The organism is Streptomyces sp. NPDC008317 (assembly GCF_042955955.1).
GTDB lineage: Bacteria > Actinomycetota > Actinomycetes > Streptomycetales > Streptomycetaceae > Actinacidiphila.
This window is the reverse complement of record NZ_JBIBFQ010000004.1, coordinates 229,952-287,622: the sequence shown is the minus strand read 5'-3', so window position 1 is coordinate 287,622 and position 57,671 is coordinate 229,952. Positions and strand designations below refer to the sequence as shown.

General features: G+C 71.4%; 46 protein-coding genes, 1 pseudogene and 1 riboswitch (2 of these 48 running past the window's edge). Of the genes and pseudogenes, 29 read left to right on the top strand and 18 right to left on the bottom strand.

Features of this window, described 5'->3' with window-relative positions; all coding sequences use genetic code 11:
• Positions 1 to 243 carry the 5' end (the start) of a glycogen debranching protein GlgX gene (gene glgX, locus ACFY9V_RS14700; RefSeq protein ID WP_391161516.1) on the bottom strand. Its footprint begins 1,995 nt before the window's first position, so 243 of the gene's 2,238 nt are visible here — the first part of the coding sequence; it begins with the start codon at positions 241 to 243; its stop codon lies off the left edge, out of view.
• A 399-nt stretch (positions 244 to 642) separates the two neighbouring features.
• On the opposite strand from glgX, the gene ACFY9V_RS14695 reads away from it, so the two are divergent.
• From ACFY9V_RS14695 to ACFY9V_RS14675, 5 genes are all read left to right on the top strand, one after another.
• Positions 643 to 1,890 carry an Ig-like domain-containing protein gene (locus tag ACFY9V_RS14695; protein WP_391161515.1) on the top strand — a complete coding sequence of 416 codons (1,248 nt, stop codon included), beginning with the start codon at positions 643 to 645 and terminating at the stop codon, positions 1,888 to 1,890.
• Positions 1,891 to 2,221: 331 nt separating this feature from the next.
• Positions 2,222 to 3,388 (top strand): Ig-like domain-containing protein, encoded by a 1,167-nt coding sequence (locus ACFY9V_RS14690; RefSeq protein WP_355349352.1) that lies wholly within the window; start codon positions 2,222 to 2,224, stop codon positions 3,386 to 3,388.
• 112 nt (positions 3,389 to 3,500) lie between these two features.
• Positions 3,501 to 4,268, top strand: coding sequence for an enoyl-CoA hydratase-related protein (locus ACFY9V_RS14685; RefSeq protein ID WP_391044672.1), 768 nt, complete (start codon positions 3,501 to 3,503; stop codon positions 4,266 to 4,268).
• A 331-nt stretch (positions 4,269 to 4,599) separates the two neighbouring features.
• Positions 4,600 to 5,091 (top strand): ATP-binding protein, encoded by a 492-nt coding sequence (locus ACFY9V_RS14680; protein WP_355349293.1) that lies wholly within the window; start codon positions 4,600 to 4,602, stop codon positions 5,089 to 5,091.
• 512 nt (positions 5,092 to 5,603) lie between these two features.
• Positions 5,604 to 6,092 (top strand): hypothetical protein, encoded by a 489-nt coding sequence (locus ACFY9V_RS14675; RefSeq protein WP_391161514.1) that lies wholly within the window; start codon positions 5,604 to 5,606, stop codon positions 6,090 to 6,092.
• A 28-nt stretch (positions 6,093 to 6,120) separates the two neighbouring features.
• Here ACFY9V_RS14675 and ACFY9V_RS14670 read toward each other — a convergent pair whose 3' ends face one another.
• Complete coding sequence (locus tag ACFY9V_RS14670; RefSeq protein ID WP_391161513.1) at positions 6,121 to 7,449, bottom strand: LuxR C-terminal-related transcriptional regulator; 1,329 nt, start codon at positions 7,447 to 7,449, stop codon at positions 6,121 to 6,123.
• Between the two features lie 337 nt (positions 7,450 to 7,786).
• Between ACFY9V_RS14670 and ACFY9V_RS14665 the strand changes: the two genes are divergently transcribed.
• The 7 genes and pseudogenes from ACFY9V_RS14665 (at position 7,787) to ACFY9V_RS14635 (ending at position 14,934) form a co-directional block, all read left to right on the top strand.
• On the top strand, positions 7,787 to 8,722 hold the full coding sequence (locus ACFY9V_RS14665; RefSeq protein ID WP_391161512.1) for an alcohol dehydrogenase catalytic domain-containing protein: 936 nt from the start codon (positions 7,787 to 7,789) through the stop codon (positions 8,720 to 8,722).
• A 249-nt stretch (positions 8,723 to 8,971) separates the two neighbouring features.
• Positions 8,972 to 11,773: a GNAT family N-acetyltransferase gene (locus ACFY9V_RS14660; RefSeq protein ID WP_391161511.1), complete on the top strand. Its 2,802-nt coding sequence runs from the start codon at positions 8,972 to 8,974 to the stop codon at positions 11,771 to 11,773.
• Between the two features lie 139 nt (positions 11,774 to 11,912).
• Positions 11,913 to 12,431, top strand: a pseudogene (locus ACFY9V_RS14655) (putative T7SS-secreted protein); the annotation flags it as partial.
• 25 nt (positions 12,432 to 12,456) lie between these two features.
• Positions 12,457 to 13,170, top strand: a complete 714-nt coding sequence (locus ACFY9V_RS14650) for a hypothetical protein (protein WP_391161510.1) — start codon at positions 12,457 to 12,459, stop codon at positions 13,168 to 13,170.
• Positions 13,171 to 13,228: 58 nt separating this feature from the next.
• Positions 13,229 to 13,939 (top strand): hypothetical protein, encoded by a 711-nt coding sequence (locus ACFY9V_RS14645; RefSeq protein ID WP_391161509.1) that lies wholly within the window; start codon positions 13,229 to 13,231, stop codon positions 13,937 to 13,939.
• The gene (locus ACFY9V_RS14640; protein ID WP_391161508.1) at positions 13,936 to 14,280 is read left to right on the top strand and encodes a hypothetical protein; all 345 of its coding nucleotides are present in this window, start codon (positions 13,936 to 13,938) and stop codon (positions 14,278 to 14,280) included. Before ACFY9V_RS14645 ends, ACFY9V_RS14640 begins: the two co-directional genes overlap by 4 nt.
• Positions 14,281 to 14,286: 6 nt before the next feature.
• Positions 14,287 to 14,934 carry a hypothetical protein gene (locus ACFY9V_RS14635; RefSeq protein ID WP_355349317.1) on the top strand — a complete coding sequence of 216 codons (648 nt, stop codon included), beginning with the start codon at positions 14,287 to 14,289 and terminating at the stop codon, positions 14,932 to 14,934.
• 109 nt (positions 14,935 to 15,043) lie between these two features.
• Here the strand turns inward: ACFY9V_RS14635 and ACFY9V_RS14630 are convergent, their stop codons facing one another.
• The 4 genes from ACFY9V_RS14630 to ACFY9V_RS14615 all read right to left on the bottom strand — a co-directional run bounded on the left by ACFY9V_RS14630 (position 15,044) and on the right by ACFY9V_RS14615 (position 21,919).
• The gene (locus tag ACFY9V_RS14630) at positions 15,044 to 16,492 is read right to left on the bottom strand and encodes a discoidin domain-containing protein (protein WP_391161507.1); all 1,449 of its coding nucleotides are present in this window, start codon (positions 16,490 to 16,492) and stop codon (positions 15,044 to 15,046) included.
• Positions 16,493 to 16,968: 476 nt separating this feature from the next.
• Entirely contained in the window at positions 16,969 to 19,377 is a 2,409-nt protein-coding gene (locus tag ACFY9V_RS14625; RefSeq protein WP_391161736.1) for an endonuclease/exonuclease/phosphatase family protein, read from the bottom strand.
• Positions 19,378 to 19,631: 254 nt separating this feature from the next.
• Positions 19,632 to 21,065, bottom strand: a complete 1,434-nt coding sequence (locus tag ACFY9V_RS14620) for an HNH endonuclease (protein ID WP_391161506.1) — start codon at positions 21,063 to 21,065, stop codon at positions 19,632 to 19,634.
• Positions 21,066 to 21,130: 65 nt separating this feature from the next.
• Positions 21,131 to 21,919, bottom strand: a complete 789-nt coding sequence (locus ACFY9V_RS14615) for a DeoR/GlpR family DNA-binding transcription regulator (RefSeq protein ID WP_188283080.1) — start codon at positions 21,917 to 21,919, stop codon at positions 21,131 to 21,133.
• A 252-nt stretch (positions 21,920 to 22,171) separates the two neighbouring features.
• Here ACFY9V_RS14615 and ACFY9V_RS14610 point away from each other — a divergent pair, with 252 nt between their 5' ends.
• Positions 22,172 to 22,993, top strand: a complete 822-nt coding sequence (locus ACFY9V_RS14610; protein WP_391161505.1) for a class II fructose-bisphosphate aldolase — start codon at positions 22,172 to 22,174, stop codon at positions 22,991 to 22,993.
• A gap of 112 nt (positions 22,994 to 23,105) precedes the next feature.
• Here the strand turns inward: ACFY9V_RS14610 and ACFY9V_RS14605 are convergent, their stop codons facing one another.
• Complete coding sequence (locus tag ACFY9V_RS14605; RefSeq protein WP_391161735.1) at positions 23,106 to 23,621, bottom strand: TetR family transcriptional regulator; 516 nt, start codon at positions 23,619 to 23,621, stop codon at positions 23,106 to 23,108.
• 286 nt (positions 23,622 to 23,907) lie between these two features.
• Here ACFY9V_RS14605 and ACFY9V_RS14600 point away from each other — a divergent pair, with 286 nt between their 5' ends.
• Positions 23,908 to 24,927: an aldo/keto reductase gene (locus ACFY9V_RS14600; protein WP_391161504.1), complete on the top strand. Its 1,020-nt coding sequence runs from the start codon at positions 23,908 to 23,910 to the stop codon at positions 24,925 to 24,927.
• A 162-nt stretch (positions 24,928 to 25,089) separates the two neighbouring features.
• Here the strand turns inward: ACFY9V_RS14600 and ACFY9V_RS14595 are convergent, their stop codons facing one another.
• Positions 25,090 to 27,129 carry a hypothetical protein gene (locus tag ACFY9V_RS14595; RefSeq protein WP_391044703.1) on the bottom strand — a complete coding sequence of 680 codons (2,040 nt, stop codon included), beginning with the start codon at positions 27,127 to 27,129 and terminating at the stop codon, positions 25,090 to 25,092.
• A 235-nt stretch (positions 27,130 to 27,364) separates the two neighbouring features.
• On the opposite strand from ACFY9V_RS14595, the gene ACFY9V_RS14590 reads away from it, so the two are divergent.
• The 5 genes from ACFY9V_RS14590 (at position 27,365) to ACFY9V_RS14570 (ending at position 34,926) form a co-directional block, all read left to right on the top strand.
• Positions 27,365 to 28,066 (top strand): hypothetical protein, encoded by a 702-nt coding sequence (locus ACFY9V_RS14590; protein ID WP_355349334.1) that lies wholly within the window; start codon positions 27,365 to 27,367, stop codon positions 28,064 to 28,066.
• A gap of 84 nt (positions 28,067 to 28,150) precedes the next feature.
• The gene (locus tag ACFY9V_RS14585; protein ID WP_391044707.1) at positions 28,151 to 28,660 is read left to right on the top strand and encodes a hypothetical protein; all 510 of its coding nucleotides are present in this window, start codon (positions 28,151 to 28,153) and stop codon (positions 28,658 to 28,660) included.
• Positions 28,657 to 29,553 carry a hypothetical protein gene (locus tag ACFY9V_RS14580; RefSeq protein ID WP_355349340.1) on the top strand — a complete coding sequence of 299 codons (897 nt, stop codon included), beginning with the start codon at positions 28,657 to 28,659 and terminating at the stop codon, positions 29,551 to 29,553. The genes ACFY9V_RS14585 and ACFY9V_RS14580 overlap by 4 nt, the downstream gene beginning before the upstream one ends.
• 340 nt (positions 29,554 to 29,893) lie before the next feature.
• Entirely contained in the window at positions 29,894 to 31,030 is a 1,137-nt protein-coding gene (locus ACFY9V_RS14575; RefSeq protein WP_391161503.1) for an OmpA family protein, read from the top strand.
• Between the two features lie 182 nt (positions 31,031 to 31,212).
• Positions 31,213 to 34,926 (top strand): CHAT domain-containing protein, encoded by a 3,714-nt coding sequence (locus ACFY9V_RS14570; RefSeq protein WP_391161502.1) that lies wholly within the window; start codon positions 31,213 to 31,215, stop codon positions 34,924 to 34,926.
• Here ACFY9V_RS14570 and ACFY9V_RS14565 read toward each other — a convergent pair.
• Entirely contained in the window at positions 34,905 to 35,054 is a 150-nt protein-coding gene (locus ACFY9V_RS14565) for a hypothetical protein (RefSeq protein WP_355348010.1), read from the bottom strand. The genes ACFY9V_RS14570 and ACFY9V_RS14565 overlap by 22 nt on opposite strands.
• 66 nt (positions 35,055 to 35,120) lie before the next feature.
• Here ACFY9V_RS14565 and ACFY9V_RS14560 point away from each other — a divergent pair, with 66 nt between their 5' ends.
• Positions 35,121 to 35,441, top strand: a complete 321-nt coding sequence (locus ACFY9V_RS14560) for a CATRA system-associated protein (protein WP_391161501.1) — start codon at positions 35,121 to 35,123, stop codon at positions 35,439 to 35,441.
• A gap of 102 nt (positions 35,442 to 35,543) precedes the next feature.
• Positions 35,544 to 36,242, top strand: coding sequence for a hypothetical protein (locus tag ACFY9V_RS14555; RefSeq protein ID WP_391161499.1), 699 nt, complete (start codon positions 35,544 to 35,546; stop codon positions 36,240 to 36,242).
• A gap of 72 nt (positions 36,243 to 36,314) precedes the next feature.
• On the opposite strand, the gene ACFY9V_RS14550 is transcribed toward ACFY9V_RS14555, so the two are convergent.
• Both ACFY9V_RS14550 and ACFY9V_RS14545 read right to left on the bottom strand, forming a co-directional pair.
• The gene (locus ACFY9V_RS14550) at positions 36,315 to 36,701 is read right to left on the bottom strand and encodes a hypothetical protein (RefSeq protein WP_355348019.1); all 387 of its coding nucleotides are present in this window, start codon (positions 36,699 to 36,701) and stop codon (positions 36,315 to 36,317) included.
• A gap of 172 nt (positions 36,702 to 36,873) precedes the next feature.
• The gene (locus tag ACFY9V_RS14545) at positions 36,874 to 37,536 is read right to left on the bottom strand and encodes a hypothetical protein (protein ID WP_391161498.1); all 663 of its coding nucleotides are present in this window, start codon (positions 37,534 to 37,536) and stop codon (positions 36,874 to 36,876) included.
• Positions 37,537 to 37,851: 315 nt separating this feature from the next.
• Here ACFY9V_RS14545 and ACFY9V_RS14540 point away from each other — a divergent pair, with 315 nt between their 5' ends.
• Positions 37,852 to 38,835: a helix-turn-helix transcriptional regulator gene (locus ACFY9V_RS14540; protein WP_355348025.1), complete on the top strand. Its 984-nt coding sequence runs from the start codon at positions 37,852 to 37,854 to the stop codon at positions 38,833 to 38,835.
• Here the strand turns inward: ACFY9V_RS14540 and ACFY9V_RS14535 are convergent.
• Both ACFY9V_RS14535 and ACFY9V_RS14530 read right to left on the bottom strand, forming a co-directional pair.
• Positions 38,829 to 41,189, bottom strand: a complete 2,361-nt coding sequence (locus tag ACFY9V_RS14535; RefSeq protein WP_391161497.1) for a tetratricopeptide repeat protein — start codon at positions 41,187 to 41,189, stop codon at positions 38,829 to 38,831. The genes ACFY9V_RS14540 and ACFY9V_RS14535 overlap by 7 nt on opposite strands.
• Positions 41,190 to 41,486: 297 nt before the next feature.
• A complete protein-coding gene (locus tag ACFY9V_RS14530) occupies positions 41,487 to 43,724 on the bottom strand; it encodes a CATRA conflict system CASPASE/TPR repeat-associated protein (protein WP_391161496.1) in 2,238 nt (745 codons plus the stop codon).
• Between the two features lie 136 nt (positions 43,725 to 43,860).
• Here ACFY9V_RS14530 and ACFY9V_RS14525 point away from each other — a divergent pair, with 136 nt between their 5' ends.
• Positions 43,861 to 44,211 carry a hypothetical protein gene (locus ACFY9V_RS14525; protein ID WP_391161495.1) on the top strand — a complete coding sequence of 117 codons (351 nt, stop codon included), beginning with the start codon at positions 43,861 to 43,863 and terminating at the stop codon, positions 44,209 to 44,211.
• Positions 44,212 to 44,966: 755 nt separating this feature from the next.
• Here ACFY9V_RS14525 and ACFY9V_RS14520 read toward each other — a convergent pair.
• From ACFY9V_RS14520 to gcvT, 4 genes are all read right to left on the bottom strand, one after another.
• Positions 44,967 to 46,352, bottom strand: coding sequence for an L-serine ammonia-lyase (locus tag ACFY9V_RS14520; RefSeq protein WP_355348034.1), 1,386 nt, complete (start codon positions 46,350 to 46,352; stop codon positions 44,967 to 44,969).
• 224 nt (positions 46,353 to 46,576) lie between these two features.
• Complete coding sequence (gene glyA / locus ACFY9V_RS14515) at positions 46,577 to 47,830, bottom strand: serine hydroxymethyltransferase (protein ID WP_355348037.1); 1,254 nt, start codon at positions 47,828 to 47,830, stop codon at positions 46,577 to 46,579.
• A 182-nt stretch (positions 47,831 to 48,012) separates the two neighbouring features.
• Complete coding sequence (gcvH, locus tag ACFY9V_RS14510) at positions 48,013 to 48,393, bottom strand: glycine cleavage system protein GcvH (protein WP_355348040.1); 381 nt, start codon at positions 48,391 to 48,393, stop codon at positions 48,013 to 48,015.
• Positions 48,394 to 48,513: 120 nt separating this feature from the next.
• The gene (gcvT, locus tag ACFY9V_RS14505; protein ID WP_355348043.1) at positions 48,514 to 49,644 is read right to left on the bottom strand and encodes a glycine cleavage system aminomethyltransferase GcvT; all 1,131 of its coding nucleotides are present in this window, start codon (positions 49,642 to 49,644) and stop codon (positions 48,514 to 48,516) included.
• 180 nt (positions 49,645 to 49,824) lie between these two features.
• A riboswitch (glycine riboswitch) is annotated at positions 49,825 to 49,922 on the bottom strand.
• Positions 49,923 to 50,016: 94 nt separating this feature from the next.
• On the opposite strand from gcvT, the gene ACFY9V_RS14500 reads away from it, so the two are divergent.
• Positions 50,017 to 50,790, top strand: coding sequence for an enhanced serine sensitivity protein SseB (locus tag ACFY9V_RS14500; RefSeq protein ID WP_355348046.1), 774 nt, complete (start codon positions 50,017 to 50,019; stop codon positions 50,788 to 50,790).
• A gap of 204 nt (positions 50,791 to 50,994) precedes the next feature.
• Positions 50,995 to 51,708, top strand: coding sequence for an enhanced serine sensitivity protein SseB C-terminal domain-containing protein (locus tag ACFY9V_RS14495; RefSeq protein WP_391161734.1), 714 nt, complete (start codon positions 50,995 to 50,997; stop codon positions 51,706 to 51,708).
• Between the two features lie 38 nt (positions 51,709 to 51,746).
• Here the strand turns inward: ACFY9V_RS14495 and ACFY9V_RS14490 are convergent, their stop codons facing one another.
• Positions 51,747 to 53,267: a DUF885 family protein gene (locus ACFY9V_RS14490; protein ID WP_355348049.1), complete on the bottom strand. Its 1,521-nt coding sequence runs from the start codon at positions 53,265 to 53,267 to the stop codon at positions 51,747 to 51,749.
• Between the two features lie 309 nt (positions 53,268 to 53,576).
• Here ACFY9V_RS14490 and ACFY9V_RS14485 point away from each other — a divergent pair, with 309 nt between their 5' ends.
• The 4 genes from ACFY9V_RS14485 to ACFY9V_RS14470 all read left to right on the top strand — a co-directional run.
• Positions 53,577 to 54,575, top strand: coding sequence for an ABC transporter permease (locus tag ACFY9V_RS14485; RefSeq protein ID WP_188283044.1), 999 nt, complete (start codon positions 53,577 to 53,579; stop codon positions 54,573 to 54,575).
• A gap of 103 nt (positions 54,576 to 54,678) precedes the next feature.
• Positions 54,679 to 56,454, top strand: a complete 1,776-nt coding sequence (locus ACFY9V_RS14480; RefSeq protein WP_355348053.1) for an ABC transporter substrate-binding protein — start codon at positions 54,679 to 54,681, stop codon at positions 56,452 to 56,454.
• 95 nt (positions 56,455 to 56,549) lie between these two features.
• Positions 56,550 to 57,560: an ABC transporter permease gene (locus tag ACFY9V_RS14475; RefSeq protein WP_355348056.1), complete on the top strand. Its 1,011-nt coding sequence runs from the start codon at positions 56,550 to 56,552 to the stop codon at positions 57,558 to 57,560.
• 98 nt (positions 57,561 to 57,658) lie between these two features.
• Positions 57,659 to 57,671: the beginning of an oligopeptide/dipeptide ABC transporter ATP-binding protein gene (locus ACFY9V_RS14470; protein WP_391161733.1), read on the top strand. It continues 1,034 nt past the right edge of the window; only the first 13 of its 1,047 coding nucleotides appear in the window; its start codon is at positions 57,659 to 57,661; its stop codon lies off the right edge, out of view.

Sequence of the window (57,671 nt, the reverse complement as noted above, 5' to 3'; positions counted from 1 at the left end):
GTGCCATATCTCGTGGGTCAGCTCGGTCAGCGGCGCCCGCGTCTCGGTGCCGTCCGCGTCGAACAGGCACACCTCGACGGACTCCGCCCCGCCCGCCCACAGCGCGAAGTTGGTGCCCGCGCGCCCGCCGGGACCGGCGTGGAAACGCGCGCCGAGCGGCTGCGCCGAGCCGGGCCACACGGTCGCGAGCCGCGGCGCCACCCGCCGGTCCGACGCACCGGACGGCAGCGATACGGAAGCCACCGGCGGATTCCGCGGTACGGCCGGGGCGAGTGCGACAGACGGGTCCCGCGGTACGGCCGGGCCCGGCACCGGCGACGGCGGCGGTACGGTCGCCACCCCCGGATCGCCTGCGGGCAGCGGAAGACCCTCCGGGCGTCCCACGACGCCGTGTTCGCGTGTCTCTGACACGTGTATGCCTCCCGCGGCTCCGAAGGACCGAGCTGTGACCAGGTGCGCTGTGCCGGCAGGGCGGGCCGGGTCCGTACCGTACGCCGGGTGTCCCTCCCCGCGTCGACGGCCGTTTCCCCGCACCCGCTGCTCCATTCATTCCCACCGGGGGGTACGGAGTCACACGGTTGATCGGTGCACGTGCCGGCGGACAGCGCGTTTCCCCGGCGGCGGTCGTCTCGTTGACGGTGCGTGAAGACAGCGGTGAGGCGCGTGCTGCGCGCGGGTGCGGGAGTGGTACTGGGTGCGACGCTGATCGCGGGCTGCGGGGGACCGGGCGGGTCCGGCGGGTCCGGCGGGACGGGCGGGGGTGACGACCGGGCGCCGAGCGCCACGTCGACCGACACCTCGACCGCCGTACCGGACGTCTCGCAGGCGGCCATCACCGTATCGCCCGGCGACGGCGCGAAGGACGTACCCGCCAGCGGGACGCTGCGCGTCACCGTCGGCCAGGGCAAGCTCACCGGGGTCACCGCCAAGAGCGCGGACGGCACCCCCGTGCCCGGCACCCTCGCCGCCGACGGCAGCGGCTGGCAGCCCACCGGACGCCTCGCGCTGGCCACCCGCTACACCGTCGACGCCTACGCGGTCGACGAGCAGGGCCGCCCGGCCGCCAAGCACGCCGACTTCACCACCCTCGTGCCGCAGCACACCTTCATCGGCTTCTTCACCCCGGAGAACGGCTCGACCGTCGGCGTCGGCATGATCGTCTCGCTGAGGTTCAACCGCCCGGTCACCGACCGCGCCGCCGTCGAACGCGCCATCACGGTCACGTCCGTACCCGCCGTCACCGTCACCGGCCACTGGTTCGGCGGCCAGCGGCTCGACCTGCGCCCCGCCGACTACTGGAAGGCCGGCACCCGCGTCACCCTCCACCTGCGGCTGCGCGACGTCCAGGGCGCGCCCGGCGTCTACGGCACCCAGTCCAAGGACGTGCGGTTCACCATCGGCCGCGACCAGCGCAGCACCGTGGACGCGGTGGCGCACACCCTGGTCGTCCGGCGCGGCGGCGCGGTCGTGCGCACCCTCCCCGCCTCGACCGGCGCGCCCCAGCACACCACGTACGACGGCGTGATGGTCATCGCCGAGAAGCACGCCGTCACGCGCATGAACGGCCAGACGGTCGGCTTCGGCGGCGAATACGACATCCCGGACGTCCCGCACGCGATGCGGCTGACCAACTCCGGCACCTTCGTGCACGGCAACTACTGGTCGCCCGCCGGGGTCTTCGGCACCACCAACGTCAGCCACGGCTGCATCGGGCTGCGCGACGTCAAGGGCGGCAGCGCCACCAGCCCGGCGGGCTGGTTCTTCGACCACTCCCTGGTCGGCGACCCGATCCGCGTGACCAACTCCCATGACCGCACGGTCGCCGCCGACAACGGGATGGGCGGCTGGAATCTCAGCTGGGCCCAGTGGCAGGCGGGTTCCGCGCTGTAGCGGCGGCCCCGCCCGTCCCGCGCGCGGGCTCGCCAGTCCGCCGCCCCCGTCCCGCATGCGCGGGCTCCCCGTCCGCCGCCCGTCCGCGCACGCAGGCTCCCCGTCCGCCGCACCCCCACTACACCCCCGACCGGCCCCGGTCCACAGCCATCTGGGACGGAACGGTGACAATCTCGTGAGCACTCGCGCTTGTTCCGTGTGATTGTCTTGCGCTGACCAGGGGAGTTCAGGTGTTCCGGGCGGTAGGGGAGAGCAAGAGTTGAAGCCGATATTGGCTGCGCCGGGTATCAGGAGAAACGTTCTGGTGCTGGCGCTCGGAGCGTTGCTGCTGATGGTCACCGCGTGCGGTGGCGGCGGTGGCGGCGGCAAGTCCGGCAGTGGGAACGGCTCCACGTCGGCCTCGAACGGCAAGGCGAACGCGTCGGACACGGTCGCCTCGACCGCCGTCGTGACGATCCTGCCGAAGGACGGCTCGACCGAGGTGTCGACCACGGGGACGCTGAAGGTCACGGCGCAGGGCGGCAAGCTCTCGTCGGTCGTCGTGAAGGACGACAAGGGCACGGAGGTGGAGGGCGCGATCTCCGCCGACGGCGCCGGATGGGTGCCGGCCGGGCACCTGGACACGTCCACGCAGTACTCGGTGGACGCGGTCGCCAAGGACGACGCGGGACGTGAGTCCGACAAGCACTCCAGCTTCACCACGGTCACCCCGAAGAACACCTTCGTCGGTTACTACACGCCGGAGGACGGTTCGACCGTCGGCGTCGGCATGGAGGTCTTCCTCAACTTCAACCGGCCGATCACGAACAAGAAGGCCGTCGAGGAAGGCGTCAAGGTCACCGCGAGCCCGTCGGTCCCGGTCGCCGCGCACTGGTACGGCGACCAGCAGCTCTACATCCGCCCGCAGGAGTACTGGGCGGCCGGTACGAAGGTCACGCTGAGCCTCAACCTCAACGGTGTCGAGGGCGCCCCCGGCGTCTACGGCAAGCAGCACAAGGACGTCCACTTCACCGTCGGCCGCCGCCAGGTGAGCATCGTGGACGCGGCCAAGCACACCATGACCGTCTACCGCGACAACAAGGTGCTGCGCACCATCCCGATCTCCTCGGGCGCGCCGGACCACACCACGTACAACGGCAAGATGGTCATCTCCGAGAAGTACGTGACCACCCGGATGAACGGCGACACGGTCGGCTTCGGCGGTGAGTACGACATCAAGGACGTGCCGCACGCCATGCGGCTGACCACCTCGGGCACCTTCATCCACGGCAACTACTGGGCCGCGACCTCGGTCTTCGGCAACAGCAACACCAGCCACGGCTGCGTGGGTCTGCACGACGTGCGCGGCGCGGGTGACGCGAGCACCCCCGCGGCCTGGTTCTACAACCAGTCGATCATCGGTGACGTGGTGCAGGTGCAGAACTCCAAGGACAAGACCGTCCAGTGGTACAACGGCCTCAACGGCTGGAACCTCCCCTGGAGCGAGTGGACGTCCTGACCGGGTTCCGCATCAGGTTCCGCATCGGGTTCCGCCCGTGTGAGGCACCGCACGTGAGCCGCGACGGCCCGCCCCTGACCTGGGGCGGGCCGTCCGTCGTACGCTCGCCCGTATGACTGTGACCTTTGAAGTCGACGAAGGCGTCGGCACCGTCCGGCTCGACAGGCCGCCCATGAACGCCCTGGACTCCGGCACGCAGGACCGGCTCAAGGAGGTCGCCGAGGAGGCGGCGCGGCGTCCCGAGGTGCGGGCCGTGGTGGTGTGGGGCGGGGAGAAGGTGTTCGCGGCGGGCGCGGACATCAAGGAGATGCAGGCCATGTCGTACGAGGACATGGTCGACCGCTCGCGGGCGCTCCAGGAGTCCTTCACGGCGGTGGCGCGGATTCCCAAGCCGGTGGTGGCGGCCGTGACCGGTTACGCGCTCGGCGGCGGCTGCGAGCTGGCACTGTGTGCCGACTACCGGATCGCGGGCGAGAACGCGAAGCTCGGACAGCCGGAGATCCTGCTCGGTCTGATCCCGGGCGCGGGCGGCACCCAGCGGCTGTCCCGGCTGGTCGGTCCCTCGCGCGCCAAGGACCTGATCTTCACCGGCCGGATGGTGACGGCGCGGGAGGCGCTGTCGCTGGGTCTGGTGGACGAGGTCGTCCCGGCCGACGAGGTGTACGCGCGGGCGCGGGCCTGGGCGGAGCGGCTGGCGCGCGGTCCCGCGTACGCGCTGCGGGCCGCGAAGGAGGCCGTCGACGCGGGTCTCGAAACGGATCTGGAGACCGGGCTGACGATCGAACGCACCTTGTTCGCGGGGCTGTTCGCGACGGCGGACCGCGAGACGGGGATGCGCAGCTTCGTCGAGGACGGACCGGGGAAGGCCACCTTCCGCTGAGCCCGCGGATGCTGACGCGTGGTCAGCCGGGGACGGCGATCCGACGCACATGCGGCTGAGCGTCGAACGGGTGCTCGGCTGACGGCGCGTCAGAGGTGACGCAGGGTGCGCGGCTCACCTTAAGGCAACCTTATGCCAGCCTTAAGGAATAGGAGGCCGCCACCATCCGCTGTGATGGTTGCATACGTCAACTCCACTGATCAGCAGGGCCGTTGAGGGGTGTTCTGTGCCCAGGGCATATGCCTAGTCACAGGCGTGGGGCGGCGTACTCCGTCGGACGAATTCCCCCGGTTACCCCTCGGAGCGCTGCAATTGCAGCCATCATGAAGTCATGGCGGGCCGGGGAGCATCTGAGCAGCCGCAGCGGGTGGACACCGCCGCGGGTGCGGTTCCCGTTCTCACCGACGACACGGCGGCCAAGGCCCTCGATCTGTACGGCGACCCGTCCGTCCAGGAGGTCCATCTGACCTCCCGTCCCGAATCCGCCTCCACCGCCCGGCGCCTGGCGCTCTCCGTGGTACGGGTCTGGGGCCTCCCGCAGTTCGCCGACACCGTGGAACTGCTCGTCTCCGAACTCGTGGGCAACGCCGTACGGCACACCGGGGCGCGGACGTTCGGGCTGCGGATGCACTGGCGCCGGGGCTGGGTCAGGGTCGAGGTGCGGGACCCCTCGCGGGCGCTGCCCTGCCTGCTGCCGGTCCGCGGCCTGGACGCCAGCGGCCGGGGCCTGTTCCTGGTGGACAAGCTCTCCGACCGCTGGGGTGTCGACCTCCAGCCGCGCGGCAAGACGACATGGTTCGAACTGCGGGTCCCGGAGCGGTAGTTCGCGCCCGGCGCGGGAGTCGGGGCCGTCGTGCGGGGGCATCGGGGCCGTACCGCCGTGACAGGCCCGGATATTGTGAAGAGGCCCTTCGCGTCGTGGTAACGACTGCGCAAGGGCCTCTTCGAACCGCCGCGAAGCAAGGGGGGTGTGGTTCGCGGCGTCTGTGGAACGGCCGAGCGCGGGTCGGTGCGGGCCGTTGAGAAGACTCTGGCACGCAGTGCCAGGCATGGTCAAACGCGTATATGGCTCACATCTGGACAAAAGAGGCATTGTGCCGCGCAAAGCAAGGGTGATGTGCGCCACCCGCCTTGTAAACCATGGATAAGTACGTTCATCTTCTTCTAATGATCGGAACCCTCGGGGATGTGGGGGGTACGCCCCTGAGGAGGGGTGGGGGTAGCCCCCACACGCAATGGGGGACACACCTGATGGGCCCGCGCGCGGCCGTGCGGAAGAGTCGGTGACACGACGACGGGCGCCCTCAGCGGCCGTCACCGACACAGGAGTTGACCATGGCCGCCAGCACGGCGATCACCGGCCCGGCGGCCATCGCGTCCCCGTCCTCGCGCACCGCGGCCCTCGCCTCCTTCGTGCGCTTCGTGCTGTGCGGCGGCGGAGTCACCGTCCTCGCCAGCGGCGTCCTCCTGCTGATCGGCGACAGCGTCCCCCTCGCCCTGTCCAACGCCGTCGTCACCATCGGCTCCACGGTCCTGGCCACCGAACTCCACGGCCGCTTCACCTTCGGCCGGGGCGGCGCCACCTGGTCCGACCACTGCGCCTGCGCGCTCACCGTCCTGCTGTCGTACCTCTTCACCACCGGGGCGCTGCTCGCCTACGCCTCCGCGTATCCGTCCGGCGACGCCCTCACCCGGCAGGGCGTCTACATCGCGGCCTCCGCCCTCGCCGGCCTCGGCCGCTTTCTGCTCCTGCGGCTCGTCGTCTTCCGGTCGGCCCGCGGCGGTGTCCGGCTCGGCCGCGCGGCGGTCGCCGTCGCGGCCTGACGCCCGACCGGTGACCGCTGCCCGCGGTCTACGCGGTGGCCGCCGCCGTACGGGCGAGGGCGGCGGCCTCGCCGCGGGAGGCGACGCCGAGCTTGGCGAGGATGTTGGCGACGTGGAATTTCACGGTGGACTCGCTGATGTGGAGGGCGAGGGCGATCTCGCGGTTGCGGCGCCCGAGGGCGAGCTCTTCGAGGACCTGCCGTTCCCTCGGATGGAGGGCGTCCAGCGGCCCGGCCGCAGCGGGGGCCGCCGGGAGGTCGGGGGACAGCGGCAGGGTGACGGTGAGGGTGGAGCCCCAGCCGGGCAGGGCGTCGAGGACGAGCCGCCCGCCGAGCGCCGTGAGCCGGTCGGTGAAGCGGTGGACGGCGAGCGCCTCCGGGGCGAGCAGGCCGGGCCCGTCGTCGCGTACCAGCACGCGGAGCGTGTCCTCGTCGAGCTGCCAGCTCACATGGAGCCGCCCCAGGTCGCCCTGCTCCAGCATGGCCAGGACGGCCCCGCGTACCGCCGCCCGCGCGCCGTGGGCCACGTCGGCGGCCAGCGTGCGGCGGGAGGCGGGAGGTCGCAGGTCCAGCTCGACGGGGCTGTAGCGCAGCAGCGGGCGCAGCTCGGCGGTGAGGCGGCCGAAGGCGGCGTCCGCGGGCTCCTCGCTCAGCTCCCGGTCCAGGTCGGCGCCCGCGCGCAGGTCGATCAGGGCCGCGACGGCCAGGTCCACGGCGCCGCGCCGCGCGGCGGTGTCGTCCAGCGACGCGGCGCGCAGCGTACCGAGGATCGCCGACAGTACGGAGGAGTGCGCGTCGGTCAGCTCCGCGATGGCTCGCGCCCTGGCCGCGGCGGCGGCCCGCGAACTGGCCGCCTGCGTCGGTCCTGCCTCCGCCATCCGGCGCTCCTGGTTGACGGTGACCAGGTCCCACAGGCCCTGCGCCACCGCCGTGACGTCGGCGTCCAGCGGCTCGGCCGAGGAGCGTACGACGACCAGCAGCGGGCCCGCGCCCGCGCCCGTGTCGGCGGCCTCGGTGGTCTCGGCGGGCTCGGCGAACTCACGCGCGGAGGCGACGGCGAGCACCGGGTGCGGCGCCCCGGCCAGCACCGCCTCGCCCTGCCAGGGCGCGCCCGCCGTCACCCGCCCGGCCAGGCGCGTCAGTTCGGCGCCGGTGATCCGGCCGGTCAGCTCCTCATCGCCGAAGGCCGCCGTCGGAGTGAACGTGCAGACGGCGCTCCGCCGGGCGACCGCCCGGTGCGGCACCAGGTCGGTCAGCACCTCCGACAGCCGCCGCATGGTGTCGGGCAGCGGTGCGCGGGTGACGACCAGGGCCCGCGCGAGGGCGTCCTGCGGGCGGATTCCGTCATGGCTCGGCATGCCTCCCGAGCGTACGGCGGCGATGATGGGCGCGGACTGTCCTTTCGGCCGGGCGGAACCGTCCGAACGGCGGGCCGGGTCGGCGGCGGCCCGCGGCGATGCTGGGAAGTGCCCTGAAGGACCCCGGGGAGTGCCGGGGACACCCGGGGAGTTCCCCGGGACACCCGGGGAATGCCCGGGGACGCCCGGGGAACGCCTAGGAGGTGCCGGCGGAACGCCCGGGGAATGCCGCCGTCGCACCGGGGCGCCGCGTCTCCTCGGGCGCCCGCCAAGGCAATTGCTTCAGGTTTCCGAATGTTCTCGAATATTTTCGAGCCCTCCGAAGGATTGTGAACCCATGACGAAGTCCATCGCCTTCACCGAATACGGCTCCGCGGACGTGCTGCGGGCCGTGGACACCGACGTGCCGGAGCCGGGCCCCGGCCAGGTGCGGATCACGGTGCGCACGGCGGGCGTGAACCCGCTCGACAGCAAGATCCGCGCCGGTTACATGGAGCAGGTCTTCCCCGTGGACTTCCCGCATGTGCCGGGCCTTGAGGTGGCGGGTGTCGTCGAGGCGCTGGGCGAGGGCGTCGAGGGCCTGGCGGTCGGCGACGACGTCTTCGGCCAGACCGCCACCGGCGCCTACGCCGAGCGGGCGCTCGCCGAGGTCGCGAAGGTCGCCCTCAAGCCCGGCACGCTGAGCTGGGAGCAGGCGGCGGCGCTGCCGGTCGCGGCGGAGACCGCGTATCGCGCGCTCGACATGCTCAAGGTGCGGCCCGGCGAGACGCTGCTGATCCACGGCGCGGCGGGCGGCGTCGGCACCGTCGCCGTACAGTTCGCGGTCGCGCGCGGCGTCAAGGTCGTCGGCACGGCGAGCGAGGCCAACCACGAGCACCTGCGGGCGCTCGGCGCGGTCCCGGTCGCCTACGGGGACGGGCTGGTGGAACGGGTGCGGGCCGCCGCACCCGAGGGGATCGACGCTGCGCTCGACGCGGCCGGGCGGGGCGACGCGCTCCAGGCGTCGGTCGAGCTGACCGGCGGCACCGAGCGGGTGCTGTCCATCGCCGACGCGCCGGGCGCGGGCAAGCTCGGCGTCCGCTTCACCTCGGGCGCCGAGGGGTACTACGGCGAGCCCGCCTTCGCGGAGGCGCTGGCGCTGTTCGCCGCGGACAAGCTGACCATCGCCGTCCACGAGGTGTTCCCGCTGGAGGCGGCGGCCGACGCGCAGCGCGCGAGCGAGGCCGGGCACCTGACCGGCAAGATCGTGCTCAAGGTGTCCGAGGGCGTCTGACGCGCGGACCCGGGGACGCGGCGTGACGGCGGGCGGTACGGGCGGGCTCCGTACCGCCCGCAGCCGTACCGCCCGCCGCCGTGTGGCCCGCGATCCCTGTGAGGTCCCCGGCCTTTGTGGGGTCCCCGGCCCTCGTGGGGTCCCCGGCCCCTGTGGGTCCCCAGCCCCTGTGAGGTGTCCGGCCCTCGTGAGGTCCCCGATTCCTGTTAAGTTAGGGCACCCTAACCTTAATGATCAGAGGGAGTCAGGGTGAGCAGCGAGGTCTTCAGGGACGCCTGGGGCATCCCCCACCTCCGCGCGGACAGCGCCCGCGAACTCGCCTTCGCTCAAGGCCGGAACGCCGCCGTCGACCGGGCCTGGCAGCTGGAGACCGAACGGCACCGCGCGGAGGGCGGCACCGCCGCGTTCCTCGGCGCCGACGCCGTCGAGTGGGACCGCTTCGCCCGCCGCGCGCTGCTGGCCGACACCGCCCGCCGCTGCCACGCCCGGCTCGACCGGGACACCGCGCGGTGGGTCGCCGCCTACGTGGACGGCGTCAACGCCGGGCTGCCCCAAGGCGCGGCGCAGGCACCGGAGTTCGCCGCCACCGGCCTCGCACCCGGCCGCTGGCAGCCCTGGACGCCGCTGGCCGTCTGGCTCTCCACCCACATCCTCTTCGCGGGCTTCCCCGCCAAACTCTGGCGGTACGAGGCGGCCCGGCGGCTCGGCCCGGACGCCGTCGCGGCCTTCGCCACCGACGGGCCCGGCACCGCGGGCAGCAACGGCTGGCTGATCACCGGGGACCGCACCGCCACGGGCGCGGCGCTCCTCGCGGGCGACCCGCACCGCTTCATCGAGGCACCGGGCGTCTACCAGCAGATCCGCCTGGCCTGCCCGGAGTTCGACGTCGTCGGCCTCGCCGTCCCCGGCGTCCCGGGCCTCGCCCACTTCGGCCACACCGGCCGGGTCGCCTGGGCCATCACCAACGCCATGGCCGACTACCAGGACCTCTACCGCGAACACCTGCGCCGCGCCCCCGACGGCTCCGTCCGGGCCCTCGGCCCCGACGGCTGGGAGCCCGCCGCTTCCCGTACCGAGTCCGTCGCCGTCGCGGACGCCGACCCCGTCCGCGTCGAGATCGTCGAGACCGCACGCGGCCCGGTGATCATCGGCGGCCCCGACGCGCCGGAGAACCCCGACGCGCCCGAGACCCCCGCCGCGTCGGACGGCGGCGCGTCGGACGGCGGCGCGGACACCATCTGGAACGCCGTCAGCCTGCGCTGTCCCGCCCGCGCCGGAGCCGAACTCGGCTTCTCCGCACTGCCGTCGCTGCTGCGCGCCACCACCGTCGGCGACGTCGACCGGGCGCTGGACGGCTGGGTCGAGCCGGTCAACGTCGTGCAGGCCGCCGACGCCGAGGGCGGCCTCCTGCACCGGACGGCGGGCCGGGTGCCCGTACGGCATCCGGACAACTCCCTGTACGCCGTGCCCGCGTGGCGGAAGGAGCACGCGTGGACCGGCGCCTACGCGCCCCTGCCGCGCGCCGACGTCCGCGACGGCCTCGCGGTGATGGCCAACGCGCGCGAACTGGCCGCCCCGCTCGGCACGGAATTCGCCGCGCCGCACCGCGCGCGCCGCATCCGCCGCCTACTGGCATCCGCCGACGACTGGACGGCGGACGGCATGGGGGCGATCCACACCGACGTCCATCTCGGCTCCGCCCGCGCCCTGTTGGACCACGTGGCCGACCTCCAGGGCCCTGACACGCCGCCGCTGAGCCCCGCGGCCTCCGCTCTCGGCGCGCGGCTCCTGCGCTGGGACCGGCGGATGGCGGCCGAGAGCACTGACGCCGCGTCATACGCCGTACTGCGGGCGGCGGTCGTCCGCGGTCTCGCCGCGCACTCCGCGCTCGCCCCGCTGGCCGAACTCGTCCATCCGCCGTCGTATCCCGCGACGTTCACGCCGTGGCTGGCACTGGTGCCCCGGGTGGCGTTCGCGCTGGAGACGCTGCTGGGCGGCGGGCTCATACCCGCGCGGGACCGGGCCGAGATCGTACGGGCCGCGCTGGAGGAGACGGCGGGGGCCGGTGCGGGGGAGGCGGGTGCGGGGGAGCGGACCTGGGGGGAACTGCACCGGCTCGCGCCCTGGCAGGCGCTGCCGCCCGACGCGTACGGGCACGCGCCCGAGGTGTGGCCGGGGCTGGCGGGGGACCACGACTGCGTGCTGTCCACGTCCAGCGTCCCCGGCATCACCCACCACAGCCTGCGCGGGCCCGCCGCCCGCTACGTATGGGATCTGGCCGACCGTGAGAACAGCCGGTGGGTCGTGCCCTTCGGAGCGAGCGGAGTGCCCGGCGGCCCGCACCACCGCGACCAGCTTCCGTACTGGCTGCGCGGCGACCTCGTCCCCGTGGTCACCGACTGGACCCGACTCACCAGGGAGACCTCTGTGCCCGAAGCCCCCGAAGCCCCCGAAGCCCCGAAAGCACCCGAAGCGCCTGCCGCTGGCCCCGCTGGAGCCGCCGCCTTTCACGGGCCGCCCGCCGGCTTCGGGACCGTCCGCTTCGTGCCCGTCGACCCCGACCGGGACATCGACCTCATCCACGCGTGGGTCACCCAGGAGCGGGGCCGGTTCTGGGGCATGGGCGACGCGACCCGCGACCAGGTGCGCGAGATCTACGCCTTCCTGGACTCGCTCGACACCCACCACGCCTATCTGGTCCGCCGCGACGACCGCCCCGTGGCCCTCTTCCAGACCTACCAGCCGGAGGCCGACCCCATCGGCGACTTCTACGAGCGGCTGCCCGGCGACGTCGGCGTCCACGTCTTCGTCGGCCCCATCGACCCCGGCGCCGAACGCGAACCCGACTACACGCGGCACCTGTTGACCGCCTTCCTCGCCCACGTCTTCGCCGACCCCGCCTGCCGCCGTATCGTCGCGGAACCCGACGCCCGCAACACCCGCGCGATCGACCGTCTCCTCAGCACCGGCTTCACCCTCGGCCCCCGCGTCGAACTCCCGGACAAACCCGCTCAGTTCGTCTTCCTCACACGCGACTTGACCACTGGTTGACCAAAAGAAAGCCGATACCGCGACCGGGAACCCTTCAGGTAGCGTGAAACGTCTCTACTGATGATCAGCTGTTGATCACCGGTTCACCACCCGTGAACACCACCCGCTGAACACCACGCGCCGACGGGGGAATTGACGCATGGGTGGTCCGAGCGACTGGCACATACTCGACATGGATCGCGATCCGGTTCCGGGTGACGCGTCGCGGGTGAAGACGTTGTCGCGGCAGTTGCACGAGTTCGCGGACGATGTGGGCGGCGCGCTGCGGCTGGTGAAGGGGATGCAGTCGGAGGACGCGATCCTGGCGTGGGCGGGGCTATCGGCGGACGCGTTCCGGGAGGAGTTCGGGTCGACGCCGAAGAATCTCGACAAGCTGCATACGTCGTACCGGATCGCGGCAGAGGCGCTGGAGTCGTACTGGCCGGATCTGGAGCACGCGCAGTACCAGGCGGACCGCGCCCTGGCCGACGGGCGCACGGCGCATGCCCGGCTGGTCTCCGCGCAGAGCGGTCTGAACGGTGCGCAGGACTGGGTGCACACGGCCACGTCGACCGCCGACTCGTACGATCCGGCGAAGAACCACGGCGCGACCGTCCCGCCGCCCGATTCGGACCAGGTCCGCCAGGCCACCCGTGACCTGGCCGCCGCCAAGGCCCGTCGGGCCGACGCCCAGCTTGTGGGACGTGCTCTTCGCCGTCCTGGACTGCGTCCCCATGACCAAGGGCCTGACCTCCCTCGGCAAGCTCGCCGAGCTCTACAAGGCGGGCGGCCTGCTCAAGATCGGTGCCCACGCGCTGGGTTCGGCCAAGGGCGCGCTCAAGAACATGGCATCGCTGATCCGGGACGGCGGCGAGGGTCTCCGGGCGATCACGGTCGCCTTCAAGGGCGGCGACCGGCTGCCCGGCGGCACCATTCCCTTCCGCGATCTGTCACCGAAGGCCAAGCAGTTGGTGAAGGCGCTGGAGGACGGCCACATCCAGATCCGCCCCGCCGAGGTGAATGTCACCCACCTCGCGGAACTCCAGAAATTCGCGGGTGTGGAACACGCCATCGTCCAGGGCCCCGGCGGCGAACTGCGGCTTTTCCGGGGCACGGAGATCGGCAGTTCCATTCCGAAGGACCTGCGCGGCCGGGGCTACAAGTTCACCGTCCACACCCACCCCGAGGACCGCATACCGGGGCCGCCGACCGATATCGAACGGGCCCGGGGAATGCGGAACAGTATGCAGTTCGACCTCGACAACAAGGCGAGCAGGCACGTGGAAGCCGTGGTCAGCCGCGACGGCAATGTCACGTTCTTCGACCACAACGGAATTATCGACGTGCCACAGGGGCAATATCCGCCGGGCGGTCCCATGAATGACCGCGGGTACGTGGTGAGAGTGCCTCATGTATAGTCGGCGTGAATCACCTTCAGCGACGGCATTGAGTGTGAGTACGGAGGATTCGGGCGCGATGAACGGACCCAACGCCTGCCAGTTCTGCGGACGTTATGTCCTCCAGGTGCCGGGCTGGACCACGTTCGTGAAGAGCTACCGAATGCTGCTGGCGCCCTGGGACCCCCAAGAGGGGTTCCTGGAAGGCTCCTTCCACCACTCGTGCCTGCGCACCTCCCCGTACCGGCGGGAGTTCCGCGCGGACGCGCTGCGGCAGCTCACCCAGGGCGACCACGACGTGGAGGTCGAGTTCGAGGGGCGGACCCGGCAGCAGCGCCGCCCCGGAATGGCCTTCACCGAGCAGGTGTTCTTCGGCGCGTCCGGCGAGCTGTTCCGCCATGCCAACGTCGACAGCTGGGTGTTCGTCGAGAAGGACGGCCCCTGGCATTTCCTCTCCGCCGACGACGTGCGGACGCTCGCCGCAGGGAGTCCGCTGCGGAAGTCCTCGGAAGCCGGTACGACACGGCTGCCGAGCGACCCCGGCGAATCCGTCGCCGAATGGACGCTGCCGGAACTGCTCGACTTCCTCGAAGTCCGCGACCTCTACCAGGAAGTGCTCGACCGGCTCGAACCCGAATACACCTTCTGGGAGTACAACGCCATCGCGCCGAAATACTTCCTCGACTACTCGGTGGACTGCGTCCAGCCGCTCCCCGCCGAACTGGCCGCATTCTGCGCCACCTACACGTACCGCGCCCGCAGCCTGGACTGGGAGGACGGCGACGCATGAGCGAGGACCGGCTGGCGATACCGCTCGACCTGCTGGAGGACTTCGCCACGATGCTCGGGTTGATCACCAAGCGGCTCGACGACACGAAGGCGACCCTGCGGGCCTTCGAGGACGACATGGGCGACGGCAGCGTCGCCGGCGCGCTCGACCACTTCCAGTCCAACTGGAAGGACGGCAGGGGCGACATCCACAAGCAGCTCACCGGCCTGGAGAAGATGGCGACCACCGTGGTCAGCGAGATCCGCAAGGTGGACACCGACCTGGCCAAGCAGCTCGCCGACTCCACCGAGAGCGCCCCCGGCCCGCAGCAGGGGCCCGCCCCGCACGGCACGAAGGAATAGCCGGTCATGAACGAGAGCACGCCGGAAGCCCCCGCCGCCCCGCCGGTCGGCGTCTCCCTGTCCGTACCCGAGTCGTGGTGGGAGTTCGACGTACGGCCCGAGGGCCGCGAGGAGACCGTCCGCGCGCTGATCGACGCGCGCGTCCGGGCCGTCCCCGAACTGGCCCCGTACCGCAAGGACCTGGTCGCGCTGCTGCGCCGGATGGCCCGTGACGCCCATGACGCGGGGGCGCTCTACTGCGGCTGCATGGCCGAGAACTTCGAGGGCGTCCCGCTGACCGCGATGGTCACCGTCACCGTCGTGAGCGCCACCGGCTCCCAGGGCTCCACGCTGAGCACCGACCCGCGCGTCATCGCCGACACGCTCAGGACGATCACCCCCCGCCGCGAAGGCGACGCCTGGCGGCGGGTCACCACCGTCGAGATCCCCGAAGTCGGCCTGTGCGCCCGCACGGTGGGCGTCGAGGACGTCCCCGTCGAGCAGGGCGACACCCGCACGGTCCGGATGGCGCTCACCCAGACCTACATCCCCGTTCCCGGCCGCCCCGCCGAGATCGTCCTCGTCTCCGGCGCCAGCCCCGTCCTCGACCTCGCCGAAGCGTTCCACGACATCTTCGACGCGGTGACGAGCACCTTCCGCTTCGCGACGGCGTAGGGCACGCGGCGGTACGCGGCGAGGGCGGGCGGGCCCGGCAGGGGGTCCGCCCGCCCTGGTACGCGGGGGAGGCGTTCAGCTCTCCTGGAGGTGCGGGCTTCGGGCGGTGTCAGCTTCCGAAGACCTGGAAGTCCCAGAGGGAGTAGCCGTAGGCCGTGGCGCGTTGGGTGCCGTACACGCGGATGTAGCGGCCGGTGCAGTTGACGTTGAGGGTCTGGAGGCCGCCGGTGCCCGCCGTGGTGCTGTAGCAACTGGTCCAGTTGGTGCCGTCGTTGGAGACCTGGATCTGGAACGCCTTGGCGTAGGCGGCCTCCCAGTTGAGCTTGACCTGGTTGACGGCGTGCGAGGCGCCGAGGTCGACGCGCAGCCACTGCGGGTCGCTGAAGGCGCTGGACCAGCGGGTGGTGGTGCTGTTGTCGACGGCGGCCGAGGCGGGGGTGCCCGCGTTCTCCGTGGAGGAGGCCGTCGCGGGCTTGTTCAGCGCCAGGTTGGTGCCGTTGGACGGCGGAGTGGTGCTGCCCGGGCCCTTGTTGTAGACGGCCACGTAGTCGATGTTCATCTGGCCGCCGCTGACGGTCGCCGCGTTGGGGCCGCCGCCGAAGGCGTCGGGGAAGCCGCCGCCCATCGCGAGGTCGTAGATGATGAAGAACGGGTGGTCCACCGCGTTGGCCCAGGTCGTGGCGTCGACCTGATTGGCGTTGACGGTGAAGTAGTTGGCGCCGTCCAGGTACCAGCGGATCTGCTCGGGCGAGACCGAGCGGTCGATCTGCACGGCGTAGGTGTGGTAGCCGGTCTGGCAGCCGGAGCAGGCGCGTTCACCGCTGCCGATGCCGGTGGACTCGTTGCACGGACCGCCGGGGTTGACACCGCAGTGCAGCGTGCCGAACACCGAACTGCGGGAGTTGATGTCCTCCATGATGTCGACCTCGCCGGAGGTCGGCCATGTGGTGCCGGTGCGCAGCGTCGAGCCGAGCATCCAGAACGCGGGCCAGTAGCCGGCGCCGTTGGCGGTCGTCAGATTCGGCTGCTGGATCGACGACTGCATCATCACGACGCCGCCGGGGGGCGCACCGAAGGACGACGACTGCGTCTCGATCCGGCCCGAGGTCCAGCCCGCGCGCGGGTCGCTGCCCGAGTGGAGGGCGCGCAGCACGAGATGGCCGTTGCCGTCCTGGAAGACATTGGACGTGCTGTTGGTCATCGTCTCGATCTCACCGGTGCCGAAGCTGCTGCCGGGGCCGGTGTCGTACTTCCAGTTGCCGCCGTCGACCCCGGTGCCCGAGGCGCCGTTGAAGTCGTCGCTCCAGGTGGTGGTGAAACCGGCCGGAGGGGCGGGTATGGCGGCGGGTGCGACGGCCGGGGCCGCCGCGGGGGTGGCCGCGCCGCCCGGGCTCGCCACCGCCGTCAGGCCGGCCAGGGCCAGCGCGCCGACGGCCAGTGCCGCGAGGCCGATCCGGGTGCGGGAGCGGCGCCCGCGGTGCGACGCGGCGCCGGCCGTACCGGCCCGGTCCTGAGGGTCGTGCCCGTGGTCCTGCTCTGGTGCGTGTCCGGTGGACATGCGAGATCTCCTGTCCCGACGAAGCGTTGTGGGGGGTGCGCCCGTGTGCGGAGTACGGCGTGACCGCCGCGTACGGCGTGACCGCCGTGTACGGCGGGGCCGTTGAGCGCGGCGTGACCGCTGGGTGCGGCGGGACCGCGCGTTACGGCGTAACCGTTTCCGGCGGCTCAGGGCGCGTGCGGGAGCGCTGACTGCGAGAGGCTGCCGTGTGGCATCGCGCTGCCTTCCGGCGTGGCGTGCATGAGGACTCCTGACCGGGTGGGGGACCGTGTACAGGGTGGGGCACGCTCGTGAGAGCGCTCTCTCAAACAGGTAATGGTCTATAACTCCGCCATGCGCGCGTCAAGGCGTGGGGCAGAAAAGCCGGGCAGCGCGAAGGGGCGGACCCCGCCGGGCCCGCCCCTCACATGTGCCTCACGCGTCACTCAGGCGTACGACGACCTGCGACGACGTGACGCCGTACGAATGACGACCTGCTACGGCTTGATCTTGACGACCTGCGGGTCGTGGTCGCTCGTCTGGTTGGCGAACTCCGAGTTGATGTGCACCACGTCGTAGTCGACGTGCTTCAGGCTGGGGCTGACCAGGATGTGGTCCAGCACCTGGGAGTTGCCCTCGTACACGTAGGAGTAACGTTCGTCCTTGGGCAGGGTGTTGACCAGGTCGGTGAGGACCGTGCCGTTGCCGGTGAGGGCCTGGGCGGCGGGCGAGAACTGGTAGTCGTTCAGGTCGCCGAGGACCACGACGTTGGCGTTGCGGTCGGCCTTCTCGAGCTGCTGCACGAAGTCGTGCTCCAGGATCGCCTGGCGGTTGCGCTGCACCTCCGAGCTGCGGACCGGCGGCTGGAAGCGGCTGTCGATGCCCTGGTCGCCGCCCTTGCTGTTGAAGTGGTTCGCGATCACGAACAACTTCTCGCCGCGGAAGGTGAATTCACCCACCAGCGGCTTGCGGCTGCTGTTCCACGCCGGGTCGGTGGGCGCGATGCGGCCGGGGGAGACGGTCAGCGCGGTCTTGGAGCCGGTGCCGGTGATGCCCACCGCGGTGGTGGAGTCGCCGCCGGGACGGTCGACGAAGCTGACACGGTCGGGGTTGAACAGGAACACCGAGCGGATGTTGCCGCCGGGCTCCCCGCCGTCCTTGTCGTTGACCGGGTCGATCGAGCGCCACTGGTAACTCGGTCCGCCCGCCGCCTTGATGGCGTCGGTCAGCTTGGTCAGCGTCTTGTCCGCGGCGACCGTGCCGTCGTCGGTGGCGCCGTTGTTGTCCTGGATCTCCTCCAGCGCCACGATGTCGGGCGAACGGAGGTTGGTGACCAGGCCCTTGGCGAGCGCGTCGAACTTCGACTGCGGGTTGCCGGGCGCCAGGTTCTCCACGTTGTACGTGGCGATGGTCGCCTGGTCCGACTTGGCCTTGTCGGTCACCTCGGGCTTGAGGCCACCGCTCTTGACCGTGCCGATCGTGCGCGCCTGGACGGCGAAGGTGCCCGCGTACTGGTTGTAGTCCAGCGGACCCGCCGTCGTACCGCGCAGCGTGTCGCCGACGTTCGCCACCGGGAACGCCTGCGTGGCGGTCGGGATGAGCGACTGCACCATCAGGCGGCCGGAGTTGGGCTGGTCGTAGCCCGTGTAGAGGGTGCCGCCGCGCTTGGTCTTGTTCTGGTCCGCCTTGACCGTCACCCACAGCTCGGAGTACGGGTCGGTGGCACCGACGACGCGGCTGTCACCGATCTGCACGTTCATGCCCTCGAGCGAGGCGAAGAGGTCGAGCGCGTACTCGTCGGGACGCAGCGGCAGGTTCTCGATCGTGCCGCCGCCGACGGCCGGGACGAACGCGTCGGGGACGCTCTTCTTGTCCAGGACGACGGGCGCGGGGAGCGCGTTGCCGTGCGAGACCACCGTGGCGGCGGCCTTGGTCAGCTCGGTCACCGGCTGGCCGCCGGCGGAGGTGCCGCCCGGGTAGTAGTCGGAGACGGTGCCCGCGAGCGAGACGCTGTCGCCGACCGCGACGGTCGGGGTGACCGAGCCGGTGAAGACGTAGATGCCCTCGCTGGTACGGGGGTTGGCGTCCGGCGTCGGGTCCTGCACCCAGTAGCCCTGCGAGGAGCCGAAGGAGCGGACGCCGATGACGATGCCGGTCACGCCGGTGACCGCCTTGCCCGCGAGCGGGGAGAGCCGGGTGTCGCCCTGGATGTCGTGGATCTTCGCCTCGACGCCGGTCGGGGGCGAGGTGGGCGGCGTGGTCGGCGGGGTGGTGGGGGGCGTCGTCGGGCCGCCGCCGTCACCTGCGGCGCCCGGGGTGGGCGCGCCCGCGGTGAAGTCCGCCGCGTTGTCGTCGGTGTCCGTCAGGGCGGGGCGCGCCACCGAGTCGGTGTTGCTCGCCCCGGCCGCCGGGCCGTTGCCCTCGAACACCGCGGCCGTGCCGTAGCCGACCAGGTCGCGGATGGTGCCGTCGGCGGCGCAGTCCGCCTTCGTCACGCAGGTCAGCGGGTCGGTGCCGTGCACAAGGGCGACCGTTCCCGTCGTACCGGACATGTTGATGGCGCCGACCACGTTCGGCGACGGCAGCGCCGTCGTCCCGCCGGTGCCCGCGGCCTCCTGCACCAGATACCGCGCGCCCGCGCCGAGCGACCCGGTCAGCGGCGTCACCTGCCACTTGGACGTCGGCGTCGGCGCGCCCGGCAGGTACTGCACGCTGTACCCGCTCAGGTCCAGCGGAGCGCTGCCCGAGTTGGCCAGCTCGATGAAGTCGTTCGTATACGTGGCACCGGAGTTGCCGCCGCCGCCGTACACCTCGGACACCATCACATCGGCGGACGGCGTCGCGAAGGCGGTGTGCACGCCGACCGCGGCCAGCACCACCGCGCCGGCTATCCCGATCGTGACCAGCCGCTTGCGGTTCCCGGCAGTACCGGGTCTGTCAGGGCGGGGCTCTGCCCCAGAGATGTGCGACACCGGTGAGGGTCTCCTTCGTGCGGTGCGTTGAACGCGATGAATACGTCGTGTTTCCACGTCTCATGACGGCACATCACCATGAGCCGGAATGAGCGATCCGGCTCAAGATACGCGCGTAGACCCCGCCGTAGAAGGAGCCGAGAGGTTAAATCTGCGTAGTTCCCGACGACGCTTTCCCGTACCGCCGATCAGTCCCCCCGCCCAGTGCTACCGCCAGGACCGCGGCTGCGCCGACGGGCGAGAGTCGCCGCGTGCCGCTTTCCGGCCTCTTCGGCGAGGACGGCGCGCAGCTTCTCGCGCCTGCGCCCGCGGGTCTTCACCGCGTGGCAGTTCGGGCACAGGGCGACCATGTTGCTCGGGTGGTCGCGTCCGCCGAGCTGGAGGTCGACGACGTGGTCGATCTCCACTATGGCCGCGCCGCTCGGTGTCGTGTCCGCGGGCTGGCCCGTGCAGCCGGGGTTCTCGCAGAGTCCGCGGCAGCGCTCGAGGACGGCCTGACGCGCCGCGCGCGACCGGACGTAGCGCTCGGTGGTGGTGCTCACGCGGCCGGTCCCGCGTCGCTTCTCGTGGTGCTCGGCGGCGCGGCAGAGCCGGTCGTAAGCGGCCGCGAGGACAACGGGGTCGGGGGTGAAGCGTTCCGCGCCCTCGGCGACCTGGCCGTCCTGATACGGCTGACCGTCCTCATGCGGCCCGGTTCCGTACCGTTCGGTCTCGTGGGTGTCGTGGGTCTCGTCGGGCACGTCGACTTCGTCGTCATCGAGCCCGACCTCGCGCAGGAGCGGGCCGGGGTCGACGTCCTGGTAGTACGTGTCCACGAGCGTGTCGACGACGACGGCCCGCGCCTCGCCCGACCGGCGCAGCAGGTCGTACACGGCCTCGGTCAGACCGCCCGACGGCTGCTGCTCGGCGAACCAGCGCGCCAGCGTCGCATCACCGTGCGCGGGCGGTACGGCGCCCGAGTGGCCGGACAGCTCCCACAGCCCCGCGCGGTACAGCGCCGCCACCGGATAGTCGGCCCGCGCCCGCTCGCCCCGCGTCCCGCGCCGTTCGAGCAGCCCGCCCAGCTCCTCCTCGACGCGGCTCCACGGCAGCACCCGCGCGCGCCCCCGCCCCGCCCGCCCGAGCGCCCAGAGCAGCGTCATGGGCTGGTACAGCAGCGGGGCCCCTTGCGCCTTGTTCACCTTCAACCGCCCTATGCGGCCGACGAGTTCGCCGTACGCGCCCAGCAGGACGGCGTTGTCGTCGGACCCGGACCCGGCCCCGCTCGCAGCTTCGGCCCCGACTTCGACTTCGACTTCGACTTCGACTTCGGCCTCGACTTCGACTTCGGCCTCGGCCTCGGCTTGAGCTTCGACCACCGTGTAGCCGAGCGCGCGGAGCACGCCGACGGCGGCGGCCAGCCCGCCGGAGAAGTCGGCCGGGGCGAGGGGCTGCCGGCCGGGGAGGTAGCCGTGGGCCACGCCCACGATCGCCTTGGAGTCGTACCGCTCTCCGTCGTGCAGGAGGAAGTAACGCAGCGCGGGGCGGAAGCCGTACGTCCGCAGGAACGCGTCGCGGCCGAGCCGGTCGAACTCCTCGAGCGCCCGGCTGATTTCCGTACGGGTGACGTCGCTCGGTGCCATGGCGGAAGGGTAAGGGGTGCGAACGGCCACGGGCGCGCCTGGCGGGGTCAGGGGCGGGGCCCGGGTCAGGCGATGGTGACGGTGATGCCGGCTTCTTCGAAGGCGGCGGCGGTTTCCGGGGGGATGGCCTCGTCGGTGATCAGGGTGTCGATGGTTTCGAGGCCGCAGACGCGGGCGAAGGCGCGGCGGCCGATTTTGGAGGAGTCGGCGGCGATGACGACGCGTTGGGCGCGTTCGGCGAGGAGGCGGTTGATGCTGGCCTCGTCCTCGTGGTGGGCGTAGACGCCCTGGGCGGGGTCGAGGGCGTCGATGCCGAGGACGGCGATGTCGAGGATGATCTCCTGGAGGACGCCGCGGGCGAGAGGGCCGGTGAGTTCGTAGGACTGGGGGCGGGCGACGCCGCCGGTGACGACGATCTTGATCTGGGGCCGGATGACGAGCTCGTTGGCGATGTTGAGGGCGTTGGTGACGACGGTGAGGGCGGGCTGGCGGGTGCCGTCCGCGGTGACGTCGCCGCGCAGGGCCAGCGCGCGGGCGACCTCGGTGGTGGTCGTGCCGCCGGTGAGGCCGACGACGTCGCCGAGGGCGACGAGGGAGGCGGCCGTCCTGCCGATGCGCTGCTTCTGGGAGGCGTGCCTGGCCGTCTTGTAGCGCAGCGGCAGCTCGTACGAGACGCCGTGCGCGACGGCCCCGCCGCGGGTGCGGGTGAGCATCTGCTGCTCGGCGAGCTGGTCCAGGTCGCGGCGGATGGTGGCGGTGGAGACGTCGAGCGTGGTCGCGACCTCCTCCACCTCCACGCGGCCGTGCTCGGCCAGCAGATCCAGCAGTGCGGTCCACCGGGCGTCCCTGGACACAGGCGTTCTCCTCCGTGACGTGATCGTCCTCGGCTTGATCGTGCGTGGTTTGGCCGGTTCGGCTTGACCGTGCGCGGCTGATCGGGCGCGGCTCGACCGGTTCGGCGTGATCGTGCGCGCACCAGCGTGGCACACGCGCGCGGACCCCACGGCCGTGCGGACTGCGCGCACCAGGAATGCTTGAAAGTGTTCGATTGTGCGGAGTAAGGTGCAAATACAAGCATCCTCGCGCAAGCACCGTCGGGAGAACCCATGCCTCTTGCAGCCGCCCGCGCGCTGATCACCGCCGCAGCGGTCGAGCACCGCGCCATCGCGGCCTTCGACGCGATCACCCTCGAACACGTACAAGCCGTCGTCGAAGGCGCGGAGTCGGTCGGCTCCCCGGTGATCATCCAGGTCAGCGAGAGCGTGGTGCAGTACTACGACGGGCGACTGCTGCCGCTCGCCCGCGCCGCCGCGGAGACCGCGCGGGCCGCCGCCGTACCGGTCGCGCTGCATCTGGACCGGGTGCGCAGGACGGCGCTCCTCGCCCAGGCCGCGCACTGCGGCTTCAGCTCGATCATGTACGACGCGGCGCGCCTGCCGTACGCGGAGAACGTGGCGGTGACGCGCGACGCCGCGCAGTGGGCGCACGAGCAGAATCTGTGGATCGAGGCCGACGCGGCGGCCGTCCCCGCGGGCGCGGCGACCCGTCCCGAGCCGGGCGGCGGCCCGGCCGCGGCCCGCGCCTTCGTCGCCGCGACGGGAGTCGACGCCCTGACCGTCCCGCTCGGCGCGCGCCCGGACCGCCGACTGCTGGCCCGGCTGCGTACCGCCCTCGACGTCCCCCTCGTCCTGCGCGACACGGCGGGCGCCACCGCCGGTGAACTCGGCCTCGCCGCCGCCGAGGGGATCAGCAAGGTCACCGTCGGAACCGGGCTCGACATCGCCATGACCGGCGCCGTCCGCGCCCGCCTCGCCGTGGACGACATCACCGACCCCCGCGTCTATCTCCGCGAGGGGCGGCGCGCCATGACCGCGACCGTCGCCGGGTTCATCCGGGCGCTGGACAGCCGCCTTCCGGCGGGGGCGTAAGGGGGCATGAGGCTTCCGGCGGGGCGTAAGGAGGGCGTGAGGCTCCGGGCGGGGCGTACGGGGGCGTGACGCTTCGGGCGGTCTGGGTTGCTGAGAGCGGCGGCGGGAACCGTTACGGCAGCAGCCGCAGTCCGGCGACGAGGACACCGGCCAGGCGCCGCGCGTCGTACCCCGGATCGCTGTCCGCCCCGATGCAGAGATTCCCGACGCCCCGCATGAGCACTCGCGCCTCGACGTCCGAGCGGATCTCGCCGGCGGCGACGGCGGCGTCGAGCAGCCGGGTGCACACGGGCACGAGCCGGTCGAGGAAGTACGCGTGCAGCGCGTCGAACCCGGCCTCGTCGGAGTGCAGCACGCCCGCCAGCCCGTGCTTGGTGACCAGGAAGTCCACGAAAAGGTCGATCCACTGCCCGAGGGCGGCGTACGGGGACGGGTCGGCCGCCAGCAGCGCGGGACCGGCCTCCGCGCAGGCGTCGACCTGGTGCCGGTAGACGGCGATGATGAGGTCGGCGCGGGTCGGGAAGTGCCGGTAGATCGTGCCAGTGCCGACGCCCGCCTCGGCGGCGATGTCCCGTACCGGCGCCTCGACGCCTGACGTCACGAAGACGGCCGCCGCCGCGTCGAGCAGGGCCTCCTTGTTGCGCCGGGCGTCCGCACGCTTGGGCCGGGGGGCCGCGCCCGCGCCGCCTGCCGCGCCGCCCCTGCCGTCCGCATCGCCGCGCGCGTCCGCGCCGCCCCCCGCGTCCGCGCCGCCCCGCACGCCCGCGCCGCCTTCTCCGTCGTTCACCGCACCGTCCTCCGTCCCGTGTCCCCGGCAGTCGCGCTTGCTATCCGGAACGTCGTTCCGTATCGTCGTTTGTGGCGGAACAATGTTCCGTTTATCTCATGATGCCAGAGCACGGAGGATTCCACTCATGCAGTACCGCACTTTGGGCCGCACCGGCGTGCAGGTCAGTACCCTCGCGCTGGGCGCGATGAACTTCGGCGCGATCGGCCGCACCACGCAGGACGAGGCCACCGCCATCGTGGACGCCGCCCTCGAAGCCGGAATCAACGTCATCGACACCGCCGACATGTACGGGCACGGCGACTCGGAGGAGATGGTCGGCAAGGCCATCGCCGGGCGCCGCGACGACATCGTGCTGGCCACCAAGGCGACCATGCCGATGGACGACGAGCGCAACCACCGGGGCAGCTCGCGCCGTTGGCTGGTCACCGAACTGGACAACAGCCTGCGCCGCCTCGGCGTCGACCACGTGGACCTCTACCAGATGCACCGCTGGGACCCGCGCACCAGCGACGAGGAGACGCTGTCGGCCCTCACCGACCTCCAACGCGCGGGAAAGATCCGCTACTTCGGCTCCTCGACCTTTCCGGCGTACCGCATCGTGCAGGCGCAGTGGGCCGCCCGCGAGCAGCACCTGGCCCGCTACGTCACCGAGCAGCCCAGCTACTCGATCCTCCAGCGCGGCATCGAGACCCATGTCCTGCCGGTGACCGAGGAGTACGGGCTCGGCGTGCTCGCCTGGAGCCCGCTGGCCTCCGGCTGGCTGTCGGGCGCGGTCCGCGAGGGCCGCGACATCACCACCAACCGCTCCGCCCACCTCCCGGAGCGCTTCGACCTGACCGTCCCGTCCAACCGGGCCAGGCTCGACGCCGTCGAGCGGATCGCCCGCGTCGCCGACGACGCCGGCCTGACGATGATCCAGCTCGCGCTCGGCTTCGTCACCGCGCACCCCGCCGTGACCAGCGCGATCATCGGCCCCCGCACCCTGGACCACCTGCACTCGCAGCTCGCCGCCGCCGACACCGTGCTCACCGCCGACGTCCTGGACGCCCTCGACGCCATCGTCCCGCCCGGCACCGACCTCGCCCCCCAGGAGAAGTTCGACACCCCGCCCGCCCTCCTCGACCCCTCCCTCCGCCGCCGCTGACTCAGCGGGCCGCGGCGGGAACGCGCACCGTATCGCGGGGGCCAGACCCGTGCGGCGGGGGTATCGACGGTCGTCGACGTGTGCGCGGTGCTCTTTGTCACGGGGCCGGCTGCGACCGGTCCCCGTACTCCTCGCCGGCGCGGTTCATGCCCGGCGCGTGTCTCACGCGGCGGCGCTGTCGAGGGCGCGCAGTCGGCTGCCGAGGTTCTCGAACTCCCTTCTGCGGTCTGCGCGGTTCCTCTGGCCGCCGGAGACGTACGGTGCCGCGACGGCCATCAGCTCCGCGGCCTGCTCGGCCCACCTGGCGCGGTCCGCCCTATCGTCCGGTAGCGCGTACTCCGCCGAGGTCAGGAAGCAGTTCGCCAGGCTCAGCGCCATGACGAACCCGGTCGCCCGCTCGCCCGCGTACTCCAGCAGTCGGTCCACCTCGTCGGTGTTGGCCCGGATCTCCGCTGCGTACGTCCGGGCGGCCGCCAGGTGCTCGCGCGAGCGCTGCGGGTCGTCAAGGTCCCGGGCCAGCGAGACGTGCCCGCGCATCGCTACCTGGAGGACGTTGCGCAGGGAGGTGAACGCGGTGCCCAACTCGTTCATCCGGCGGCGGACCGGGATCACCTCGTTGTCGTACAGCTCCAGGCCCTCTTCGCGCATCTCGACGTTCGAGCCCGCCCCGACGAGGAAGGCGCAGTAGTTGTGCAGCCGCACGTAGTAGCGCGGGCTGCCGTTCTCGAAGAAGCAGGTGAGCAGTTCGATGCAGTCGTCCCAGAGCGGGATGAGCTCTCTCGTGATCTGCTCCGCGTCGGGAAGCCCGGTGACGTGAGCCTCATACTGGGCCTTGCGCAACTGGTTCACGCCGACCAGCAGGTCGTCGAGGCGGGTGGCGAGGTATCCGCCGTCCACGCTGCCCCCGCTGACCCGGCCCATCAGCGTCTTCGCCAGCGCGACGCCCTCGCGCAGCCACCCCGCACGCCGGGTGACGATCTGCGGGTGTGACGGGTCCTCGTCCTGCGCGGCGGGGAACTGCACGAGATCGGCCAGCGCGTGCAGCCGCTCCAACAGGAACTCGGGGGAGTCCGCGCCGAACAGTTCGCGGACCCGGTCGGCGAACTGTTCCAGCATGCGGGCCCGTACGTGCCGGGTCGACTCGTCCCGGTCCTCGAAGAGCGCCAGCGTCGCCGTCACCAGGCCCTGTCGCACGGTCAGGGCGGCCTTGACGTCGAGATCGGGACCGGACGGGGTCTCCTCGATCACGGACTGGAGCAAGCTGAGCTTGTCCGCCATCCGGGCGGGGGTCTCCTGTGGTGGCAGCTCGACGTGGGGGAGCACCGCCTGCGCGAAGCGCCGCACCCGTACCTCGGTGTGCAGATGGAGCTCAGCCCTCCGGCCCTTCTTGTTGTCCACGATGCGCACCGCGGCGTCGTCCGTGACCGCGGAGAGGTCGAAGAGCGTGGCCTGCGCCATGCCCACGACGGTGCGGCGCAAGCGGTCGCGGGCGCTCCCGCCCGGCAGCGGCTCGTTCATGCCGACCTCGTTCGACTCCCTGGGGCGCAGGCGCGCGCACAGGACCGTCGCCAACTTCTCCACGAGGTCCAGACCGAGCGGCGCGTGATCGGCGTCGTACCGCGCCCGGATCGGACCGTACTCGTGGGAGGCGAGGCTCCGCACGCCCTCGCTCCGGACCGGGGCGTCCAGGGCGCCCAGCGCGTGCTGCACGCCCTGCGCCTGGAGCGCGGCGACAAGCAGGATCGGCTCCGAGCGGAAGACTTCGAGCAGGCTGTACGCGAAGGCGCCGATGAGCAGGTGCGGGTCCTCGACGGGAATCTCGTCGAGCGCCCGACCGAGGGCTTCGGTGACCGGCGCCAGCAGCACATTGGTGCCGATGAGGACGAACGCGGCCTTGGTGTCGGGGCCGTAGCGCGACGCCGTGGCGTTGGCGATCGGAGTGTGCCCCGCCTTGGTCACCTCGCTGTCCGGCAGGCCGCGGTCGGTGTGGTCCCCCAGTTCGGACGGCTTCGCGGGGCGCGGGGCGCCGCGCATGATCTCGGCGAGCGTCACCTGCGCGTAGTCGCAGCACCAGGAATGCATGCCGCCCGGGGCGCCGTCCCAGGCGACTCCGAAGAGCGGTCCCACCTTGCGGGCGAGCCGGGCCGGCATCTGCCGGCCCCGGCTCTCCGGGATGGGGGGGATCTGGGCTTTGAGGATCACTGGCCGTCTCTCCTCTAATCGCAGGTCAGTGCACGTCACGAGAGTACTGGCTTGTAGCGATCTGTAAACCCCAGATAACTTTTGCTCCTGAAGTAGAGAATATTCACAAACAGAGTTGACTCTGGTTAGACAAGAAGAGACGCTTCATGTCGATGGACTTGCGAGGGTGCACAGGGCGTCCCTCCCGTCCGTCGCACCGCTTCGCGGTGCCTGCCAAGCCCACGGGAGGCCCCAGATGTCCCCTCGCCTCAACGGCCGTACCAAGCCCGCACCCCTGCCCAAGCCCCGGCGCTATGCGATCCACCTGCGCCTGGTGGACCGGCACCATGCCAACCGCGACGCGAAGGCCGGACTGCCCGCGCTCGGCGAGAGCGGCGTCGGCGGCACCCCGACGCCCGAGTTCCTCGGTCGCGGAGCCGCCGCTGGTCAGCAGGCCGAATGGATCCTCTGCCTCAGGGAGACCGCCGAGGACCGGGGCCGGGCGCTGGTCCTCCGGGCCCGCGTACAGGAGGCCGAACGGCTCGCCGCCGAGGCCGAAGCAGCCGTCGCCGAGTCGGCCGGCCCCCTGAGCGAGGAAGAGCAGAACCGGCGGCGCGGCGGCGAGCACAAGACCGCCGAGGCGGTGGTGCGCGCCCGCCGGGCGCGCGAATGGTCGCGCCGGCTCGCCGACCTGCGCTCCGCCGCCGAACAGGCCGCCGGGCGTGCTGCCGCACTGACCGTCGAACTGCACACGGTCGAGGCCCGTATCGCGGTGCGGCAGGAAGCCGCCGCGGCACGCGCGGTCTACCTGCACGAGCAGGCCATGCGCCGTGTCATGGCCTACGACCGGCAGTTGGTCCGGCGACACGCGGACGGTGCCCGGATCAACGGTGAGGCCAAGTACGGCGGTCCCGAGCTGCCCGCCTGGGTTGCGGGCCACCGTCCCGAACTCGGCTGAATTCCGCCGGACTCGTGAACGGCCGTTCCCTGGACGGCCCAACCACCCAGGGACCCGTGAACACCCGCCCCGAGAGGACCCTCCGTGGACCTTCCCTTTCTCCGCCGTAAGACCAAGCGCCCGCCCGAACAGCCCGAGCCGACGTTTTCGACCGTGGTCGACGGCGACCCGAGCTGGACCATTCCGGCGCTCTACCGGATGGCGCCACCGGCCGATCTCGGCACCGCCGAGGAGACCGTGCGCCAACTCGTCGGCGAACTCGCCCCCAACGCCATCGACGCCGGTACGGGCACCGCGCTGGACAACCTCATCGACGCCTGGACGGTCCAGTGGGTCACCCGGCTCGAATCCGAGCACAAGCTCCGCGAGGCGGTCTGCGACCACCTGATCGGCGTGGCCGCCGAGGAGCTCTCGGACGCGCAGACGGCACTCGACCACGCCAAGGACGACCTCAGCCGGGCCGAGAGCGACCTGAGCGCGTTCCGTGCCCGTCTCTCCCCGCCCGCCACTGTGAGCGTGTCGCCCGCCGGGCCTGCCGAGGCCGCGTCGCCCGCTGAACCCACCCCGCCCCCGCAAGGAGGACCGACCCCATGAGCAGAACCGTCCCGCCCGGTCACATGCCGTTCGCCGACCCTGATCTGGTCGTCGGCAGAACCAGGCACTACTACCCCTACCTCGCGCTGGTGCTGGCGGTGGGGGCAGACGGGATCGCCTTCTACCAAGTCGTCGGCCTGTTGGTGAACGAGGCCGGGTGGATGATCATTCCGCTTGTCCTCGGGTTCACCGGCCTGGCGCTGGCTGTGAGCCACCAGGTGGGTGTACTCGCCCGCAGGTTCGTGGAGCGGTCCACGCCGGCCGTGGGTGCTCTCGCGGTGGTGCTGACGATGGTCTGGCTGTTCATGGGCGCCGTGTGCTTCTTCGTCCGCGCCACCAACACGCCCGCCACGTCGGGGGGCAGCGGGCTCGAGACCCTCGGTCTCCCGAGCACCGCGGGGGCGCCCGCCGACGACTTGACCGGCAGCGCCAATCTCGGCACGGCCCTGCTGTTCCTCGGCCTCTACCTGGCCGGCGGCCTGCTGGCGGCGGTCACGGCGTACCTCGCCCACAATCCGCTGGCCACGGCGTACCGAATGGCCCTGGCACACCGTGCGGCCGCCCGGCAGGAGGTGCAGCGGCTGACGCCACGCCATGTCCGTGCCGTCCACCGCCACCAGCAGGAGCTGGCCGAGCGCGAGCGCGACCACCGGCGCTGGGAGGTGGCTACCGGGCAATGCCTCGGCTGGGCCGACGACCTGAAGCACTACGCCCGGTTCCTGATGGCCGTGCACATCGCTGACCCGGCGGCCACCGACGGACTCACCGACTCAGGGGACCGGCTCGTCCCCGGCGGTTGGAAGGGCCCCGACCTGCGCGCCGCCGATCGGCCCGACGGACCGGGGGAGTCCGACGAGCCCGATGCGGAGAACGGCCAAGGGGCGGCGGCGTGAGCCCGCAGCCGCGCCCGTTCCCGATGCGGCCGCCCGCTCCCCGGCCCGAGTTCTGCCCCCACTGCGCTCGTCGTCTGCTGCCGTGTCCGGACTGCTCGAACTGCCGTCTGGGCCTGCGCTGCCCGTCGTGCGGCCGGCACTGGACCAGCCCCTGACGTCTGCGCAGCGTCCCGCCACTTCCCGCTCGTCATCCGGTCGCCCGGACGCCTCCGGGCGGCCGGGCTCATTGAACCTGGCCCCGCGCCGTCGATCGATTCGAACTCCTGGAGCACACACCATGGCATCACCGAGATTACGATCCCTTCTCCGCGGACTCACCGCTCTCTGCCTGCTGGGTGCCGTGGCGCTTGCGGCATCCGGCTGCGGTCACCCGGCCAAGAACAGCGCGTCGGAGCAGCGGGAGCAGGCCGCCGCGTGCGCCACCGGCCGAGGCCGCGTCGCCCTCGTCCTCGGCGCCCGAGCCAACACACCCGCGCCCCGGCTGACACCCGCCGCGCTCTCACTGGTGGATACCGCGATCGACGGGGGTCAGCTGATCTCCGTGGTCGGAGTGGACGGCGCACCCGACGTGGAATTCCGCGGGGCCTTCGAGGACACGGGCAAGAACGGTTCCCGCAGCGCCAAAGACCACGACACATTCGTGAAGTCGCTGACGAACACGATCCACCGCATGAAAGCCGGCCGTCCCGAGGCCGACCTGCTCGCGGCGCTGGCCGAGGCCGCGGGGAACGTCGGTCCGGGCGGCACGGTCGTGGTGGCCGACTCCGGGCTTCAGACTGTCGCGCCACTGGACTTCCGCCGTGACGGCGTGCTGGACGCCCAGGCCACCGATGTCGCCGACTTCCTGAAGCGGCAGGGCTCGCTCCCGCAGCTCACCGGTATCTCCGTCCTCTTCAGCGGCGTCGGCGACACGGCGCCGCCGCAGGCCAGACTGCCGCTCCCGGAGCACAAGAACCTCGTCGCCATATGGAAGGCGATCGCCGTCGAGGCGGGGGCCGAGTGTGTCGCGGCCGACCCCGTGCCGGCGACGGGTGCCGCCGTACCGCACACCCCCGCCGTGTCCGTCGTCACGGTGCGTCCCCTGGAAACGTATCCGCCCTCCTGCGGGAACCACGTGCTGCGGAACAGCGGCAGTGTCGGATTCCTGCCCGACACGTCGGTACTGCGCGACCGGCCTGCTGCCGCCGCCGCCCTGAGGGAACTCGCCGACTGGGCCGTGGCCCACCACGCGAAGATCCGGCTCATCGGTACGACGGCGTCCGCGGGAACGGCCGATGGCCGTAGGCGACTGTCCCTCGACCGCGCAACAGCGGTCCGCGACGTCCTCGTCTCGCTCGGTGTGGCCGCCCACGACATCACGCTGCGGGGAGTCGGCACGCGGTGGCCGGGCCACGTCCAAGACCTCGACAGCGAAGGCCGGTTGCTGCCCGGCCCCGCCGAACGCAACCGCTCCGTCGTCCTGGACCTCGTCTGCTGAACCGTCCGGGCGCGCGCTCGGACATGACCGCCCGTCCGGGCGCGCGCTCGTCGGCAGCCGACCGCCCCACCCCGCGGCCCGCCGATCGCCACGTGCCGCGCGGCCGACCCGCAAGTCCCGACCGTCCCACCCTTCAGAGAGGACTCGACATGCCGGATATGAGAGCAGTCGTGGACCGCGTGATGCGACGCTGTGAAGCGTCCTGGTCGTCCGACATCGAACGCCGGGTCGGCGCGGTCCGCGCCGACCCGCGGAGCTGGCTGTCCGCCGCCGACGGACTGCTGCTGTCCTCCTGGTCGAGCGGCGGCCGCGACGCGGCGGTGGCCGCCGCGGCGCTGCTGGAGTTCGCGCTGGACACCGGCGCGCGGGACGATCCCGGGCGGCCTGCGTGGGTGTTGCACCTGTGGCTGGCCGAGCGCACCCTGTCGTTCCGCTTCGGCGACTACCGGTTGTCGCGCGACGTTCAGCACCATCTCGGCGCGCAGAAGCAGGGGCGTACGGCCGACGACCCGGTAAGGGTCGCCGCCACCTACCCCGAACTGCCGCTGCCCCGGCACTTCCAGCCGGTCCTGCCCATCGAGTCGGCGGCGGCCCGGCTGGCGGACTCGCTCCCGCGGGACGACATCGCACGCTGCTGCCTGTTGGTACGGCTCGCCCAGTCCGCGTGCTTCCGGTACGAGTCCGGCGACGAGTCGGCGCTCCCCGAGATGTGGCGGCTCGCCCGAGCCGCCCACGACGCCGTCACGCCCGACCACCTGGAGGCGGAACTGGTCGGGCGCACGGCCGCACACGCCGCCGTCGTCAGATTCCGTGCGGACCCGAAGGACCGCGCCTCGGCCGCCTTCGCGGTCACCGCCGGCCGACTGGCGCTGGCGGGCGTGGAGCACGCGCGGGTCCACGGCACGGACTACCGGCCCCACGAGGCCGCCCCGGTGCACCTCTTGCTGGCGATAGCCCTGATGTCCGTACTGACCTACGAACTCGACCTCAAGACGGCCGACGAGGCCATCGCGCACATGGAGGCGTTCCGGGCCGATGGCCCACCGGACGACGGCGGTGTCTACGCGGTCAACATGGCGTCCTTGCTGGCCGCGCGCGCCGTCCTCAGCGGATCCCGGCGGGACGTCGCCAGGTCGGACGAGCTGTGGGCGATGTTGCAGCGGGACCTGCGGCCGGGCGACCCGCTGCTTCCGCATATCGCCCAGAAGCGCGCCGCGACCGCCGAGATGGTGCGGCTGATGGGAATGCTCCCGTTCAAGTCGGGAGGTCTTCTCCGCCTCGTGCGGCCGTGGATGGGTCCACTCCTGACCTTTCCCCCGCTGCCGCCGATCCGGTTGTACGAACCGCCACGCAGCCCCGGTTACCGGTCACCGGGCGCAGGACCGGAGGAGATGGCCTCCTTCGGCGGTGCTCCGGACCCGGAGGCGCGAACTCCTCGCGGGCCGGACCGCGAACGCGCACCGGGCGGCGACGGGGGACCCGCGTCCTCCACCTCACCGCACTGGCCGCCCTGCCCGGCGCCCGCGCCCGGCCTCGTCTGCGACCCTGCCCTGGAGTCCGACCTGACCGGTCTGCCACCAGACGCGGAAGCGGTCCTCCGCAGTCTCGTCGGGGTCGACACGTCTCCGTCGGACCCGCGCCGACTGGCGCTCGCCGAGAAGCAGTTGCTCGCCAGGCTGGCCGAACCAGGACTCAGTGCCGGCCGCCGGGGATGGACGGCCGCGGCCCTGCTCCAGGTGTGGGCCGCGAAGTACCTCATCAGTAGGGACGCCGCGGACCTGGAGCGGGCTGTGCGGGCCGGCGACGACGTACTCGCCACCCTCCCGGCCACCAGCTCCCGCTATATCGAACTGCTGTGCGCGGTCGAGGAGCACCGGCAGGCGTACGGTTCGCTCCGCGGCGACGCCGCGACGATGCTCCGGGCCTGCGACGGCCTGCGGTGGGCCGTGGACCACGTCCGCCCCGAGTCACCGCAGTGGGTCGCCTGCGCGATGTTCTACGCCAAGGCCCTCGCCGGGGTCTCGATGCTCCGCCGCGACCCGGACATGTCGAAGGAGGCGGTCGGGCTGGTGCGGAAGGTGGCCCGCACGTTGGAGGCGCTCCCGGACGCCCCCGGCCACTGGGGCAGCATGGCGGAGCAGCGTGAACGCCTGCGGCCGACGCTGCGTACGATCACCGACCTGGTGGTGATGGCCGACCACGACCTCCGCGGAGACCTGATCGGGGTCGAGGAAGCCGAGGTGCGGTGGCAGCCTGAGGCAGAGGCCAAGCTGCCCCCAGCGGTGAGATTCGAGAACGCGCGCGTCGCGCTCGGCCGCCGGGTGGAGCTCGGGGACTGGGCACGGGCCGCGGACGCCGCGGCCGTCGCGCTGGAGATGCTGCCGCTGCTCACCTCGCGGGCGCTGCACCGCGACGATCGCCAGCGCGCCGTGCACTCTGCCCTCCAAGGGCCGTCCCCGGACAGTTCGACGGGCACCAGCCTGACCCGAACCGGGTGCGCGGTGGCGCTCGCCGCCGGCCGGACCGAACAGGCGGCCGCGCTGCTGGAACAAGGGCGTGCCGTCCTCATGAGCCAGGACCTGGAGGCGCGCGGCGACGTGTCCGACCTCGCAGAGGCTCATCCGCGGCTCGCCGCGCGCTTCACCGACCTCGCCGGGCGGATGCGGGAGGCCGATGACATCGCGTCGCGGGACGAGACCTCGGGCGTACGGGCGCAGCACCGGGCGGCCGAGCAGTGGCGGCTGCTCCTCGGTGACATCCGGTCCCACCCCGGCTTCGGCAGCTTCCTGCTGCCGCCGACCGCGATGCAGATGCAGGCGGAGGCGGTACAGGGGCCCATCGTGCTGATCAACATTGACCGGCTGCGATGTGACGCGCTGGTGGTCACGTCCCGGGGCATCAGGACCGTGACACTCGACGTGACCGAAGGACTGCTGGCCCACACGGCCCGGGACTTCCTTGCCGCGGTCGCCGTGGATCTGGACAGCCCGAAGGACGTGCGCGCCGCGGCGGCCGAGACCATCTTCCGGACCCTTGAGTGGCTGTGGGACAAGGTCGCGGAACCGGTGCTGCGGGCGGCCGGCCTCACCGAGCCGATCCCGGAGGGGACGCCGAGACACGCTGTCCCTCGGCTGTGGTGGTCCGCCTCCGGCCCGCTGGCGCATCTGCCGCTGCACGCCGCCGGCTACCAGCGCAAGGCGGACCTGGGGGAGCGCCGTTCCGTGCTCGACCGGGTCGCCTCCTCCTACACGCCCAGCATCAGGGCGCTGCGGCACGCCCGACTGGAACGTCGCCCCGCGGCGCAGGGCGCCGCCCGGCACCTCGCGGTGGGCCGCGCCACCGGTACGGACGGCGGCTCCGGGGCGGCCGCGGCGGAGATCTCCGCCGCGGCCGGCGCGCTGGCCGGACTGCGGGTGATCGCGGACGCCGACGCCACGGTCGACGGGGTGCTGGCCGCACTGCCGTCGGCGTCCACGGTGCACTTCGCCTGTCACGGTGTGAGCGACCCCGACAACCCCTCGAAGAGCCACCTGCTGCTGGCCGACGGACCCCTTGAGGTGCGGGCCGTCAACCGCCACGAACTGCCGTACGCCCAGCTCGCCGTGCTGCTCGCCTGCAACACCTCGCGGACCGACCGGCTCCCGGACGAGGCGATTCACCTGACGTCGGCGTTCCTGACCGCGGGATACCCCCAGGTGATCGGCTCACTGTGGGAGGCGGCGGACCTGGTCTCGGCCGGCCTCGCCCGTCGGCTGTACCGCTCGCTGCGGCGCTACGGCGGCGGTATCGACGTGGGCGACTGCGCCGTCGCCCTGCACGGGGTGGTACGCGAACTTCGCGCTCGCCACGCCGCCTCACCGGCGGCGTGGGCGCCCTACATCCACACCGGCCGGTGAGGCAGTACGCCTTTCCGGCCGCCGATGACGACGGTCGACAGGACCGGCAGCGCCACCACGACCGGCAGCGCCACCAGGACCGACAGCACTTCCAGGATCAGCAGCACTTCCAGGATCAGCAAGATCAACAGGAGGCAGTGATGGGTACGTCGGACGGAGCACGACGGATCGGAAGGACGGCCAGGTTCGAGGCATTGGCGGTCCTTGACGCGGTGCTGGCCTGGCGGCTGCCGCCGGATTCGTGGGAGGAGGTCGACGAGCGGATCGCCGTGCTGACGAAAGCGGTCGGCGAGGGCGACACGGTCCTGGTCGGTGAGGTGACGGCGGAGCTGGAGACGAACGGTCGGCGTGTCGGACGGATGGGTCCCCACGGCACTACGACACCCGACGGCAAGCAGCAGTCGCCGCCCCGGGTGCGCGAACGGGTCGTCGCTCTCATCCACACCCTGGACCCGGCCTCGAAGCCGGCGGGCGGCGGCGGCCAGGCACCGCCCGCGGGCAAAGGCAAGGCATGACGTGGCCATGGGTGTGACCGGTCGAGATCTTCCGGCCGCACGGTGAACTGCCGCACAATGGGGGACTGTCCGGGGGAGGGCGGCGCGATTATCTCAGTGCTGGTGAACATAGCGATCGGGCTGGTGACGAGCCTCCTCGGCCTCGGCTTCGGCTGGCTGTGGGAGCGGGGCAGGCGGTCCCGCGCACTGAATAGAAAGGCTGCCTTCTTCGGCGTCCGCCCCGGCGAAACCTGCCTCATCGTGCTCGGCAACAAGCACAACGCCCCCGGGACCGCACAGCACCGGGACGTGCGGGCGGTCATCGAACTGGCCATGCTCGCCGGTGAGCTGGGCTGCCGGGTGACCGTCGAGTCCGGAGAGTTCCGCGGCAGCAACGCCGACCGCACGGAATTCTGTGTCGGCGGACCGATCGGCGACTCGAACATTCGCACCGGCGGCCATCTGGCCGCCCACCTGCCGGGCGTGACCATCCACCCCTACAACGGCGGGCCCGACTCGGTGGCCATCGAGGTCGGAGGTGACCGCTTCCTCTTCGACCGCGGCAATCAGGAGTACGCCCTCGTCGCCAAGTTCACGCCTGCGGAGTCCAGCCGCCCCGTGCTGCTGATATGCGGCCAGACCTCCGCGGCGAACCAGGCGGCCATCAACTTCCTGCGGCGCGAGTACGACCGGCTCGGCAGGACCCTCGTCTCGGTGGACCGCTACTGCATCGTGATCAAGGCATCGCACCTCACGACATACGGAATCCACCGGGCCGCGCTGGAACGGGACGTCTCGGCCACGGCCTTCGGACACGAATGAACGCCCGGCGCGAAGCCGGACGTTCATTCGTCGGGCGGGCGGACCGGCCTTGCGGCCCCTCCCCTTGTCCGCTCAGATGCCCGTGTAGGTGAGGGAGGGATCTTCCTCCTGGAGCGAGACGACGAATCGGCGCATCTTGCGGTTCGCAAGGATGCGCAGGGCGCGCACGTTGCCTTCGGCTTCGAGCCGGATCTTCCGGCATTCCCCCCGGTCCCAGATGAGGAGGTGGACCGACAACCGCTCGGTGCTCTCTCCCCGGCTCACGAGTTCGGCCGTCAGCGCGAGGTCCGGCATATCGGTGTGGTGGATGCCGAGCGGTGAACCACCGCTCTCCGTGAACGTCGTGGCGATTCCGGTGTTGTTCTCCCCGAACCAGTTCGCTCGCATATCCGTGCGGAACAAGGCCGCTGCGTCCTCCACGGAGGCCGTGGTGGATATATCCACCGGCTGCTTGGTCATCTGCTCAACTCCCCGATGTGAACCCCGTGGTGCCGTGGGGGCGGTGCTCTTGTGCGGGAACTGCGTTCCGCCACGACCTTCTCACTGAAACGGAACCGCGGTGGGTTTTGTTGCACGGTTTCCGGAAGTACGGCAGCGGTTACCGTGACGTGCGGCGTTTTCGGTCGGCCGGTCAGAGGCTCGGCGCGGAGAAGGGAATGAACGGCATGAGCTCGTCGGCGACCCAATGGGCCGGGACTTGTAATGCCTCGCCGATCCGCAGATAGAGTTCGTACTGCGTCGCGGCGCCGAACCAGTCGAACCGGCAACCGGCCGGATCGCGGCCCCGACCGCATGCCTCGACCACCGCCACGCAGCCGTCCTGGACATCGGCCCTGGCGTACACGGTCTCGGCGTGAGGTCCGGCCGACATCCGGGCGACCGGGCGCAGTTCCCCTGTTGCCAGCGGTGGGAGAGCCGCCCCCGGCGCCGGGGGCGGTCGGCCGACGAGCCAAGGCTCGTCGGGTCCCCGGTGCAGTCGCCAGAACTCGCGATCCCCTGCGGACAGGCGGTTGCCGGGTACCCCGCGAGCTCGGAAGAACTCCAGCGCGTCCATCCGCAAGGCGTCGTAGCAGGGATGCGCGAAGTCCGGGCCGAGCAGGTTCCAGACCGTCCTGGCCGCTCCGAAGAGCGCGAAGCCGCCTGCCGGTATGACGGCCGCGGCCAGTTGAGTGGTGAACCGGTCACTGTCGGACTGGGCGAATTCCAGAAACGGCGCCTGTAGTTCGCTCCACACCAGATCAGTGCCGAATTCGATCCCCGTGGCATCGAATTCGAAACGGCCGAACCGCTCCATCCGCAGAACGACATCGGCCGGGAGCCGTGAGGAGCCTGTGGCGTCCGAAGCGACTTTCATGATCCCTCCCTGCTTCGACCGTGCCGTCCACGGCGACGTGGGCCGCGAACCGGTCCGCGTGTCCGGTCGATACGTGTCCGGCGGCAGTACGTGTCTAGCAACGGACGGAGAATGGGCACAATGGTTCTCCGGCGTACCCGGACGATCTCCGGAGAACTCCGCACGGCACCGGCACCGGCCGCCGGGCGCTCCCAGGCCACCGGGCGTTGTGCCAGACTCGGCGGTGGCAGCAGGCGGCGAAAGGGAGTTCGGGGCATGGGCCGTCCGCAAAAGGAACTGCCTCCCGACGGTTCGCCCGTCACGCTGTTCGCGTTCTGGCTGCGAGATCTGCGTCGGACCGCGGGACTGACCTTCGACCAACTGTCCCGTCACACCGGGTACGGTCGCACCACCATGACCGACGCGCTCCGCGGGGACTCGCACCCGACGCTCCCGGTGACGATGGCGATCGTCGGCGCCTGCGGCGGCGACATCGACAAGTGGGGCGCGTTCTGGGCCGAGGTGCACCGCGCCCTGGACAAGGACGCCGTGCCCGGGACTGTCATCGTCTCGCCGCCCCCCTGGACCCCGTCGATCGCGGGCGGGGCGCACGGCGAACTCTGTCCGAGCGGCTGCGCCCGTACCGATCCGCACGGCTGGTACACCGAGTCGGTCGAGACCCGGCTGCGTCTGGACACCGTGACACCCGAGGCGGTGGAGCGGCGGGTCATCGTCGCCACCTGCGACGGCCTGGCCGAGATCCCGGTCGCGTTCAGCGTGCCGCGCCGCACCGACGACGAGGCCGACGGCCACGGTCTGGAGGTCTCTGTCCTCGACGGCGGCCGCCTCGATCTGCCCGAACACCCCTACGAGAGCTTCTTCCAACAGCGGCTGATCCTCCCGACCCCGCTGCGCACAGGTGCCCGCCACACGTACACGCTCCGGCTGCGCATCCCCCAGGACCAGCCGATGGCACCGCACTTCGTCCATGTCCCGCTGACCCGCAGCGAACGCTTCAGCCTGCGGGTGCGCTTCGCCCCCGGACGTCCGCCGCTGTCCGTCTGGCAGTTGAGCCGAGTCCCGACCGCCGTCATCTACCAGCGAGCGCCGGGGACATCCCTCCTGCGCCCCGACCGGCAGGGCACGGTGGCAGTGGAGTTCGACGCGATGCGGGTGGGATACGGCTACGGACTGTGCTGGCAGGACGGACCCGCCCCTGCCGCACCCGAGCCCGACCCCGAAGTGCCGCCCGGCTACTGAGAGATCGGCGCGTCCGGCAGTTTGGCGCTGATCCGGGCGGCGTCCGGGTGGTGCAGGGTCCGCAGCACATCGAGCGCTTCCCGTCGCAGCGCGTACGCGTCGCGGTCGTGGCCGAGCGCGGCGTGCGCGTCCGCCAAATGATCGAGGGCGTGCGCCTCGCGGTAGCGGTCGCCCACCGCCCGGTCGAGAGCCAGGGACCGTTCATAGGTGCCGATCGCCGCCGCGTGCCGGCCCGAACTCTGCTCGGCCCGCCCGGTGGTGAGCAGGATCGCCGCCTGGCCGTCCAGATGGCCGAGTTCCGCGTACAGGTCGAACGCCCGGCGGCCGTGTACCAGCGCCGCCGCGTGGTCCCCCGAGCGTTCCTGCTCCTGGGCCAGGGCGCTGAGGCCATCTGCCAGCGGCAGCGGATCCGCGGTCCGCTCGGCCATCGCCAGCGCGAGCCGGGCCTGCGGGAGCGCCCGCCGGTGGTCGCCGCGCGCGGCGTACACCCGCACCAGGGACAGCCGCACCTGGCGCGCGCCGTCGTCATCACCCAGCCGGCGGCATTCGCGCAGCGCCTCGTAGAGCAGCGACAGGGCTTCGTCGGACCGGTCGAGGCGGGAGAGGGCGTCCGCCAGCCGGCGGGTGGCCGACGCCCAGGCCCGGCGGTCCCCGGCCTTCGCGGCCGCGTCCCGGGCGATTTCGTGCACCAGACCGCGCTGGAACCGCCGCCCCGAGCGACGCAGATAGACCGCGCACGCCTGGGCGAGGCGCCAGGTGTACGACTCCAGCCCCTCGCTCCGCGCGGCCAGCGCGATCACCGCCTGTAGCGTGCCCAACTCGGCCTCGAACCACGCCATGGCCGCCGCGTGATTCTCAACGGGCGGTTCGGTGCCAGTCGGCTCGACCGGAGCGCGCCGCCACGGTTCGAGGCGGCGGTCCGCCAGTCGCGCGGCACTCAGATAGTGCCGCAGCAGGCGCTCGACGGCGGTGGCGCGCTCGGCGGCCGGGCCGTCGTCCGCCAACTCCTTCGCGTACAGCCGCAACAGGTCGTGCAGTACATACCGGCCCGGCGCGTGCTGCCGCACCAGATGGGCGGCGGTGAGCGCGTCGAGCAGTTCGTCCGGCGGCGCCTGTTCGCCGAGCAGCGCCGCGCACGCGGTCGCGTCGAGGTCAGGGCCGGGGTGGCAGCCGAGCAGCCGGAACAGCCGCGCCACGGGCGGTGGCAGCAGGGCGTACGAACCCTGGAAGACCGACCGCAGGTTGACGTCCGCGTCCTTGAGCTCCAGGATGCCCAGCCGCGCGTTGGCCTGCCGGAGCCGTGCGACGAAAAGACCGATCGAGCCCTTGGGCTCCAGCGCCGCCCTCGCGCCGGCAACGCTCAGGGCCAAGGGCAACCGGGCGCACAGGTCAACGAGTTCGTCAGCGGCCCGTGGTTCGTCCGCCAACCGGTCGGCCCCGATCTGCCCTTCCACCAGGGCCCGGGCGGCATACCGCGGCAGCACGTCCAGGGTGACCCGGAACGCCCCGTCCCGTACCACCAGTCCGTCGAGGCGGTTGCGGCTGGTGACGATCACCAGCGATCCCGGCCCGCCCGGCAGCAGCGGGCGAACCTGATCGGCCGAGCGCGCGTTGTCGAGCACCACCACCACCCGACGGCCTGCCAGCACGGTACGCAACAGGCCGGCGGCGGCGGTCTCCCTGGCCGGGATCGCGTCGGGCGTCACGCCCAGCGACTGCAACAGGTCGTGCAGCGCTTCCGCGGGGGACATGGGCGCTCCCGAGTCGAAGCCCCGCAGATTCAGGTGGAGTTGACCGTCGGGAAAGTGCTCCTCCACCCGGCGTGCCCAGTGCAGCGCCAGGGATGTCTTGCCGACTCCCGCAGTGCCCTCGATGCTGGTGATCACCACCGGCCGGACCGCCGCGACCGAATCCGGCTCCAGTAGCCCGTCAAGCCGCCGCAGTTCGGGCTCCCGGCCGACGAAATTCCGCAGAGACGGGGGAAGTTGGTGGGGCACGCGGGAGGACGGTGGTGGACCGCTCGTGCCGACGGTCGCTCTGGCCGCGGCGGGGCGGAGCCTCCGGGCCGCTTCGGCGCGGTCCCGGAGCGTGCTCAGCCGACCAGCTTCCGGGCCGCCGACACCGAGTGCGACCAGCAGTTCATCGAAGACGCCCACCCCCGCGAGCGTCGTCCCGTTGAGGTAGGCGTACAGGCTGCTCGGCGAGACGTTCAGCCGTCTGGCCAGTTCGGTCCGGTCCAACGCGCGGCCGAGCCGCTTCTCGGCGCGGACCACGGCATGGGCCAACTCGACGGCCAGCCGCTGCCTGAGCGCCGACGGGTCCTCATCCGTCGCCGGGGTCCGATCCCCTGCCACCGCTTTCCCTCCGTACCGGCCCTACGCCTTGGCGGACGTGGCTGACGTGCACACCCGTACGGCGTGCCCGCCGCGTGTCTCGTACCCGGATCGTGACGCATACGACCCGTGCGGATTCGTACCGCGCCTCCAGACTTGTCCAGTGTCTTCCAGAGCGGCCGGGAGTGCTGATGATCCGCGTGTTCCGGTGGGGTCCGACACCGGCGGCGCGCTGTTCGCCGGGCCGGCCCCGGGAGGACGACAGCCATGCAGACTCACTGAGGACACACACCGGAAGACCCCGGCACGACCGTCGGTTCAGGACTCCTGGGGCCGGCCGTCCACCTCCGCGCACCGCAGCACGTGGGCGGCGGCCGTGCCCCACGTCACTCTTTCAGCCATCGCCTTGCGCAGGCGGGCGGCCCGGGCGAAGGCGCTCGGCCGGTCGAACATCACCGAGTTGATGGCCCGTTCCCACGCGGCGGCGTCCGCCGCCAGCCGCTTCTCATAACCGTCCACGTCAACGACGACCTGCTCCGCCTCCGCGGGCAGGATCTCGCGAAGCAGCATGCCCAGCCCGCTGCGGCCGCTCACAAGAACCGGCACCCCGGCCACGATCGCCTCGAGCGCCACCAGACCGAACGCCTCGGCTCGGGACGGCATCAGCACCAGACTGGCCCGCCGCACATCCCTGCGGATCTTCTCCTGGTCTTCTGTGTAGGTCCGCACCTTGACGTCGATGGCCGGATGGCCGATCAAGTCCTTCGCGTACTCGCTCAGGCTGCGGGAGGTGTCCTCGGGCGCGCCGCGGACCAGCAGTTCCCAGTGTCCGGGCCCGGACCTCGGCGGTACCGCTTTCTCCAGTGCCCGGCAGGCGATGTCCAGCCCCTTCAACTGCGCATCCTTCAGGCGCCCCATGAACAGGATCTGCGTCCGACCGGAGCGCGGTCCGTCCACCGGGTCGGCCTCGCCGTCGAATCCGGGGTCGATGCGCTGTATCGGGGGCAGGTCCCGGTATCCCGGCAGACCCCGCTCCCGTTCCAGCAGTTCCTCGAGGCGCGGTCCCACCGGCATGATGCGGGCGGCACCTCGGCACAGGTCGAACTCCAACTCCGTGAGGGCCTCGGCGCGGGCACCCACGTCGTCACCCTCGTCTTCCTTGGACCATTCCGCCTGGTCCGGCTCGACATGGAGGAAGTGCAGCCGCCGCGCCCCCCTGAAATGGTCCTCCGCCTGTGCCTGCGCCGCAGGTCCGCTGACCCTGCCGTGCCCGATGACGAGGTCCGGCACGACTCCCTCCGGCAATTCGGCGCGACGCATCAGCGACTGCCGCCCGGTACGGCCCGGCCGGGCCGCGGCGAGCAGACGCACCCCGTGCTCCTCCGCGTCGGCCTGTTCCTTGGCGGTGAAATTCTCCACCAGCACGTGGACTTCGGCGCCCGCCGCCGTCAGCGCCAGGCACAGCCCTCGGTTGAACGCCGTCAGGCCGCCGTGCGCGGGAAACCACTCGTCGGTCACCGCGAGCACCCGCACGGGGCAGCCGTCCGGCCGCGTCGGCGCCGTCGCCGCGACCGGCGCCAACTCCGCCGACGGTTCCGATTCGTCGTTGTCCGGCGGCGGTTGCCGTGCGCCCTGACGCTCGGCGGTTGCCGTTACGGGCAGGCTGTCGGTCGTCTCCACGCGCGTGATGCCGTCCTCAAGAAGTTGGACGAACCAGTCGACGACCTCGCGGTCGTCGTCCAGCACGTCGGTGTCGGTCACATCGCCGCCGTGTGCCTCGCGGCTCCGACGCAGGGCCAGTCGCGCGTTGGTCCACGTGACGTCCACGGTGTGCCGGAGGGCGCGCAGTGCCCGCGCCGGATCGCCGAGCGGCAGTTCGCCGATCCCGCCGCCGTAGGGGAGCCGTACCAAGGCCCGCAGACCCGTGTCGCCGCCGTCGATGGCGGAGAGCCTTTTGTGGACCCGCAGTTGATGCCGGACAGCGGCCATATGCATCAGGTAGCTGACGAACGGCGGCATCTCGGCACTGCTGTCGGCCGACCACGCCCAGGCACCGAGGAAGGCGTCCTGCTCCGGATGCCCGAGCAGGAGGAGCCGGCGCAGGTACCGGTCGTCGTCCTCGCGTTCCGGTTCCAGCAGGTCCAGCCCGCCGACCGCCCCGCCCGGCTGCTTGCCGACCAGCAGCACCACGGCGCCCAGGCAGCTGGCGTCGAGCGGGCCGAGCACGTCGGCGGCCCGCTGCTCCAACTCCGGCCAGGCACGGTCCTCGCGCGCCCCGAGCAGCAGCGACAGATTCAGTACGGCACCGTGACGTCGCACGATCGCCTGGTCGAGGCCCCCGGGCGACTGGACGGCAGCCACCGTCACCGAGCCGTGCAGCGCCGCGTCCGGCAGCACTTCCGGGATCTCGGTGGGTGCCGTCGCCCACACCGGCTGGTTCGCGCGCTGGAGGGCACGGAAGCGCTGCCACATCACGCGGACTGCGGTCGGCCAGACGTCGGCACGCGGCGCGTCGAGCGGGACGAAGACGTGGACCACGACTTCCTGTTCCGTCACGGCGAGTTCGTGCACTCGGTCGTTCGCCCCCGGGCTGCGTGCCGTACTCACTACGGTAAGTCCCCGCATTCTACTGACGGTTCGGCCGTGTCGAGGATCTCTCGGGCTACGTGCTCAACTGCTGTCGACCGTATCGGTGTTCAACACCACAAGCGTGGCGGCCGACGCCGGTCCGAACAAGGACACCGACCCGGCCGGACTGAACCTGGTCAAGACCACCGCCTACGACGCCCAGGGCCGCGTCATCAAGGCCACCCTGCCCAAGTCCACGGGCACCGACCCGGGGCCACCGTCAAGACCTACTGTTCCGCCACCGGCTCCGGCGTGGACCGCCCAGGACGCCACCGGCATACCCACCCGCAACGTCCAGAGCATCGGCGGCGACCTCGCCGCCGCCACAGCGGCCAGCGACCCGGACAGTACGATCCTGCAACTGACCAGGCACGTTGCCTGGGGAACCGGTGTGGCGGGGGGGGCTTCGGCATGATCGAATCCACGATTCCGTGGCCCGCTGTCAAGGCTATTGCCTACGCGCTCCGTTGGGGGCTGTGGGCAGTCACGGCCAAGGCGTCCCACGCAGCAGTGCGAAGCACGCTGTGTCACCTTCGTCAGCGAATCAACGAACGGAAGTGCTGATCGATGCCTAGACCTGTCCGGATCACTATCCCGGCGCTTATCGCCCTACTGCTCGCGGCCGTAATGATCGAAGCGATAAGCCACTCTTCGTGGCCCATTGTAGCCCTCATGGGCGTCGGTATAGGCTTTATGGTCATCGATATCGTAAGAGCGCTGCGGGACAACCGTCACGAGTAGGAACTCGCGACGAGCACTGTCGCGTCAAGCAGCCGCACAACTCGTCCCCCCTTGGGGAACACAGCCCGCTAGGTCCTCCCTTCAGGGAGGGCCTAGCAAACCCCATCCCCGAGGGCAGCGCCAACGCCTGCGAAAGATCTTCCGTGCGGCACCCTTGGGCGTGCGGATTTCCGCAGGGTCGGTGACATTCCTTGTCGTGATGCGCTCGGCCAGTGGCGACCTCCTGGGTCGCTCGTCTATTGCCCTGTTCTTTGGTGCTCGGGTTTCGCACCGTGAAGCACTGCCTCAACGGCCGAGCCCATGCGTGCCTACGCGGAGTCAGGGACTCTCCACTCTGTCGGAGGGACTTCCCGGGGACTTTCGCTGTGCAAACCGGGAAGGCTCCGACAGCGCCGAAAGACGGGAAACCCCAGCTCAGGCCCTAAAAGCTCAGCACTCGATGACGTTCACGGCGAGGCCGCCGCGGGCGGTTTCCTTGTATTTGACCTTCATGTCGGCGCCGGTCTCCTTCATGGTCTTGATGACCTTGTCGAGGGAGACGTGGTGGCGGCCGTCGCCGCGCATGGCCATGCGGGCGGCGGTGACGGCCTTGACGGCGGCCATGCCGTTGCGCTCGATGCAGGGGATCTGGACGAGGCCGCCGACCGGGTCGCAGGTGAGGCCGAGGTTGTGCTCCATGCCGATCTCGGCGGCGTTCTCGACCTGTTCCGTGGAGCCGCCGAGGATCTCGGCGAGGCCGCCGGCCGCCATCGAGCAGGCCGAGCCGACCTCGCCCTGGCAGCCGACCTCGGCGCCGGAGATGGAGGCGTTCTCCTTGAAGAGCATGCCGATCGCGCCCGCCGCCAGCAGGTAGCGCACGACCGCGTCCTCCTGGTCGACGGCGCCGGCGGTCGGCGCCGCGACGAAGTTCAGGTAGTAGTGCAGGACGGCCGGGATGATGCCCGCGGCGCCGTTGGTGGGGGCGGTCACGACCCGGCCGCCCGCCGCGTTCTCCTCGTTGACGGCCATCGCGTAGAGGGTGACCCACTCCATCGCGTGCGCGGCCGGATCGCCCTCGGCGCGCAGCTGGCGCGCCGACTGCGCCGCGCGGCGGCGGACCTTCAGGCCGCCCGGGAGGATGCCCTCACGGGACATCCCGCGCCGCACGCAGGACTCCATCACCCGCCAGATGTCGAGCAGCCCGGCGCGGATCTCCTCCTCCGTACGCCACGCCTTCTCGTTCTCCATCATCAGCGCCGAGATCGACAGCCCCGTCTCGCGCGAGAGCCGCAGCAGCTCGTCCCCGGTGCGGAAGGGGTGCCGCAGCACCGTGTCGTCCAGCTTGATCCGGTCCTCGCCGACCGCGTCCTCGTCCACGACGAAGCCGCCGCCCACCGAGTAGTACGTCTTCTCCAGCAGCGGGGCGCCGTCCGCGTCGTACGCGAACAGCGTCATCCCGTTGGCGTGGTACGGCAGCGACCTGCGCCGGTGCAGCACGATCTGCGTCTGCGGGTCGAAGGCGATCTCGTGCGCCCCGAGCAGGCTCAGCCTGCCCGCCGCGCGCACCGCCGCGACCTCGTCGTCCGCCGTCTCCACGTCCACCGTCCGCGGCGAGTGGCCCGCTAGCCCCAGCAGCACCGCCTTCGGCGTCCCGTGCCCGTGGCCCGTCGCCCCCAGCGACCCGAAGAGCTCCGCCCGGACCGACACGGTGTGCGCCAGCAGTCCCTCGTTCTTCAGCCGGTGCACGAAGATGCCCGCGGCACGCATCGGGCCCACGGTGTGCGAGCTGCTGGGGCCGATGCCCACGGAGAAGAGGTCGAATACGGATATTGCCATGAGGACTCCAGATCTCGAAGGGGCACGGCCCCTTCACGGTTCCTCCGCGGAGGAGGGTTCCCCAGGGGCGCGGGGAACTGCGCGACCAGCCCCCACCGGCGGGTGGTCCGGCGACAACCGGACTGCCCGCCGGGGCGGGTGGTGACCTGCGGGAGCGCTCCGGCTGAGCACGCGGTTCCTCCGCCGGCCTCCGGCCGGGAGGTGCCCCCCTCGCCCCTACGGGGCTACGCGTAGAGCGGGTGCTTGCGGGTCAGGGCGGCGACCCTGTCCCGGAGAGCCGCGGCGTCGTAACTCGGCTTGAGGGCCGCCGCGATGATCTCCGCCACCTCCCGGAAGTCCTCCGCGTCGAAGCCCCGCGTGGCCAGCGCGGGCGTGCCGATGCGCAGCCCCGAGGTGACCATGGGCGGCCGGGGGTCGTTGGGGATCGCGTTGCGGTTGACGGTGATGCCGACCGAGTGGAGGCGGTCCTCGGCCTGCTGGCCGTCGAGCGCGGAGTCGCGGAGGTCGACCAGCACCAGGTGGACGTCGGTGCCGCCGGACAGGACGGAGACGCCGACCTCGGTGAGGTCGTCCCGTACCAGCCGCTCGGCGAGGATCTTGGCGCCCTGGAGCGTACGCGCCTGCCGGTCCTTGAACTCGTCGGTGGCGGCGGCCTTGAAGGCGACCGCCTTTCCGGCGATCACGTGCTCCAGCGGGCCGCCCTGCTGACCGGGGAAGACCGCGGAGTTGATCTTCTTGGCCAGCTCGGCCTTGGAGAGGATCACACCGCCGCGCGGGCCGCCGAGCGTCTTGTGGGTCGTGGTGGTGACCACGTCCGCGTACGGCACGGGGGAGGGGTGCAGACCGGCCGCGACCAGGCCCGCGAAGTGCGCCATGTCGACCATCAGGTACGCGCCGACCTCGTCCGCGATCCGGCGGAACTCGGCGAAGTCGAGCTGGCGCGGATACGCCGACCAGCCCGCGATGACGAGCTGCGGCCGGTGCTCCCTGGCCAGCTTCTCGACCTCGGCCATGTCGACCAGACCGGTGTGCTCGTCGACGTGGTAGGCCGCGACCTTGTACAGCTTGCCGGAGAAGTTGATCTTCATACCGTGGGTCAGGTGGCCGCCGTGCGCCAGGTCGAGGCCCAGGATGGTGTCGCCCGGCTTGATCAGGGCGGTCATCGCGGCGGCGTTCGCGGACGCGCCGGAGTGCGGCTGCACGTTCGCGGCCTCGGCGCCGAACAGCGCCTTGACGCGGTCGATCGCGAGCTGCTCGATCACGTCGACGTGCTCGCAGCCGCCGTAGTAGCGGCGGCCCGGGTAGCCCTCGGCGTACTTGTTGGTCAGCACGGAGCCCTGGGCCTCGAGGACCGCGACCGGCGCGAAGTTCTCCGACGCGATCATTTCGAGGGTGGACTGCTGGCGGTGGAGTTCGGCGTCGACCGCGGCGGCGACGTCCGGGTCGAACTCGTGCAGGGACTGGTTCTGCAGCGACATGAGATCTTCCTGGTCAGAAGGTCGATGAATACCGGGGGCCGGCGAACGGCCGGTGACGGCGGGCCCGGCGGGAAGCGAGCCCGTGATGACGGCGGGCCCGGCGGGAAGCGAGCCCGCGATGACAGCCGGAGGCCGGCCCGCCGTGACGGCCGGGGGACCGGCCCGTGGCGGAGGCCGGAAGGTCAGCCCGCGATGAAGGCGTCGTACTCGGCGGCGGACAGCAGCTCGTCGGTCGCCTGCGGCTCGCGGACCTTGAACAGCCAGCCGTCCGCGAAGGGCGAGGAGTTGATCAGGGCCGGGTCGTCCACGACGTCCTGGTTGATCTCCGTGACCTCGCCGGTGACCGGCGAGTACAGGTCGCTGACGGACTTGGTGGACTCCAGCTCACCACAGGTCTCACCCGCCGTGACGGCGTCGCCCACCGCGGGAAGCTGCACGAACACGACGTCGCCGAGCGCGTCGGCGGCGTGCGAGGTGATCCCGACGGTGACGCCCTCGGCCTCGGGGGCCGACAGCCACTCGTGTTCCTTGGTGTACCGAAGATTCTGGGGGTTGATGCTCATGACGGAATTCTCCCGGATGCGAAGGGGTGCCCGCGCGCGGGGACGGCGCGGTCGGTCGGCTCGACGGACAGGTCCGGTACCGGCCGGACAGGCCCGGTACCAGGTGGCGGTACGAGCGTGTCAGCGCTCACGCTTGTAGAACGGCAGCGCCACGACCCGGTGCGGCTCACGGGTGCCGCGGATGTCGACCGCGACCCCTTCCGTACCGGGCGCGGCATGCGCGGCGTCCACGTACGCCATCGCGATGGGCACGCCCAGCGTCGGGGACGGCGCGCCCGAGGTGACCTCGCCGACCACGGCGCCCGAGGCGTCGGTCACCGCGTACCCCGCGCGCGGCACCCGGCGGCCCTCGGCGATCAGCCCGACCAGCTTGCGCGGCGGGGTGGCCGCCGCCTTCTCCGCCGCGGCCTCCAGCGCCGCCCGGCCCACGAAGTCGCCCGCCTTGTCGAACTTCACGACCCGGCCGAGCCCCGCGTCGAACGGCGTCAGCGCGGTGGTCAGCTCGTGCCCGTACAGCGGCATGCCCGCCTCCAGGCGCAGCGTGTCCCGGCAGGACAGGCCGCACGGTACGAGCCCGGCCGCGGCCCCGGCCTCGGTGAGCGCCTGCCACAGCCGCTCGGCGTCGGCGGGCGCGACGAACAGCTCGAAGCCGTCCTCGCCGGTGTAACCGGTACGGGCGATCAGCGCAGGCACCCCGGCGACCGTGCCGGGCAGGCCCGCGTAGTACTTCAGCCCGTCCAGGTCCGCGTCCGTGACCGACTTCAGGATGCCGGGGGACTCCGGACCCTGGACGGCGAGCAGCGCGTACGCGTCCCGGTCGTCGCGTACGGCGGCGCCCGCGAAACCGGCCGCGCGCTCGGTGACGGCGTCCAGCACCACCTGGGCGTTGGAGGCGTTGGCGACGATCATGAACTCCTGCTCGGCGAGCCGGTACACGATCAGGTCGTCCAGGATGCCGCCGTCGGGCGCGCAGATCATCGTGTAGCGGGCCCTGCCGACCGCGAGCGCCGACAGGTGGCCGACCAGCGCGTGGTCGAGGGCCTCGCCCGCCTGCGGTCCCGTGACGGTGATCTCGCCCATGTGGGAGAGGTCGAAGAGTCCGGCGCGGGTGCGGACGGCGGTGTGCTCGTCGCGCTCGCTGCCGTACCGCAGCGGCATGTCCCAGCCCGCGAAGTCGGTCATGGTCGCGCCGAGCGCGCGGTGCGACGCGTCGAGGGCGGTGTGGCGCGGGGAGGTCGGTGGCTGGCTCATCGGAGGGCTCCCAGAGGGGTGACGGCACGGGACGGACAGGGCGGGCCGGGGCATGCTCGCCCCGGGTCTCCCCATCTGTCATCGGAACCTGAGAGGTTCACCGTGACCCTCGCGGGTCCCGGTTTGCACCTTGGGTGGGGCCGCTCCCCGTCAAGGGAGCCGCCCGCTTTTCAGATCTGCCTCGCCCGCGCGGTATCTGTGCCTGAGAGATTCAAGGGAGGGCTTGCTCCTTCGGCGCCCGGCCCGGTGAGGGGACGGAACTCTCCCGCGCGGCCTCCAACGGCCGGTATGCAAGTTGTGCCGCCAATCATTGCACGCCAGCCGCTAGGGTTTCCGGGCAGGACAGTGGCACATGGGCGGACAAGGGTGGACATGGAGATTCCGGCACCGTACACGGCACCGTACATATGGCCGGCCAACGAGCTGGAAGAGGTGCTCACCGCGAGCCTCGGCAACCCCTCGGCCGCCCCCCGGCTGCTGGAGGTGCTGGGGCGCTCCCATGTCTGGGTGCCGCTGCCGAACGGCGGGGCGCCGGACGCGCCGGGGCTCGACCTGCCCACCGTCGAACTGGAGGGCGCGACCTATGTGCCGGTCTTCAGCTCCGAGCAGCAGTTCCGGCAGGCCGCCGACGGCATGGCCTGCACCGTCGCGCCCGTCCACGAATTCGCCCGCGGCCTGCCGCCGCTGGTCGGCATCGCCCTGAACCCCGGCGGCGCCGTCGGAGTGCCGCTGCCGCCCGCCGCCGTCGCCGAGCTGTGCCGCGGCGGCGCCGCCGAACGGTACGAGCAGGACGGCACGCCCGGCCGTACGGTCGGCGCCCGCGTACGGCTGTGGGAACCGGACCACGACGACGAGCCGGTGGACTTCCTCGCCACCGCCGCGGGGGAGTTCGCCGTCACCCCGGTCGTGCTGTCCGCCCGCCGCGCGCTGGCCGCCGTGGAGGAGGAGCCGCCCGCGCTCTTCGTCGGGGTCGAGCTGGACCGCTGGCAGGACGTGGACCGCGCCGCGGCCATGGACGCCATCGGCCGCGCCCTCGGCGCCGCGCCGCTGCCCTGGCCCGTCCACCTGATTCTGCTGGACGTCGCACAGGACCCGGTCGCGGACTGGATGCTGGAGACCGTACGGCCGTTCTTCACGCGGGACTGAACCGGACCGAACCGGACTCATCGGGACCGAACGGGACCGACCGGCGGGAGGCCGTACGGCATGGGTGGGGATCCAGGACGTGACCTGGTTTGATGGCGGGCGGCGCACAGGTGTGCGCCGGGCAGACCGAACGAGGGGAAGGGGCGGTCCCACGTGATCGCGGGCGCGCAAGGCGGTGCGGCGGCGGCCGGCCATGTGGAGCAGATGCTGCTCCAGGTGGCGCCCGGTCGCTTCGACGCATACGAGAACCTGCTCGCGTCGCTGGCCGAGGGCCAGGTGTGGATGCTGCTCTGGCACGGCACGCCCGGTTCGGCCGATGCCCAGTACGGCAACCTCCGGATCGGCGGACACGGCTACGCGCCGTGCGTCACCTCGCCGCGTGAGCTGGCCGCCAGCGGCTGGACCCGGGAGTACGAGGTCGTCTCCGGGCGCGACATCGCCCTGACCCTCTTCCCCGACCGCTGGGGCCTCTGGCTCAACCCGCACGCGCCGGGCGGCGGGGTCGGGGTGCCCTGGCTCGACCTGCGCCGGATCGCCGCCGGGCTCGACCTGCTGCCCGCCGGGCCGCTCCAGATCGGCGAACCCTCGCTACAGATTCCGCAGTTCTACGCTCTGCTCGCGCAGGCCGCGCACCGCACGCCCGCCGTGCGCGCCCTCCGGCGCGCCTGGGTCCAGCCCACCCTCGGCGAGCCCTATCTCGCCATCGGCGTCGAGGTCTACGACGACTCTCCGCAGTCCGTCGAGTCCGTCCGCCTCATGATGCAGCAGTCCGTCGCCGGTGTCCCCGACGGCCTGCCCGTCTCCACCGTCGCCATGGCCGACGTCTACGATCCCGTCGCCATGTGGATGCGCGCCAACGGGCAGCCCTTCTTCGACCGCGAAGCCTTCGCCGGCGGCCCGGCCTGGGGCCCCCGCTAGGGCCTGTCCGGCGGATCCCGAACGGCGATGAGCGACCTTCAAGCGCCGGAATCGTCCAGGGCGGCGGACATCAGGCCGAGCGGCGGACTGCCCAGGGCGAGCAGGGCGGCGTGGAATTCGGGCAAGGTGAAGGAAGCCTTCCGCTTGGCCCGCTCGCGCAGCCGCATGATCTCCAGCTTGCCCCAGGTGTACCGCCCGTAGGCCGCGTCGAAGGTGCCGCGCCGCGCCTCGGCGGAGGCCCCGGCCCGGGCGAGATGGGCGTCGCGCATGAAGAGCCGGGTCGCGTCCTCTAGGGACAGCGCCCCGGTGTGCAGCCCGATGGAACACGTCAGCCGCGTCACGCGGACCAGCGCTTCGAGCGCGACCCCGATCGCGAAGCGCGGGTCCCGCGCCCGGAACCCCTCTTCGAGGCAGACCTCCTCGACGTAGTGCGCCCACCCCTCGGCGAAGGAGAGGCTGTGCAGGACCCGCCGCACCGGCGTCGCGGCCCGGCGCAGCGAGCGGCTGTGCGCGAAGTGCCCGGGAGCGACCTCGTGGACGGTGATCGACGGCAGGCTGGTGCGGCTGAAGACGGTCAGCCACTCCTCGCGCTCCTCGGCCGGCCAGTCCGGCTCCGGCGGAGTGACGTGGTACCAGGACGCGGCATCGGCCTCGGCGGGCGCGGCCCAGCTCATCATGGCCATGGCCCAGCGCCGGGAGGGCGGCGCGGGCCCGACGAGACAGTCCCCGTCCACGTACGGCGCGAGCTTGTGCGCGCGGGTGAAGGCGATCACCTCGTCGGTGAGCCTGGCCGCCTCGGGGATGACGCCGTCGGCGTCGGGGTGGTCGGCCATCAGCTCGGGGAGCAGCTCGTCCACCCGCCGGTGCCGGTCGTACGCGCGGCAGGAGTCGACCAGCAGCTCGGTGAGCCGGGCCCGCTCCCGGTCGGCCTCGACGGCGAGCGCCGACAGGTCGACGCTCAGGCCCTCCTGACTGCCCATCAGCGCGGCCAGCGCGTTGCCGCCGAGCCGGGGGTCGGGGTCGCCGTGCTCGGCGGCCCGCTCGATGTGCGCGACCAGCCGCCCGTGCGCGGCCAGCGCGGCGGCGGTGTCGGGGCTGTCCTCGGCGTCGAGCCCGGCGGCGAGTCCGCGTACGGCGCCCAGCAGCGCGTCCGCGACCGGCGCGCTCACCCGGTCGAGTGACGCCACCGCCGCGTCCACGGCCTCCGGCCAGCGCGCCAGATGCTTGCGGCGGGCCTTGGCGCGCTCCCGCCCGGAGGCGTACTCCCGGTCGTAGCAGGCGAGTTCGAGATTGGACAGATGCGGGTACGGGTCGCGCCTGTGCAGCTCCAGCTCCCCGTACTGCACGCGCAGCGCCTCCTCGAAGACCGTCAGGTGCCGGTCGTCGTGGGCGGACTCCAGCGGTCCCGCGGCGCGCTGTGCGCGGGCCATCGCGTCGAGGCCGCGACGGACGCCGTCCGGCGACAGGTCCTGGACGCGGCCGTCGTACTCGTGACGCCCCGCCATTTCCCGTACCACCGGCACCATCAGGTCGCATACCGCACGCAGCCGCTCGTTCACCACACGACCGTACCCCGAGGTACGCGTCGGTAACGGTCGATGAATCACCACATCACAGTTGCGCATCCCTTCGTGGTGAGGGCTGGCGGGTGATCGACACATCGCAGAAGAATCCAGCGGCAAGGGCCTCAGGTCCCCCGTTGTCATCTGCACCACCTGCACCGCCTCGTACCAACAGCACTTTCTGCAGAGCCAGTTCATGCATCACGCAATTCATGAGACTCGCACCAGCAGCACGACTGATGAGTAAAGCCGCTACAGCGGCGGGCGCGCGCCGGTTACCCGCCGGCGAGAGGGGTCAGTCACACCATGACCGCACCGATTGAGACCACCCATGGGCAGGCCGAGGCACAGCCGGAAGCCATCCTCAGCGGGGTCGAGCGGAGCCAGATCGAGGGCCGGTCCCTCGGTCAGATCGCCTGGATGCGCTTCAAGCGCGACAAGGTGGCGGTGGCCGGCGGTGTCGTCGTCATCCTGCTGGTGCTGCTCGCGATCCTGGCCAAGCCGATCGAGCACGTCTTCGGCCTCGACCCGACCGCCTTCCACCAGGACCTCGTGGACCCCGTCCGCGTCGCCCCCAAGGGCCCCTTCGGCGGCATGAGCTGGGCCCACCCGCTGGGCATCGACCCGCAGTTCGGCCGTGACCTGCTGGCCCGGATCATCGAGGGCTCGTGGGTCTCGATGCTGGTGGCGACCGGCGCGACGATCCTGTCCAACATCATCGGCACCGTCCTCGGCGTCATCGCCGGGTACTACGGCGGCTGGGTCGACAGCCTGATCAGCCGTCTGATGGACACCTTCCTCGCCTTCCCGCTGCTGCTCTTCGCGATCTCGATCTCCGCCTCCCTCCAGGACGGCGCCTTCGGGATGAACGGGCTGCCGCTGCGGATCAGCGTGCTGATCTTCGTGATCGGCTTCTTCAACTGGCCCTACATGGGACGCATCGTGCGCGGCCAGACGCTGAGCCTGCGCGAACGCGAGTTCGTCGAAGCCGCCCGCAGCATGGGCGCCCGCGGCCCCTTCATCCTCTTCAAGGAACTGCTGCCCAACCTGGTCGCGCCGATCCTCGTCTACTCGACGCTGCTGATCCCGACCAACATCCTCTTCGAGGCCGCCCTGAGCTTCCTCGGCGTCGGCATCGCACCGCCCCAGGCCTCGTGGGGCGGCATGCTCAACGACGCCGTCGACCTCTTCTACGCCGACCCGCAGTACATGGTCGTCCCCGGCCTCGCGATCTTCATCACCGTCCTGGCCTTCAACCTGCTGGGCGACGGACTGCGCGACGCCCTCGACCCGCGCAGCAAGTGAACGGCCGCAGCACGCCACGCCGCACCGCCCGTACCGGGTACCAGCCCGCCCGTACCACCGCTGAAACCACGTATATCCATTCGATTTGGAGGCTTTCCTCGGCATGAACAGCAGAAAAGCGACAGCCGCGCTGGCGCTTGCCATGGCTCTGGCCCTGGGAGCATCCGCGTGCAGCAGTGACTCGAAGGACGACAAGGGCGGCAAGAACCCGAGCGGCGGCAGCAGCAAGTCCGCCTCCGGCTCCGACGCCGCGCTCACCTCCATCGTCAACAAGTCCGACAAGAAGGGGGGGACGGTCGTGATGGAGAACTCCGACGTGCCGGACTCCCTGGACATGGGCAACACGTACTACGGCTGGGTCCAGAACTTCTCCCGCCTCTACGCGCGTACCCTGCTCACCTTCAAGCCCGCCGCGGGCAAGGACGGCCTCACCGTCGTCCCCGACCTCGCCACCGGACTCGGCAAGGCCAGCCCGGACGCCAAGACCTGGACGTACACCATCCGGTCCGGCCTGAAGTACGAAGACGGCACGCCGATCACCACCAAGGACATCAAGTACGCGATCGAGCGCAGCAACTTCGCGCCCGAGGCGCTGTCCAACGGCCCGACGTACTTCAAGGCGTACCTCGCGGGCGGCGACAAGTACCAGGGTCCGTACAAGGACAAGAACCCCAACGGGCTCGCGTCCATCGAGACCCCGAACGACACCACGATCGTCTTCCACCTGGCGAAGCCCTTCGCGGACTTCGACTACCTGGCGACGTTCTCGCAGACGGCCCCCGTGCCGCAGGCGAAGGACGACGGCGCCGGTTACGTGAAGCACATCGTGTCGTCCGGCCCGTACAAGTTCTCCTCGTACACCGAGGGCGCGGGCGCCACGCTGGTCCGTAACCCGCAGTGGAGCCAGGCCACCGACCCGGTGCGCAATCCGCTGCCGGACAAGTACACGATCAAGTTCAAGGTCGACGCGGTCACCATCGACAACAACCTGCTGGCGGGCAACACCACGGTGGACTCCGGCGGTACCGGTGTCACCCCGCAGACCCAGGGCAAGGTGCTCGGCCCCAAGTACAAGGGCAGCACCGACGACTCGTACGCCGGCGCCACCGCGTACATGGCGATCAACTCCAAGGTCGCGCCGTTCGACAACATCGAGTGCCGCAAGGCCGTCGAGTACGCGATCGACAAGGTCTCGGTGCAGACCGCGATCGGCGGCAGCGTGAAGGGCGACATCGCCACCACGCTGCTCCCGCCGACCGTCAACGGCTACGCGAAGTTCGACCAGTATCCGACCGAGGGCAACAAGGGCGATGTGGCCAAGGCCAAGCAGGCCCTGAGCGCCTGCGGCAAGCCGGGCGGCTTCACCACCAACCTGACCGCCCGCTCGGACCGTCCGGCCGAGATGGCGCAGGCCACCGCGGTGCAGAACTCGCTCAAGCAGGTCGGCATCACCGCCAACATCAAGAGCTACCCGGCGGGCAAGTACTTCGCCAACTTCGCCGGTGTCCCGAGCTACGTGCACGAGCACCAGCTCGGCCTGATGATGATGGCGTGGGGCGCCGACTGGCCGACCGGCTACGGCTTCCTCGACCAGATCGTGGACGGCAGCGCCATCAAGCCCTCCGGCGGCAACAACCTGATGGAGCTGAACGACCCGGCCATCAACAAGGCGCTGTCGGACGCGATCGCCAACACCGACGCGGCCGCCCGTGAGAAGGCCTGGGGCGACATCGACAAGATGGTGCTCGACACCGCCACCGTCGTGCCGCTGATCTACCGCAAGAACCTGCTGTACCGCCCGGAGAGCGCCACGAATGTGACGATCACTCAGGCGTACCTGGGCATGTACGACTACCTGCTGCTCAGCTCCTCCAAGTAAGCGAGAGCACCGAACACCGGAAGGCAGGTGAAGGCATCGGCGTCCGCCGGGACCGGGGTTGACCCCCGGCCCGGCGGACCCGGCGCCGAACCGCTGTGACTGCGTACATCATTCGACGCGTGATCGCCGCGATAATCCTGGTGCTTGTCGTCAGCGCGGTCACTTTCGCGATCTTCTTCCTGGTCCCCAAGATCGGCGGCCAGAGCACGACCCAACTGGCCACCCAGTACGTGGGCAAGGACGCCAACCCCGAGTCGATCGCGGCGGTCAAGAAGAACCTCGGGCTGGACCTGCCGCTCTACCAGCAGTACTGGCACTTCATCAAGGCCATCGTCATGGGCGCGAACTACAAGTTCGGCCCGGACGCGGCGGTCTGCCACCGCCCCTGCTTCGGCTACTCCTTCAAGTCGCACGTCGAGGTGTGGCCGCAGATCAAGACCCGTATCCCGGTGACCTTCTCGCTGGCGATCGGCGCGGCCGTGATCTGGGTGGTCTCCGGTGTCGTCATCGGCGTCATCTCCGCGCTCAAGCGCGGCACGGTCTTCGACCGGATCTCCATGGGCGTGGCCCTGGCCGGTGTCTCACTGCCGATCTTCTTCACCGGCATGGTGCTGCTCGGCCTGTTCTCCTACAAGTGGACGATCTGGGACAACGTCGAATACGTCGGGTTCACCACCGATCCCGCCCAATGGGCGTGGAATCTGATCCTGCCGTGGATCGCGCTGGCCTTCCTCTACTCCGCGCTGTACGCCCGCCTCACCAGAGCCGGGATGCTGGAGACGATGGGCGAGGACTACATCCGTACCGCGCGGGCCAAGGGCCTGCCGGAGCGGACGGTCGTCGGCAAGCACGCGCTGCGCGCGGCCCTGACCCCGATCGTCACCATCTTCGGCATGGACTTCGGCCTGCTGATCGGCGGCGCGATCATCACCGAACGCGTCTTCTCCTTCCAGGGAGTCGGCGCCTACGCCGTGCAGGGCGTCAAGGACAACGACCTGCCGATCGTGCTCGGCGTGACGATGGTCGCGGCCACCTTCATCGTCTTCTGCAACCTTGTGGTGGACCTGCTGTACGCCGCCATCGACCCCCGCGTGAGGTACTCGTGAGCACCACGGACGGCAGTGCCCCCGACAGCGGCACGTCCGAAGCGTCCGAGGGCGGCGCCGTCGGGTTCGACAAGGCGGCGTCCGTCGTCGGGGAGCCGGTGGCGGACCCCG

Bases quoted from the DNA above. Each gene is read 5' to 3' on its own strand.
- ACFY9V_RS14690 (WP_355349352.1), top strand. From the start codon at position 2,222: ATGGTCACCGCGTGCGGTGGCGGCGGTGGCGGCGGCAAGTCCGGCAGT.
- ACFY9V_RS14685 (WP_391044672.1), top strand. From the start codon at position 3,501: ATGACTGTGACCTTTGAAGTCGACGAAGGCGTCGGCACCGTCCGGCTC.
- ACFY9V_RS14680 (WP_355349293.1), top strand. From the start codon at position 4,600: ATGGCGGGCCGGGGAGCATCTGAGCAGCCGCAGCGGGTGGACACCGCC.
- ACFY9V_RS14675 (WP_391161514.1), top strand. From the start codon at position 5,604: ATGGCCGCCAGCACGGCGATCACCGGCCCGGCGGCCATCGCGTCCCCG.
- ACFY9V_RS14670 (WP_391161513.1), bottom strand. From the start codon at position 7,449: ATGCCGAGCCATGACGGAATCCGCCCGCAGGACGCCCTCGCGCGGGCC.
- ACFY9V_RS14665 (WP_391161512.1), top strand. From the start codon at position 7,787: ATGACGAAGTCCATCGCCTTCACCGAATACGGCTCCGCGGACGTGCTG.
- ACFY9V_RS14645 (WP_391161509.1), top strand. From the start codon at position 13,229: ATGAACGGACCCAACGCCTGCCAGTTCTGCGGACGTTATGTCCTCCAG.
- ACFY9V_RS14640 (WP_391161508.1), top strand. From the start codon at position 13,936: ATGAGCGAGGACCGGCTGGCGATACCGCTCGACCTGCTGGAGGACTTC.
- ACFY9V_RS14635 (WP_355349317.1), top strand. From the start codon at position 14,287: ATGAACGAGAGCACGCCGGAAGCCCCCGCCGCCCCGCCGGTCGGCGTC.
- ACFY9V_RS14630 (WP_391161507.1), bottom strand. From the start codon at position 16,492: ATGTCCACCGGACACGCACCAGAGCAGGACCACGGGCACGACCCTCAG.
- ACFY9V_RS14620 (WP_391161506.1), bottom strand. From the start codon at position 21,065: ATGGCACCGAGCGACGTCACCCGTACGGAAATCAGCCGGGCGCTCGAG.
- ACFY9V_RS14610 (WP_391161505.1), top strand. From the start codon at position 22,172: ATGCCTCTTGCAGCCGCCCGCGCGCTGATCACCGCCGCAGCGGTCGAG.
- ACFY9V_RS14600 (WP_391161504.1), top strand. From the start codon at position 23,908: ATGCAGTACCGCACTTTGGGCCGCACCGGCGTGCAGGTCAGTACCCTC.
- ACFY9V_RS14590 (WP_355349334.1), top strand. From the start codon at position 27,365: ATGTCCCCTCGCCTCAACGGCCGTACCAAGCCCGCACCCCTGCCCAAG.
- ACFY9V_RS14580 (WP_355349340.1), top strand. From the start codon at position 28,657: ATGAGCAGAACCGTCCCGCCCGGTCACATGCCGTTCGCCGACCCTGAT.
- ACFY9V_RS14570 (WP_391161502.1), top strand. From the start codon at position 31,213: ATGCGACGCTGTGAAGCGTCCTGGTCGTCCGACATCGAACGCCGGGTC.
- ACFY9V_RS14550 (WP_355348019.1), bottom strand. From the start codon at position 36,701: ATGACCAAGCAGCCGGTGGATATATCCACCACGGCCTCCGTGGAGGAC.
- ACFY9V_RS14545 (WP_391161498.1), bottom strand. From the start codon at position 37,536: ATGGAGCGGTTCGGCCGTTTCGAATTCGATGCCACGGGGATCGAATTC.
- ACFY9V_RS14540 (WP_355348025.1), top strand. From the start codon at position 37,852: ATGGGCCGTCCGCAAAAGGAACTGCCTCCCGACGGTTCGCCCGTCACG.
- ACFY9V_RS14520 (WP_355348034.1), bottom strand. From the start codon at position 46,352: ATGGCAATATCCGTATTCGACCTCTTCTCCGTGGGCATCGGCCCCAGC.
- glyA (WP_355348037.1), bottom strand. From the start codon at position 47,830: ATGTCGCTGCAGAACCAGTCCCTGCACGAGTTCGACCCGGACGTCGCC.
- gcvH (WP_355348040.1), bottom strand. From the start codon at position 48,393: ATGAGCATCAACCCCCAGAATCTTCGGTACACCAAGGAACACGAGTGG.
- gcvT (WP_355348043.1), bottom strand. From the start codon at position 49,644: ATGAGCCAGCCACCGACCTCCCCGCGCCACACCGCCCTCGACGCGTCG.
- ACFY9V_RS14500 (WP_355348046.1), top strand. From the start codon at position 50,017: ATGGAGATTCCGGCACCGTACACGGCACCGTACATATGGCCGGCCAAC.
- ACFY9V_RS14495 (WP_391161734.1), top strand. From the start codon at position 50,995: ATGCTGCTCCAGGTGGCGCCCGGTCGCTTCGACGCATACGAGAACCTG.
- ACFY9V_RS14485 (WP_188283044.1), top strand. From the start codon at position 53,577: ATGACCGCACCGATTGAGACCACCCATGGGCAGGCCGAGGCACAGCCG.
- ACFY9V_RS14480 (WP_355348053.1), top strand. From the start codon at position 54,679: ATGAACAGCAGAAAAGCGACAGCCGCGCTGGCGCTTGCCATGGCTCTG.